This is a genomic window from Agrobacterium tumefaciens (assembly GCF_013318015.2).
Lineage (GTDB): Bacteria > Pseudomonadota > Alphaproteobacteria > Rhizobiales > Rhizobiaceae > Agrobacterium > Agrobacterium tumefaciens.
In genome coordinates this window covers 2,610,172-2,667,056 of the sequence record NZ_CP115841.1, presented here as the reverse complement: position 1 = coordinate 2,667,056, position 56,885 = coordinate 2,610,172, and the positions used below count along the sequence as shown (strand labels likewise).

General features: G+C 58.8%; 54 protein-coding genes and 1 tRNA gene (2 of these 55 only partly in view). 25 read left to right on the top strand and 30 right to left on the bottom strand.

Going from position 1 to position 56,885, the window contains the following annotated elements; translation table 11 throughout:
• The 6 genes from phnE to G6L97_RS12905 all read left to right on the top strand — a co-directional run.
• Nucleotides 1-1,264, top strand: partial view of a phosphonate ABC transporter, permease protein PhnE gene (gene phnE, locus G6L97_RS12930; protein ID WP_025592096.1) — the 3' portion only. The gene continues 86 nt to the left of window position 1, outside the view; the window shows 1,264 of its 1,350 coding nt (coding positions 87-1,350); its start codon lies off the left edge, out of view; the stop codon is at nt 1,262-1,264.
• 275 nt (nt 1,265-1,539) lie between these two features.
• Complete coding sequence (locus G6L97_RS12925; protein ID WP_111782953.1) at nt 1,540-2,229, top strand: DUF1045 domain-containing protein; 690 nt, start codon at nt 1,540-1,542, stop codon at nt 2,227-2,229.
• Nucleotides 2,226-3,362 (top strand): alpha-D-ribose 1-methylphosphonate 5-triphosphate diphosphatase, encoded by a 1,137-nt coding sequence (locus tag G6L97_RS12920; RefSeq protein ID WP_003514474.1) that lies wholly within the window; start codon nt 2,226-2,228, stop codon nt 3,360-3,362. The genes G6L97_RS12925 and G6L97_RS12920 overlap by 4 nt, the downstream gene beginning before the upstream one ends.
• Nucleotides 3,359-3,973, top strand: coding sequence for a phosphonate metabolism protein/1,5-bisphosphokinase (PRPP-forming) PhnN (phnN, locus tag G6L97_RS12915; RefSeq protein WP_162632890.1), 615 nt, complete (start codon nt 3,359-3,361; stop codon nt 3,971-3,973). The genes G6L97_RS12920 and phnN overlap by 4 nt, the downstream gene beginning before the upstream one ends.
• Before the next feature lie 87 nt (nt 3,974-4,060).
• Nucleotides 4,061-5,101 carry an AraC family transcriptional regulator gene (locus G6L97_RS12910; protein WP_065659758.1) on the top strand — a complete coding sequence of 347 codons (1,041 nt, stop codon included), beginning with the start codon at nt 4,061-4,063 and terminating at the stop codon, nt 5,099-5,101.
• Nucleotides 5,102-5,484: 383 nt separating this feature from the next.
• Nucleotides 5,485-5,730 carry a helix-turn-helix domain-containing protein gene (locus G6L97_RS12905; RefSeq protein WP_003514469.1) on the top strand — a complete coding sequence of 82 codons (246 nt, stop codon included), beginning with the start codon at nt 5,485-5,487 and terminating at the stop codon, nt 5,728-5,730.
• A 223-nt stretch (nt 5,731-5,953) separates the two neighbouring features.
• Here the strand turns inward: G6L97_RS12905 and G6L97_RS12900 are convergent, their stop codons facing one another.
• From G6L97_RS12900 to G6L97_RS12865, 8 genes are all read right to left on the bottom strand, one after another.
• Nucleotides 5,954-6,943, bottom strand: a complete 990-nt coding sequence (locus G6L97_RS12900; protein ID WP_019564530.1) for an Ldh family oxidoreductase — start codon at nt 6,941-6,943, stop codon at nt 5,954-5,956.
• 186 nt (nt 6,944-7,129) lie between these two features.
• Nucleotides 7,130-8,056 carry a TonB family protein gene (locus tag G6L97_RS12895; RefSeq protein WP_003514462.1) on the bottom strand — a complete coding sequence of 309 codons (927 nt, stop codon included), beginning with the start codon at nt 8,054-8,056 and terminating at the stop codon, nt 7,130-7,132.
• On the bottom strand, nt 8,053-8,538 hold the full coding sequence (gene exbD, locus G6L97_RS12890) for a TonB system transport protein ExbD (protein WP_013635265.1): 486 nt from the start codon (nt 8,536-8,538) through the stop codon (nt 8,053-8,055). Before exbD ends, G6L97_RS12895 begins: the two co-directional genes overlap by 4 nt.
• Before the next feature lie 6 nt (nt 8,539-8,544).
• Complete coding sequence (gene exbB, locus G6L97_RS12885) at nt 8,545-9,711, bottom strand: tonB-system energizer ExbB (RefSeq protein ID WP_174002562.1); 1,167 nt, start codon at nt 9,709-9,711, stop codon at nt 8,545-8,547.
• Between the two features lie 193 nt (nt 9,712-9,904).
• Entirely contained in the window at nt 9,905-10,642 is a 738-nt protein-coding gene (gene hutC, locus G6L97_RS12880; RefSeq protein WP_080799834.1) for a histidine utilization repressor, read from the bottom strand.
• A gap of 35 nt (nt 10,643-10,677) precedes the next feature.
• Entirely contained in the window at nt 10,678-11,463 is a 786-nt protein-coding gene (locus G6L97_RS12875) for an ABC transporter ATP-binding protein (protein ID WP_111782901.1), read from the bottom strand.
• On the bottom strand, nt 11,463-12,236 hold the full coding sequence (locus G6L97_RS12870; RefSeq protein ID WP_003514452.1) for an ABC transporter permease: 774 nt from the start codon (nt 12,234-12,236) through the stop codon (nt 11,463-11,465). Before G6L97_RS12870 ends, G6L97_RS12875 begins: the two co-directional genes overlap by 1 nt.
• A 141-nt stretch (nt 12,237-12,377) precedes the next feature.
• Nucleotides 12,378-13,319 carry an ABC transporter substrate-binding protein gene (locus G6L97_RS12865; RefSeq protein ID WP_111782902.1) on the bottom strand — a complete coding sequence of 314 codons (942 nt, stop codon included), beginning with the start codon at nt 13,317-13,319 and terminating at the stop codon, nt 12,378-12,380.
• A 205-nt stretch (nt 13,320-13,524) separates the two neighbouring features.
• Between G6L97_RS12865 and G6L97_RS12860 the strand changes: the two genes are divergently transcribed.
• Entirely contained in the window at nt 13,525-14,235 is a 711-nt protein-coding gene (locus G6L97_RS12860; protein ID WP_111782903.1) for a YoaK family protein, read from the top strand.
• An 11-nt stretch (nt 14,236-14,246) separates the two neighbouring features.
• On the opposite strand, the gene G6L97_RS12855 is transcribed toward G6L97_RS12860, so the two are convergent.
• Nucleotides 14,247-14,765: a hypothetical protein gene (locus G6L97_RS12855; protein WP_025592081.1), complete on the bottom strand. Its 519-nt coding sequence runs from the start codon at nt 14,763-14,765 to the stop codon at nt 14,247-14,249.
• Nucleotides 14,766-14,842: 77 nt separating this feature from the next.
• Between G6L97_RS12855 and G6L97_RS12850 the strand changes: the two genes are divergently transcribed.
• Nucleotides 14,843-15,481 carry a trimeric intracellular cation channel family protein gene (locus G6L97_RS12850; RefSeq protein WP_003514444.1) on the top strand — a complete coding sequence of 213 codons (639 nt, stop codon included), beginning with the start codon at nt 14,843-14,845 and terminating at the stop codon, nt 15,479-15,481.
• Between the two features lie 72 nt (nt 15,482-15,553).
• On the opposite strand, the gene irrA is transcribed toward G6L97_RS12850, so the two are convergent.
• Entirely contained in the window at nt 15,554-15,973 is a 420-nt protein-coding gene (gene irrA / locus G6L97_RS12845) for an iron response transcriptional regulator IrrA (protein ID WP_003507276.1), read from the bottom strand.
• A gap of 315 nt (nt 15,974-16,288) precedes the next feature.
• Between irrA and fabA the strand changes: the two genes are divergently transcribed.
• From fabA to G6L97_RS12820, 5 genes are all read left to right on the top strand, one after another.
• Entirely contained in the window at nt 16,289-16,804 is a 516-nt protein-coding gene (gene fabA / locus G6L97_RS12840; protein ID WP_003514441.1) for a 3-hydroxyacyl-[acyl-carrier-protein] dehydratase FabA, read from the top strand.
• Nucleotides 16,805-16,879: 75 nt separating this feature from the next.
• On the top strand, nt 16,880-18,103 hold the full coding sequence (gene fabB, locus G6L97_RS12835; protein ID WP_003514438.1) for a beta-ketoacyl-ACP synthase I: 1,224 nt from the start codon (nt 16,880-16,882) through the stop codon (nt 18,101-18,103).
• Nucleotides 18,104-18,108: 5 nt separating this feature from the next.
• Nucleotides 18,109-18,915, top strand: a complete 807-nt coding sequence (gene fabI / locus G6L97_RS12830; protein WP_003514436.1) for an enoyl-ACP reductase FabI — start codon at nt 18,109-18,111, stop codon at nt 18,913-18,915.
• 189 nt (nt 18,916-19,104) lie between these two features.
• Complete coding sequence (locus G6L97_RS12825) at nt 19,105-19,701, top strand: TadE/TadG family type IV pilus assembly protein (RefSeq protein ID WP_003514434.1); 597 nt, start codon at nt 19,105-19,107, stop codon at nt 19,699-19,701.
• Nucleotides 19,698-20,291, top strand: a complete 594-nt coding sequence (locus G6L97_RS12820; protein ID WP_003514432.1) for a TadE/TadG family type IV pilus assembly protein — start codon at nt 19,698-19,700, stop codon at nt 20,289-20,291. Before G6L97_RS12825 ends, G6L97_RS12820 begins: the two co-directional genes overlap by 4 nt.
• Before the next feature lie 19 nt (nt 20,292-20,310).
• Here the strand turns inward: G6L97_RS12820 and G6L97_RS12815 are convergent, their stop codons facing one another.
• The 3 genes from G6L97_RS12815 to G6L97_RS12805 form a co-directional block, all read right to left on the bottom strand.
• A complete protein-coding gene (locus G6L97_RS12815) occupies nt 20,311-22,077 on the bottom strand; it encodes a sulfite reductase subunit alpha (protein ID WP_111782904.1) in 1,767 nt (588 codons plus the stop codon).
• Nucleotides 22,074-27,578 carry a glutamate synthase-related protein gene (locus G6L97_RS12810; RefSeq protein ID WP_111789066.1) on the bottom strand — a complete coding sequence of 1,835 codons (5,505 nt, stop codon included), beginning with the start codon at nt 27,576-27,578 and terminating at the stop codon, nt 22,074-22,076. The genes G6L97_RS12815 and G6L97_RS12810 overlap by 4 nt, the downstream gene beginning before the upstream one ends.
• A 407-nt stretch (nt 27,579-27,985) precedes the next feature.
• On the bottom strand, nt 27,986-29,314 hold the full coding sequence (locus G6L97_RS12805) for an MFS transporter (RefSeq protein ID WP_003514422.1): 1,329 nt from the start codon (nt 29,312-29,314) through the stop codon (nt 27,986-27,988).
• Nucleotides 29,315-29,620: 306 nt separating this feature from the next.
• On the opposite strand from G6L97_RS12805, the gene cyoA reads away from it, so the two are divergent.
• From cyoA to cyoD, 4 genes are all read left to right on the top strand, one after another.
• A complete protein-coding gene (gene cyoA / locus G6L97_RS12800) occupies nt 29,621-30,694 on the top strand; it encodes a ubiquinol oxidase subunit II (RefSeq protein ID WP_003514421.1) in 1,074 nt (357 codons plus the stop codon).
• A gap of 76 nt (nt 30,695-30,770) precedes the next feature.
• Entirely contained in the window at nt 30,771-32,774 is a 2,004-nt protein-coding gene (gene cyoB, locus G6L97_RS12795; protein WP_003514419.1) for a cytochrome o ubiquinol oxidase subunit I, read from the top strand.
• Between the two features lie 5 nt (nt 32,775-32,779).
• Nucleotides 32,780-33,406: a cytochrome o ubiquinol oxidase subunit III gene (cyoC, locus tag G6L97_RS12790; protein WP_003514417.1), complete on the top strand. Its 627-nt coding sequence runs from the start codon at nt 32,780-32,782 to the stop codon at nt 33,404-33,406.
• A complete protein-coding gene (gene cyoD, locus G6L97_RS12785) occupies nt 33,406-33,801 on the top strand; it encodes a cytochrome o ubiquinol oxidase subunit IV (protein WP_003514416.1) in 396 nt (131 codons plus the stop codon). The genes cyoC and cyoD overlap by 1 nt, the downstream gene beginning before the upstream one ends.
• Here cyoD and G6L97_RS28205 read toward each other — a convergent pair.
• Complete coding sequence (locus G6L97_RS28205) at nt 33,737-33,883, bottom strand: hypothetical protein (RefSeq protein ID WP_111782906.1); 147 nt, start codon at nt 33,881-33,883, stop codon at nt 33,737-33,739. The genes cyoD and G6L97_RS28205 overlap by 65 nt on opposite strands.
• 105 nt (nt 33,884-33,988) lie before the next feature.
• On the opposite strand from G6L97_RS28205, the gene G6L97_RS12780 reads away from it, so the two are divergent.
• The 5 genes from G6L97_RS12780 to G6L97_RS12760 all read left to right on the top strand — a co-directional run bounded on the left by G6L97_RS12780 (nt 33,989) and on the right by G6L97_RS12760 (nt 38,450).
• Complete coding sequence (locus tag G6L97_RS12780) at nt 33,989-34,759, top strand: SURF1 family protein (protein WP_111782907.1); 771 nt, start codon at nt 33,989-33,991, stop codon at nt 34,757-34,759.
• Nucleotides 34,760-34,873: 114 nt separating this feature from the next.
• Nucleotides 34,874-36,094: a phosphopentomutase gene (locus G6L97_RS12775; RefSeq protein ID WP_111782908.1), complete on the top strand. Its 1,221-nt coding sequence runs from the start codon at nt 34,874-34,876 to the stop codon at nt 36,092-36,094.
• Nucleotides 36,091-37,068 carry an adenosine deaminase gene (locus G6L97_RS12770; RefSeq protein ID WP_174002560.1) on the top strand — a complete coding sequence of 326 codons (978 nt, stop codon included), beginning with the start codon at nt 36,091-36,093 and terminating at the stop codon, nt 37,066-37,068. Before G6L97_RS12775 ends, G6L97_RS12770 begins: the two co-directional genes overlap by 4 nt.
• 96 nt (nt 37,069-37,164) lie before the next feature.
• A complete protein-coding gene (upp, locus tag G6L97_RS12765; protein ID WP_003493096.1) occupies nt 37,165-37,794 on the top strand; it encodes a uracil phosphoribosyltransferase in 630 nt (209 codons plus the stop codon).
• Between the two features lie 134 nt (nt 37,795-37,928).
• Nucleotides 37,929-38,450 carry a TIGR02281 family clan AA aspartic protease gene (locus G6L97_RS12760; protein ID WP_013635250.1) on the top strand — a complete coding sequence of 174 codons (522 nt, stop codon included), beginning with the start codon at nt 37,929-37,931 and terminating at the stop codon, nt 38,448-38,450.
• Here G6L97_RS12760 and deoA read toward each other — a convergent pair.
• From deoA to G6L97_RS12710, 10 genes are all read right to left on the bottom strand, one after another.
• Complete coding sequence (deoA, locus tag G6L97_RS12755; RefSeq protein WP_174002558.1) at nt 38,443-39,759, bottom strand: thymidine phosphorylase; 1,317 nt, start codon at nt 39,757-39,759, stop codon at nt 38,443-38,445. The genes G6L97_RS12760 and deoA overlap by 8 nt on opposite strands.
• A complete protein-coding gene (gene deoC / locus G6L97_RS12750) occupies nt 39,756-40,529 on the bottom strand; it encodes a deoxyribose-phosphate aldolase (RefSeq protein ID WP_003514408.1) in 774 nt (257 codons plus the stop codon). The genes deoA and deoC overlap by 4 nt, the downstream gene beginning before the upstream one ends.
• Nucleotides 40,530-40,531: 2 nt before the next feature.
• Nucleotides 40,532-41,332 carry a purine-nucleoside phosphorylase gene (locus G6L97_RS12745; protein WP_003514406.1) on the bottom strand — a complete coding sequence of 267 codons (801 nt, stop codon included), beginning with the start codon at nt 41,330-41,332 and terminating at the stop codon, nt 40,532-40,534.
• A complete protein-coding gene (locus tag G6L97_RS12740) occupies nt 41,332-41,721 on the bottom strand; it encodes a cytidine deaminase (protein ID WP_019564546.1) in 390 nt (129 codons plus the stop codon). The genes G6L97_RS12745 and G6L97_RS12740 overlap by 1 nt, the downstream gene beginning before the upstream one ends.
• Before the next feature lie 19 nt (nt 41,722-41,740).
• Nucleotides 41,741-42,712 carry an ABC transporter permease gene (locus G6L97_RS12735; protein ID WP_111782910.1) on the bottom strand — a complete coding sequence of 324 codons (972 nt, stop codon included), beginning with the start codon at nt 42,710-42,712 and terminating at the stop codon, nt 41,741-41,743.
• A 6-nt stretch (nt 42,713-42,718) separates the two neighbouring features.
• Complete coding sequence (locus tag G6L97_RS12730; protein WP_111782911.1) at nt 42,719-43,822, bottom strand: ABC transporter permease; 1,104 nt, start codon at nt 43,820-43,822, stop codon at nt 42,719-42,721.
• A 7-nt stretch (nt 43,823-43,829) separates the two neighbouring features.
• On the bottom strand, nt 43,830-45,335 hold the full coding sequence (locus G6L97_RS12725) for an ABC transporter ATP-binding protein (RefSeq protein ID WP_174002650.1): 1,506 nt from the start codon (nt 45,333-45,335) through the stop codon (nt 43,830-43,832).
• An 83-nt stretch (nt 45,336-45,418) separates the two neighbouring features.
• The gene (locus tag G6L97_RS12720; RefSeq protein WP_003514392.1) at nt 45,419-46,411 is read right to left on the bottom strand and encodes a BMP family lipoprotein; all 993 of its coding nucleotides are present in this window, start codon (nt 46,409-46,411) and stop codon (nt 45,419-45,421) included.
• 214 nt (nt 46,412-46,625) lie between these two features.
• On the bottom strand, nt 46,626-47,276 hold the full coding sequence (gene msrA, locus G6L97_RS12715; protein ID WP_111782912.1) for a peptide-methionine (S)-S-oxide reductase MsrA: 651 nt from the start codon (nt 47,274-47,276) through the stop codon (nt 46,626-46,628).
• A 77-nt stretch (nt 47,277-47,353) separates the two neighbouring features.
• Nucleotides 47,354-47,671, bottom strand: coding sequence for a hypothetical protein (locus G6L97_RS12710; protein WP_013635245.1), 318 nt, complete (start codon nt 47,669-47,671; stop codon nt 47,354-47,356).
• A 220-nt stretch (nt 47,672-47,891) separates the two neighbouring features.
• On the opposite strand from G6L97_RS12710, the gene G6L97_RS12705 reads away from it, so the two are divergent.
• From G6L97_RS12705 to dnaJ, 3 genes are all read left to right on the top strand, one after another.
• Nucleotides 47,892-47,981: transfer RNA gene (locus G6L97_RS12705), tRNA-Ser, on the top strand.
• A gap of 287 nt (nt 47,982-48,268) precedes the next feature.
• The gene (gene dnaK, locus G6L97_RS12700) at nt 48,269-50,170 is read left to right on the top strand and encodes a molecular chaperone DnaK (RefSeq protein WP_003514373.1); all 1,902 of its coding nucleotides are present in this window, start codon (nt 48,269-48,271) and stop codon (nt 50,168-50,170) included.
• 90 nt (nt 50,171-50,260) lie between these two features.
• On the top strand, nt 50,261-51,394 hold the full coding sequence (dnaJ, locus tag G6L97_RS12695; protein ID WP_003514371.1) for a molecular chaperone DnaJ: 1,134 nt from the start codon (nt 50,261-50,263) through the stop codon (nt 51,392-51,394).
• 67 nt (nt 51,395-51,461) lie between these two features.
• Here dnaJ and G6L97_RS12690 read toward each other — a convergent pair whose 3' ends face one another.
• The 6 genes from G6L97_RS12690 to G6L97_RS12665 form a co-directional block, all read right to left on the bottom strand.
• The gene (locus G6L97_RS12690) at nt 51,462-52,013 is read right to left on the bottom strand and encodes a DUF924 family protein (RefSeq protein ID WP_111782913.1); all 552 of its coding nucleotides are present in this window, start codon (nt 52,011-52,013) and stop codon (nt 51,462-51,464) included.
• Nucleotides 52,014-52,027: 14 nt separating this feature from the next.
• Nucleotides 52,028-52,240 (bottom strand): SlyX family protein, encoded by a 213-nt coding sequence (locus G6L97_RS12685; RefSeq protein ID WP_013635242.1) that lies wholly within the window; start codon nt 52,238-52,240, stop codon nt 52,028-52,030.
• Between the two features lie 153 nt (nt 52,241-52,393).
• Nucleotides 52,394-53,899, bottom strand: a complete 1,506-nt coding sequence (locus G6L97_RS12680; RefSeq protein WP_013635241.1) for a tripartite tricarboxylate transporter permease — start codon at nt 53,897-53,899, stop codon at nt 52,394-52,396.
• 9 nt (nt 53,900-53,908) lie between these two features.
• Nucleotides 53,909-54,370 (bottom strand): tripartite tricarboxylate transporter TctB family protein, encoded by a 462-nt coding sequence (locus G6L97_RS12675; protein ID WP_003514354.1) that lies wholly within the window; start codon nt 54,368-54,370, stop codon nt 53,909-53,911.
• Nucleotides 54,371-54,470: 100 nt separating this feature from the next.
• Complete coding sequence (locus G6L97_RS12670; protein WP_026330668.1) at nt 54,471-55,454, bottom strand: tripartite tricarboxylate transporter substrate-binding protein; 984 nt, start codon at nt 55,452-55,454, stop codon at nt 54,471-54,473.
• Between the two features lie 198 nt (nt 55,455-55,652).
• A protein-coding gene (locus tag G6L97_RS12665; RefSeq protein ID WP_019564551.1) for a sigma-54-dependent transcriptional regulator crosses the window boundary here: on the bottom strand, nt 55,653-56,885 show its 3' portion. The gene runs 114 nt beyond the window's last position; only the last 1,233 of its 1,347 coding nucleotides appear in the window; the start codon falls outside the window, past its right edge — the gene reads right to left on this strand; its stop codon occupies nt 55,653-55,655.

Below are 56,885 nucleotides of genomic sequence, written 5' to 3'. Positions count from 1 at the left end.
GCGATACGGCTTGCTGACCGGTATTGTCGCCGTCCTCGTCTATCTCACCGCCTGCTTTTTCTTCTTCAATGTCGGCCCCGCTTTCATGCAGGGTCGATGGGATCGCGCTTCGAGCTACATTCAGGACTGGTATTCCTGGCGGGCCCAGCCACGCCTTCGTTTCGAAGACGGCAAGGTGAACCCGCAGTGGTCAAGCCGGATGCAATATCCCGCCGATGCGCCGATCGACTGGCTGCAACCCTTGCCGGATGGCGGCTACAGCGTCGTTTACGCGGGCACGCAAAACCGTCTCGACGTAACGCCGACCCGGGTGGACGTCTATGTGGACGGCAAGAACTATCCCGTCATCATCAATGGCGACAAGGCTCTGGCGCCTGAGGTCCTGCCGCAAGAGATCACGCAGGACGGCAACAAGGTTCTCGTGCACTACGGTTTTGCCGGACAGGCGGAAATCCGCACCAGCCAGGTTTACGTGCAGCGGCGGTTCCTCGGGTGGGCGAACTTCCTGTTCGATACCAAATCGGAATTCTGGGGCAAGGGCTACGGCGACCTTGCCGCACTGGCGCTGTGGGGGGAAAGGCTCGATCCCACGCGCTCAAACATCAGCCACATGGTCGATGATTTCCTCGACAATGGTGTCTGGCAGCACGCCGATATTCTTTCCAAGCTGATGCAGACGCTGGTGATGGCCTTTGTGGGTACGCTGTTCGGCACGCTCGTTGCCCTGCCGCTCGCTTTTCTCGCCGCACGCAATATCACCGCCAACAGGGCCGCCAACTGGGGCATGAAGCGTCTGTTCGACTTCCTGCGCTCGATCGACATGCTGATCTGGGCGCTGTTTTTCACCCGCAGCTTCGGTCCGGGGCCGATCCCCGGGATTGCCGCGATCTTCTTCACCGATACCGGTGCGCTCGGCAAGGTCTATGCCGAGGCGCTGGAGAATGTTGACGACAAGCAGCGCGAGGGCGTCAAATCGGTTGGCGCTTCTCCCATTGCCGTCAATCGTTTCGGCGTGCTTCCGCAGGTCCTGCCGGTCTTCATTTCCCAGTCGCTTTATTTCTGGGAAAGCAACACCCGTTCCGCCACGATCATCGGTGCGGTTGGCGCTGGCGGCATCGGTTTGAAACTGCTGGAAGCGATGGGTACCAATGCCGACTGGGACAAGGTCGCTTATATGGTGCTGCTCATTCTCTTCGTGGTTTTCCTGTTCGACCACATCTCGAATTCCCTGCGATCGCGCCTGATCGGGAAAACCCAGCATTAATTCATAAAGCGGGAGCGGGGTTTGGTTATCCCGCTTCCCGAGACGTGCGCAAAACCGGAACCTCTTTGCAAAGTCAGATACATCCCCTCAATGCGCCAGCATCCGTCTTGCGGACATTCGAGAGACACGCGGCGTTTCAAGCGCTTTTTTTCCTGGGGCATCATCATTCTGTCACGGAAAGCGATTACCTCGCACTCCTGACCTTGCGGGAAGCGGGCGAGTCACGCCAAATAGCTTTTCATCCAGGTTTTCCATGACACCGAAGAGTGCTTGCCGTGCGCTACGCCATCTATTTTTCTCCGGCTAAAGATCATCCACTGACTGAAGCGGCGTCGCGCTGGCTGGGACGCAATGCGTTTTCCGGCGCGCAACATGATGACCATGCCGCTTATGCGGAGATGACGGAGGAGCCGCGCCGTTACGGTTTCCACGCGACGCTGAAAGCCCCCTTCGAGCTTTCCGAAAAATACAGCGAAGCGGAACTCGTCGCCGCCCTCGAACAGTTTGCGGCCAGCCAGTCCGTCTTCGATATTCCGCGTGTTGTCATCGGCGCACTCGGGCCGTTTTTCGCGCTCGTTCCGGATCGCACCTACCAGCCGCTGCAGGATTTTGCCGCTGAGATCGTCGACCATTTCGACCGGTTTCGCGCGCCCTTGTCCGAGACCGACATTGCCCGCCGGCGCCCGCAAAACCTGACCGAAAGCCAGCGGCAAAATCTTTCGCTCTGGGGTTATCCGCATGTCATGGACGACTTCCGCTTTCATATGACGCTGACGGGCCGCATCGACGAAAGCGACGCGCCCGCTATCGAGGGTGTGCTTTCGACAAAGTTTTCCGAGTTCGTCGACCGGCCTCTCACCATTTCCGGCCTCGCTTTGTTCGTTGAGGAAACGCGCGGCGCACCATTTACCGTTCATCGCTGGCACCCGCTTGGCCAGCCGCCAAAGAAAGATGCTGACCCATGACCGAGCATGCCCTTTCCAACGCCCGTATCGTTCTGGAAGACGATATTATTCTGGGATCCGTTCTGATCCGTGACGGCAAGATCGCCGATATCAGCGAAGGCGCCTCCAAAACCGGTGAGGATCTTGAAGGCGATTTCCTCATCCCGGGTCTGGTGGAACTGCACACCGACCATCTGGAACAGCACTATTCGCCGCGTCCCGGGGTTATCTGGGATAAGATCGCCGCCATTCAGGCTCACGATGCGCAGGTCGCGTCATCAGGCATTACCACTGTTTTCGACTGCCTGCGGCTGGGCTCCGACGAAGATGGCGGGTTCAAGAAGGGCGAGATGCGGGAAATGGCGGATGCCATTGAAACCGCTGCCGATCAGAACCGCCTGCGGGCAGATCACCTGCTGCACCTGCGCTGTGAAGTCGCCTCCGCCGATGTGCTCGAGCATTTCGAAGATTTTGAGACCGATCCGCGTGTACGGCTGATTTCGATGATGGATCACTCCCCGGGACAGCGCCAGTTCCAGTCGATGGACCAATATATCTTCTATTACCAGAAGAAGCGCGGACTGAGCGACGAGGCTTTCGCCGAGTTCGTCAGACGCCGGCAGACGGCATCGGCGGAGTTTTCTGCCAAGCACCGGGATTACCTGGCGGCCCGCTGCGCCGAGCGCGGCATAACCGTTGCAAGCCATGACGACGCTACAGAAGCGCATGTGGGCGAAGCGATCGGGCACGGCGTGAAACTCGCGGAGTTCCCCACCAGCGTCGAGGCGGCTAAGGCTTCGCACAGCGCCGGCATGAGCGTGCTGATGGGCGCACCGAACATCGTTCGCGGCAAGTCCCATTCCGGCAACATCGCCGCGCGTGATCTTGCCGAACTTGGCGTGCTGGATGTTCTCTCTTCCGACTATGTGCCGTTCAGCCTGCTTTACGCACCGTTCCTGCTCGCCGACCAGGTGGAAGCCATCACTCTGCCGGAAGCGTTGCGCATGGTTACCTCCACGCCGGCACGAACGGTGGGCCTTCGCGATCGCGGCAGCATCGCAACGGGATTGCGGGCCGATCTGGTCCGAGTTCACCGTGAGGACGGCGTTCCCGTCGCCCGCTCGGTCTGGCGTCAGGGCAAACGTGTGGCATGACCGGCAACGGACAGGATAGCCGGCTTGACGGCCAGACACTGGGTACGGTGCCCGGAACCATGATCGTAATTGTCGGCCCGAGTGGGGCCGGCAAGGACACGCTGATGGATTATGCGGCAGCGCAGCTGTCCGGGCGGCCGGGCTTCCATTTCACCCGCCGGGTCATTACCCGCAGCGGCGATGCCGGCGGCGAAAATCACGATGCGGTTTCCATGCACGAGTTCAACCGGCTGGAAGAGGAAGGTGCTTTTGCCGTTTCCTGGCAGGCGCATGGGCTGAAATATGGCATTCCGGCCGCCGTCTATCGTCATCTTAATGCGGGAGACGTGGTCATCGCCAACGGCTCCCGCTCGGCCCTGCCCCAGTTCGGCACCGCCTTTGCGCGCCTCAAGGTCGTGAACATCGTTGCACGGCCGGACGTGCTGGCGAAGCGGCTGGAGCAGCGCGGGCGGGAAAGCCGGGAGGATATTCTCCGGCGGCTGGAACGCAGTTCGCTCACGGTCGTCGGAGATTTTGATGTGACGACCGTGGACAATAGCGGTTCCATGGAAGATGCGGGCAAAACCATCATGCAGGTGCTGGAGCAGAGCGCCTGCCGTCGCCACATTTAAACTCCATAGGCCGAACTGCTCGACAAATGGCTTCCCAACGCTTACCATTAGGCGACAATTTCCAAACATGGTACGCCAAGGCGAGGGATGCCTGAAAAGAGGGTCAGCGACGAGATAACAGTGGTGGCCGGTCTGGCCGCCGGCGTCGCCAATTATGCACGGTCGCGGGGCATCGATATTGCCCCCATCTGCAAGGCTCTCGATATCGATCCCGCCACTTTCGGCAGCGTGACGGAGCGCATCAGCCTCGACCGATTTTGCCGCCTGCTCGAGACATGTGCGTTGATTTCCGGCGACGACGCCTTTGGTTTGCAATGCGCGTCCACCTTTCCCGCCGGCGCATCCGGCGCATTCGGATATGGCCTGATCAGCGCGCCGACAGTGCGGGCTTTCCTGCGTTTTCTTCAGGATCACGTTTATTACGCGACCAATAACAGCAATTTCACCATGGTCACGGATGCCGCGCACGTAACCCTGTCGTGGTCCTTTGCGCCTGTCATCGCCAAACGCGATCAATATGTGGATTTGTCGCTGACAGCTCTGATCCAGCGCCTTCGCGATATTCTGGGGGAGCGCGTCAACCTGATCGAGATCGGTCTGGAACGGCCGAAACCGGTTAATATTCAGCTATTTAAAGAAAGAATGACCAAGCGCGTCAGCTTTTCGCAACCCATCCATACCATGCGTCTTCCCACATCACTTCTGGACGTGGTCAACCCAAATGCAGATGAGCGGCTGTTCGAGCTGATGAACTTGCAATGCCGGATGCTGCGGCCGGAGACATCGGCAGACGCCACGCATTTCATCGATCAGGTGAAGCGTTACATGCAGGTGCGGCTGTCGGATGCCGAGCTTTCGCTGAGCGAGATCGCCCCCTATTTCAACCTGTCGGAACGCAGTTTTCAAAGACGGCTTGCCGAGCTTGGGACTAATCTCAACGAGATAAAGGACGCCATTCGCAAGAATGCCGGCTTCAAGCTCCTCGTGGAAAGCGATCTTCCGGTTTCCGATATCAGCTACAGGCTCGGCTATTCTACGCCGGGTGCGTTTTCGCGTTCCGTTTCCCGCTGGTTCGGGGCAACGCCCACGGATATTCGCAAGAAACACGCGCATCATTCCGCCGTATAGGACGCATTCCCAGCATCAATATTCCATATATCCAAAATAAAATTGGGAAATATGTCGGCGTTCATTGGATTATGTATCGAAACATAACAATAAAAACGCAAAACTTGGCGTGAGATGTTATTCTCTTGAGATGGCAGACCGCCTAATAGAACGCCGCAATATGCCTTCGGGCATGACGGAAAACATTCCAAAGCTTTGAATTTTACATTGTTCTGGACAAGAACCGATTTCAGGTTTTTGGGAAGGACGATGCAGTCATTCTTTCATCGCCGAGGATATGCCCATGCCGGGACCGGCTGGCTGCGAGATCAGCTGCTTACTGCCTGGTTCCTGAGGCCACATCCGGCTTTGGGAAGGTCAATCTCTTTTGAGGCTGAAAGACTATGTCGTCAAAAACGCAGCATGAACGTCATCAGGCGCGTGAAATCGTCCTTTCGGATCGTGAGCGGCAATATCTGGGGCTCGTTGCGCGAGGCCGACATCCTTCTCACATTGCCTTGATAACGGGAGCGGACGAAGCGGATGTTAAAGATACTCTGGAACGGGTCCGCCTAAGGCTAGGTGCGGCCAATCTGCTGAATGCCGTCAGCATCGCCCTGCTGCGTGGACTGATCGAACAGGATATTTAGAGCTTCCCTCTCGCTCCAAAAGCTTACGCGAAATCGTCCCCTTCCCGTAAGCCAAAACCGGATGTGTTGCTTTCTGCGCCAAAAACCCACCATTTCGATGGCGGGACGGCGGACCAAAAGGCGGGTCGGAAATGATTTCCGGCCTATCGGCGCAACTGCAAGGCAGCCATACACGGTTTACCCGGCGGACTTTCCGGTCCGCCGGGTTTTCATTTTCAGTTCCTCACAGCGACTGAATCTCGGCAAGAATATCGCTTTCGACGATGATACCGCTTTCCAGCGCCTGCCTTCGAATGCCCTGGCTTCGCCGACCGGGCAAACGCACGTTTTCCTGCTTCTCTATCTCTCCGGCGATAAGCGCCAGTCGCTCGGTAAAGGCCGCACCGCCCGACGATACGGGGTCTATGGCGATGATCGTGTGGCCGAGAGAGGGTGGCGCACCCTTGTCGTCCAGAAGGGAAGAGGCCTCGAAGGCGAAGCTTCCACCGGTGAGCGCGGCGGCCATGATCTCCACCATCAGCGCCAGGGCAGCACCCTTGGCCTCGCCCGCAGGCACCATCGTTCCGGCTAGGGCTTCTTCGGGATCGGTCGTGGGCCGGCCATTCGTATCAAGCGCCCAGTCGCCCGGAATGGTTTCGCCCTTCTGGCGGGCCGCCATGATCTTTCCGCGCGCAACCTTGGAAAGCGCCAGATCGATCACCAGCGGATCTGCCTCGCCAACAGGGCTGGCGAAAGCAATCGGATTGGTGCCATAGAGCGGTTTGGTGCCACCCCAAGGCGCCATGGATGCAGGCGCATTGGCGAACATCAGCGCCACGAGGCCCATTTCCGCGAAACGCTCGACTGTAAGTGCCATGACGCCTGCATGATGGGAGCGATGGATCGCGGCGAGCGCGATGCCCTGCTGCCGGGCCATGTCCGGCAACTCGTCTACGGCGCAGTCGATCGCGGGATAGGCGTAACCGTTGTTAGCGTCGATTGACAGCACACCCGGTTTGACACGACTTGCCACCGGCCGCGCATTGCCATTGACCTTGCCAACCCGCGCCTGACGGACATAAACGGGGATACGCCGAAAACCGTGGCCGCCCTGGCCTGCAGCCTCGGATGCCACGAGCGCCTTCGCCACGGAGCGGGCGTTTTGCGGCAGAACGCCGTTACGCTCAAAGATAGAGGATACGAGATCCTCCGCCTCTGCGATTGAGAATTTCATTCCGGAATGCCTCTGCGTGTTAAGTCGACAAGACCTACACCATCGAAAACATTCGCGAAATGCAATTCAGGCCCGAATGGATATCTTATCGAGAATAACGGTCGGGCACGCATTCGCCCTTTGGCAGGGCGTCATACCAGGCAAGAGCTTATTCCAGCAGAACCGCGACGTGGCCTTGGAATCGATCTAGCGGATGCTGATCGGCAAGGTGATTGTCTTATTTGCATCCGGTGGCGGCGCGGGCACGGGTGACGCGCTCTGGATCCAGGCCGCAATCTGCTGGTCGATGGAGGAATCACCAGTGGACTGCACCACACTGACACCGCTGATGGCGCCTGTATCGTTAACCCGGAACCGCACGGTCGCTGTCATCGCATCGCTGCGAAGCGAGCGGGGCTTACGCCTCTGGATATGCGAGCGAACCTTCGATCCCCATTTTGCCGGCGAGGCGGAGGATGAAGAGAAGAAACCGGCATTGTTGCGCGATGCCGCCGTCCGGTCGGATTGCTGTGTCTCGGCCTTGGCCGTTTCGCGCAGTTCCGATGCCTGTTGCGGTTTGGGGCGCTGGCGCTCGACCTTCTTCTTGTCGTCCGGTTCTTTCTTCTCCACCTTCTTTTCGACCGGCGGCGGCGGCGGCCGGATGACGGGCAAGGGAACCTCGACATTTTCGAGTTCCGCCATCATCTGTTCCTGCACGGGATCGATCGGCTCCACCGGTTCGGGAATTTCCTGCGGCTCGACGATCTCCTCGACCGGCGGTTCCGGCGGCTGCACGGGTTCCGGCGGCGGCGTTTCCACAACCGGCTCAGGCGGCGGCGGCTCCTCCGGGGTGACTTCCTCTACCGGCTGGCTGTTGTCGCTCTTTACCTCTTCGGCATCTTCAACGTCCTGCGCAGGCGTCGTTTCCTCGGTGTTGACGGCTTCCGGTATGGCTGCCATTTCGATCATGATCGCGGCAGGCGGCGGCCCGCCGGCATCCAGTTCCTCTGGTTCCTGCATCAGGTAATAGGCAAAACCCGCATGAACGCCCAGCATGAGCAGTGCTGCGGCGGACCACAACGCCGCTTCCCCGAGGCGGGAATGTCGGGACTGCGGGTAGCCGTTTTCAGTCATGGCGCGGTTCCTGGCACTGCGGGCGCGGCGGGCGGAACGGCACCGGCTGGCTGCGTTGCCGCAGCGGCATTTTCCAGCCCTACCAGAGCGATTTTCAGATATCCGGCATCGCGAAGCAGGTTCATGATTTCCATGAAGTGGCCATAGTCGACGGCTTTGTCGGCGCGCAGGAAAATTCGCGTATCTTTCTTGCCGCCCGTCTGCCGGTCGATCGCCGCTGCCAGGGCTTCGCGGGCAACCGCATCATTGCCGAGATTGAGCGACAGATCATCCTTGACGGTCAGATAAAGCGGCTCTTCCGGGCGCTCCGCCGGCTTGGCGGTGGATGCGGGCAGATCGACATTCACATCCACGGTCGCCAGCGGTGCGGCAACCATGAAGATGATGAGCAGAACCAGCATCACGTCGATGAAAGGCGTGACATTGATTTCGTGGTTTTCGGAGAGATCGTCTCCGCTATTTTCGCGAATACCGCCAGCCATGACCGATCACCGCCCAACCAACGACACAGCGGGCTTGCTGCTGCCCGGCGGAATGCGGCGGAAATCGAGGTCGCGGCTGACGAGGCGTTCCACGCCGGCTGCGGCATCCGCCAGCAAATGCCGGTATCCCGTGATCGAGCGGGCGAAGACGTTGTAGATCACCACCGCTGGAATAGCAGCAACAAGGCCGATTGCCGTGGCAAGCAGCGCCTCGGCAATGCCGGGTGCCACGACGGCAAGATTGGTGGTCTGCGATTCCGAGATGCTGATGAAGGAATTCATGATGCCCCAGACGGTACCGAACAGACCGACAAAGGGAGCGGTGGAGCCGATGGTCGCCAAGGCGCCCGTTCCGCGCGACATGCGGCGACCGGCGTGGGTTTCAATGCGTGACAGGGCCGAGGATACACGCTCCTTGATGCCGCCGCCGTCGGTGTGTTCGACCACCGCGTCGGAAAGCTGCATTTCGTGAGTTGCCATGCGCAACATCAGCGCTGCCGGCCCGCCCTTCTTTTCGACGGCCTCAGTCGCCTCGTTCAGGGTTTTCGCCCTGCGAATAACCTTGAGCGTCGCACCGGCGCGCACCCGTGCACCGGCCAGCTCGATAGACTTCGCCACCCAGACCGTCCAGGTGACGAGCGATGCGAAAGCGAGACCGATCATCACGCCCTTCACGACCCAGTCCGCCGCCATGAACATGCCCCAGGGAGACAGGTTGTGCGGAATGTCCGCACGATGTCCGGCACTTGCGGGTTCGGCGACTACCGGTTCAACCGGGGTGGAGACCTCGTTCGGCGCTGCCGTACCGTTCGTCGGAGCGGGTTGCTCCGTCTGTGTCGGCTGCGGTGAAACACCTTCGGCTGCCGGCGTGGGATTACTTGCGGCGGGCGCAGGCTGGGCCGGCGCGGGCTGTGTGGGCGCGGCAGCGGAAGGCGGCACAGGCTGGACTGCCGGAGCGCTCGGCGTCTCAGCCGGCGACTGCGCGGGCTGCATCGTTTCCGTTGCCGGTGCAGGTGCAGGTGCTGGTTGGATCTGGGTTTCGGATGCCGACTGAGCAAAAACCGCTCCGGCACTCAAGCCGGCCAGCAAAGTGACCGTCATGGCAAGTGAGATATGCCGTGTTTTGTTTGCTCTGGTGAAGCACGCGGAAGAAGTTGAGGTCTCAGCTGACATAATTTTTATCCCGGATTTCCGTCGATGAACTCATCCGCAGATTGACCGGTTCATTAAAACCGGGGCCATGAACGGATGCCGTCGTGAAAGCTTGACGTTCCGATAATAAACCTGAGTTCTTTTGACAACTATTATATTGCCAAAAGACGACCCGTAAACTCTTCTTTACAAAAAATTGACCGACCTGCGGTCTTCAGGTGTTTTGCGAAGGCGAAAACTGCGCCACCAGCGCGTGTCGGTCGCCGGGATAGGTGACCCGAACACTGGTGACATAATCCGCTCCGTGCCAGGTGCGGCGGTGGATGACCAGACACGCCGCACCGGAAGCAATGCCGAGCGCGGTCGCATTTTTGCGATCAGCGGAAACTGCGCTGATGCGATGTTCCGCGGCACTCCAGGGAACCATTTTCAGCAGCCAAGTGCCCGGCCCGATCTGTGAAAAATCCGCTGCCTCAGCCTCCGGAACGGCGGTGACATTGATGATGCGTTCCTCGAGGCAAAAGGGAACGCCGCCGGCAAAATGCGTGCAGGTGAGTTCCAGAACCGGGGCATCCGCGGCAAGCGCCATGGCCGCGCCGTCTTCTTCCCCCGCAGGGCGCAGTCGCCGTCTGTCGAGACGGTAACCGTAAACGAGGCCGAGGGCCTGCACCTCCCGCTCGATATCGTGGATTTCCAGCACGGCCGATTGCGCATGGGGCTGGCGAACGAAAGTGCCAAGACGACGGCGTCTTTCAATCAGGCCACGCTGCACCAGTTCGCCGAGCGCCTTGTTCACCGTCATGCGCGAGCAGGCATATTGCCGGGTCATCTCGTGTTCGTAGGGAATACGGTACCCCGGCGGCCACTCGCCCGACATGATGTGGCGCTCGACATCGTTGCGGATGCGCTCGTGCAGTGATTTTTCCTGAAGATCGGCGCCTATACTCCTCATACCGATGCTTCCTTCCTCCCGGTTCTATGGATCAACTATCCATGGGCAGCGGCGGCAATCGCCTCGCTGCGAATTTCCTCCGTCAACTTGGCGCGTAGCTGCGAAAACTCCGGGCTGGCCTTGACGGTGTAGTGACGCGGATGCGGCAGGTCGACCGGCATGATCGACTTGATGCGCCCCGGCCGCGCTGACATCGTCACAACCCGCGACGCCATGAATACCGCCTCCTCGATGTCATGCGTCACAAAAATGACGGTCTTCTGCTCGCGCTCCCATATGCCGAGCAGCAATTCCTGCATCAGTCCGCGCGTCTGGTTGTCGAGTGCGCCGAAAGGCTCGTCCAGCAGCAGGATTTTCGGGCCGTTTGCCAGAGCGCGAGCGATGGCTGTTCTCTGCTGCATGCCGCCGGACAGCTGTTTCGGCCAATGGTTCTCGAAACCGCGCAGGCCAACCTTGTCGATATAGCTGTCGACGATCTCCCATTTTTCCTTCTCGGCCACACCACGCTCGCGCAGACCGAAGGCGACGTTTTCCCGGATCGTTAGCCACGGAAACAGCGTGTAGGACTGGAACACCATGCCGCGATCCGCCCCCGGCCCTGTCACTGCCCGGCCGGACAAACGGACTTCACCCGTCGTTGGACGGTCAAGACCGGCGATGATGCGCAGCAAGGTCGACTTTCCGCATCCGGACGGGCCGAGAATGGTGACGAAATCGTTGCGGGAGATTTCCAGATCCGTGGGCTGCAAGGCCAGCGTTGGCTGGCCGCCCTGAACGCCGGGGAAAGTGCGGCTGACGCCCTTGATAACGAGTTCGCTCATCAGGCAAGCCTCCAGGCGAAAAGCTTCCGGTTCAGCGATTTGAACGCGAAGTCAGAAATAAGTCCGATGACACCGATGACGATGATGCCGAAGATGATCTGCCCGGTCGCCATCAGCGCCTGGCTGTTGATTATCATATAGCCGATGCCCGACGACGCGCCGATCAACTCGGCAACAATCACATAGGTCCAGGCCCAGCCGAGGACGAGACGGAGAATTTCCGCAATATCGGGCGCATTGGCGGGAATGAGAACGCGGCGGACCACGCCCCGGTCTTTTGCGCCAAGTGTATAGGCAGCCTCCACCAGATCGCGTCTTGTGCCGGCAACCGCCACGGCAACCATGAGAATGATCTGGAAAACTGCGCCGATGAAGATCACCAGCAGCTTCTGCATCTCGCCGATGCCGGCCCAGAGAATAAGCAGCGGCACGAAGGCAGAAGCCGGAAGATAGCGTGCGAAGGAGACGAAGGGCTCAAGCAGCGCCTCGACCGGCTTGTAAGCGCCCATGGCGATGCCGACCGGTACGGCAACGAGCGAGGCCAGCACGAAGCCGCCGACAACACGCCAGATCGTCATTCCGATATCGCTGGCAAATCCCTGATCGGTTAGCAGATAGATGCCGTCCTTCAGCATGGTGATCGGGTCAGCCAGAAAGGTCGGCGATACGAAACCGCCGAGCGTGGCAAAGCCCCAGGCGGAGAAAAAAAGCACGAAGAACAGAATGCCGAGAAAAATCCGCGTGCTGTTCTTTATGGGTTGAAGAGGTTGCATTCTGTCGCCTGTCCGGAAAACGGGCGCGGCACTCTATCGCCGCACCATCTAGGCGCCGTGCGTCGTCCATGACGCACAGGCGCTGTAAGGCTTCTCACTGGCTGCAATAATCCCCGAAGGAAAAGCAGCAGTTTGCTTCTGTTACTTGATGAAGGACGTGTCCGCGAGTGTCGAAAGATCGGGTTTCGATTTTATCACGTCGATTTCCAGAAGCAGATCAGCCGATTTTTCGGAGAATGTCTTGAATTCACCGTCGAAGAACTTCTGGTTGGCGGCCTTGTCCTGCCATTCCAGGAATTTCGCCGAAGCTGCGAATGCCTCGCCCGTCTGTTTTACGTCCGCTCCCATGGTCTCATAGGATTTTGCAGGGTCCGTCTTGATGAGCTCGAGCGCCTGGAAATAGCTGTCCGCAAGGGCTTTTGCCGCCTGCGGATTGGCCTTCAAGAAATCCGGCGTGCAGCCGAACGTGTCCATGACGGCGGGATAATCCAGCGTCGTCGCAAGGATTTTCCCCTTGTCCGGTGCAGCGCGCACTGTGGACAGATAAGGCTCGTAGGTCATGGCGGCTTCATTCTGGCCGGCGACGAATGCCTGCGCGGCCGGTCCCGGCTCAAGGTTGACGACCTTCACGTCCTTCAGGGTCAGGCCGTTTTCCTTCAGTATCCAGGCAAGGAAGAAATAGGGGGATGTGCCCGGTGCAGAAGCGGCAACCGTCTTGCCTTTGAGGTCCGACACCTTTGCAACATCACTGCGCACCGCAATGCCGTCGGCTCCGTGCGACTTGTCCATCTGGAAAATCTGGGTGGACTTCACGCCGTTGGCATTCCACGCGATCCATGTTTCGACCGTGGTGGCGGCGCACTGGATGTCACCGGAAGCAAGCGCCAGATGCCGGCTTGCCTGCGGAATCTTCTTGATATCGACCTTGAGGCCATTCTTTTCGAAAATGCCGGCCTGCTTGGCAAGCGTCAGTGGCGCAAAGCCGGTCCAGCCGGACATGCCTATTGTAACCGATGTTTCGGCATAGGCGGAAGCAGATGAAGCAAGCGTCGCGATTGCGGCGATAACCCATGTTTTTTTCATGATCGGAACCCCTTTTTGATTTATTTTTGTGCGATATTTTTTTCGCTTTATTTGAGGCATGCTAGGCAGGGATTTTACATTTGTCTAGACGAAATAGAGGCGCTCAAACGCTTCCAGAAAGATTGCAAACAAGCCGCCCGGCGTTCTAGACATAGGATAGCACAGCCCGGCGCATCGGCCCGCTGTTTTCCATATCGAGCTTTCCATGACCAGACAGAGACGCCGTAACATCATCAGGGCAAGGCGCACCGGCACCGGCATTGCGCTCGTCGCCGCCATTTCATTCATCGCCGGAATGACAGATGCGGTGGGTCTTCATCTTTCCGGCGATTTCGTTTCCTTCATGACCGGCAACACCACCCGCGCGGCCATTTCGATGGAAGCTGGCGTTTATTCCCATGCGGCGAAATTACTCTTCGCGATCATCGCTTTCGTGGCGGGCAATGCTGGCGGTATCGTGGTCGCGCATAAATTCGACCGGAGCATCTTTGCCGTTCTCGTGGCCGTCGGGTCGCTGGTGGCGATTGCCGCATTGCTGCGCGGCGATGCTTCCGCCCTGGCGCAGTTTTATCTTGTCGTTTTCGCCATGGGGATGGTCAACGCTGCCGTCGAACATATTGAGGGGCTGCCTATTGGCCTCACCTACGTGACCGGCGCCCTTTCCCGTTTTGGCCGTGGCATCGGTCGCTATCTTCTGGGGGAGCGAAGCCTCGATTGGGGCATCCAGATCGTGCCCTGGCTCGGTATGATAAGCGGCGCAATCTGCGGGGCGGTGTTGGGCGCCACGCTGCAGTACGATGCCCTGTGGGTGGTTGCGGCAACCGTTTTTGCGGTCGCCATCGCCACACTCGTCATTCCGCGTTCGCTTCGCCACCGCTATAATCAAAGGGTCCGGATCAGGCGCATCGCGCCCTGACGGCTGCGTCGTCACTTGCGTGAGATGGTGACGAATTTCGTGCCGCGCACCCGCACCGTCATCAGGCAGGCTTCCTTGTCGGTTCGATCGCAATAACGCGGGTGCATCTTCAGTACGAAGACCATGTTGCCGAAACGTTTGATGAAATCGTAGCCGTAAATCCGAGCCGTCGCGATCATCAGATATCCGCCCTCTTTGACCTGGACGTAAAAATTGTAAGGGCAACCTTCGTCATCGCAGCTGCGGCCTTTTTCGCCATCGCAATCCAGCACGCCGTGATTGACGACGGCATCCATCAGGCCATCATTGTTGATATCCAGTCTGGTGATGAAATCATCGCCGAAGCCAGCCGTCTTGCACTCCTTGCGGAAATGATCCTTTTCATAGATCTCGGGATCGTTCACCAGCTGCTGCTGTGCCGCCAGCGCGACCGGAAACACCAAGAGGACCAGCGCCTGAAGAGCGGCAACGATAGCGATTCGCACGGCATTTTCCTTTGCATCCGTTTCGTTTATGGATGTTGCGATCATCCGGGCGGCCAGCCTAGAGTTCCGTGCTTGCGCGACACTGACGCAAACGCATCCAAATTTCCGGGGGGACCTTTTCCATGACACTGCTGGGTTTTCTCGATTATGCCGGCGTTGCCGTGTTTGCCGCAACCGGCGCATTGGCCGCCTCGCGCAAGCAGCTCGACCTGATCGGCTTCCTGTTTTTCGCCGCCGCGACCGGGATCGGCGGCGGCACCGTGCGCGATCTCGTGCTGGGCAGGGCGCCCGTGTTCTGGGTGTTGAACCCGACCTATATTCTGGTCTGCGTATCGGTTGCGGTCCTACTTTTCTTCACCGCCTACCTGTTCGAATCCCGGTATCGGGTGCTCATCTGGCTCGATGCCGTCGGCCTCTCAGCCTATTGCGTCATGGGAGCCGCCAAGGGTCTGGCTGCAAGCGGCTCCGCAACCGTGGCGATCGTGACAGGCGTTTTGACAGCGACGTTCGGCGGCGTATTGCGCGATGTTCTCGCGGGAGAACCCTCCGTGCTGCTGCGCCCGGAAATCTACATCACCTGCGCGCTTTTGGGCGCCTCCATCTTCACCGGCGCTTATTTCCTCGGAGCGCCGCTTTATGTCGCGTCGGGCATCGGCGTATTGACGGCTTTCGGTGTCCGGTCCGGAGCGTTGATCTTCGGATGGACCTTTCCGCCCTACAAGGGCAAGCCCGGCAGACGGCCTGAAGATATATTGAAGTGAGGCGGCGAAGGCTGCCTGAAACAAAAATGGCGCCCACAGGCGCCATGTTTTTTTGTTTATCAAGCCGAAGCTTCAACCGCGCTTGCGACGCAGGCGAATGACCACGTCCACATGGGCGATTTCCATGCCTTCGGGCGCCTCTGGCAGATTGTCGATCTGGAGATTGTTGACGGGGATGTCGAGAACCTCGTTCTCTCCTTCCACGAAGAAGTGATGGTGGTCGGACACGTTGGTGTCGAAATAGGTGCGGGCACCCTCGACAGCCAGAACGCGGATGAGACCGGCTTCGGTAAACTGATGCAGCGTGTTGTAGACCGTCGCGAGAGAAACGGGCACGCCGGCGGTCACCGCCTCGTCATGCAGCTCCTCGACAGTCAGGTGGCGATCACCCTTTGCGAAAAGAAGATCGCCCAAAGCAACGCGCTGGCGCGTGGGCCGCAGCCCCGAGCGCCGCAGCCTCGTCCCGATATCCAATGTGGCGTCAAATGCCATGCAATCCCATTCCAAACACAGGGTGAAACCCATCAATTGCAATAGCATATATCTTTTGCGGTGAATGCTTTCAATAGTTTCAGCGTCGCCGAGTGTCGCAAATGGCTGCAAACCGGCCATTCTTGCAAATTTCCTCTGGTTCCTGCCGGATGGTTCCTGTATGCGGACGGCATATTGAGGTAATGACTTCACTAAAGAAGGTTTGAAGACAAAGAATGGGGGCATAATGGCCTCTGCCCTTGCAGCGCTTCATTTTGAACCTAACTTGCTCTAGTGAAGTCGATAAACACCAGTGATTGAGGAAGTGAAAGCGGTATGGCAACGAGGCAATCAAGTTACAATTACGAGGAGATCCTTTCCTGCGGACGCGGCGAATTGTTCGGCCCGGGAAATGCCCAGCTTCCGTTGCCTCCCATGCTCATGGTTCACCGCATCACCGAAATTTCCGAAACCGGCGGCGCGTTCGACAAGGGTTTCATCCGCGCTGAATACGATGTCAGCCCAGACGACTGGTATTTCCCCTGCCATTTCCAGGGCAACCCGATCATGCCGGGTTGCCTCGGCCTTGACGGCATGTGGCAGCTGACCGGCTTCTTCCTCGGCTGGCTGGGCGAAGAAGGTCGCGGCATGGCGCTCTCCACCGGCGAAGTCAAGTTCAAGGGCATGGTTCGCCCGGAGACGAAGCTCCTCCAGTACGGCATAGATTTCAAGCGCGTGATGCGCGGACGTCTCGTTCTGGGTACCGCAGACGGATGGCTGAAGGCAGACGGCGAAACCATTTATCAAGCGACGGACCTTCGTGTGGGGCTGTCGAAGGAAAAGACCGCCTGAAGCGGACGGAATAGTCCTGGCAAACGCCGGGCGGCTTCGGTCGTCCAGCCGAAATCTTAAGAAAAGGTCCATTTCATGAGACGAGTTGTTGTCACCGGCCTCGGCATTGTTTCTTCCATCGGTGGTGATGCCGCCGAAGTCACCGCATCCCTGCGCGACGCCAAATCCGGCATTTCATTTTCACCGGATTTTGCTGAACACGGTTTCAAGTGCCAGGTATGGGGCAAGCCGTCTCTCGATCCGACCGAGCTGGTCGACCGTCGCGCCATGCGCTTCCTTTCGCAGGGCGGCGCATGGAACCACGTTGCCATGAAGCAGGCGATTGCCGATTCCGGTCTCGAGGAAAGCGACATCAGCGGCAACGAGCGCACCGGCATCATCATGGGTTCGGGCGGTCCTTCCACCCGCACCATCGTCGAAGCCGCCGATATCACGCTGAAGAACAACAGTCCGAAGCGTATTGGCCCGTTTGCCGTGCCGAAGGCCATGTCCTCGACCGCATCGGCCACACTTGCGACCTGGTTCAAGATCCACGGCGTCAACTATTCGATCTCTTCCGCCTGCTCCACATCGGCGCATTGCATCGGCAACGCCGCCGAGATGATCCAGTGGGGCAAGCAGGACGTGATGTTTGCTGGCGGCCATGAAGACCTCGATTGGTCCATGTCCAACCTCTTCGACGCCATGGGCGCGATGTCGTCCAAATATAACGAGACGCCAAACCTCGCTTCCCGCGCCTATGACGTCAACCGCGACGGTTTCGTGATCGCCGGCGGTGCTGGCGTACTGGTTCTTGAAGAGCTGGAACATGCAAAGGCGCGCGGCGCCAAGATTTACGCCGAGATCGTCGGTTATGGCGCAACCTCGGATGGTTACGACATGGTGGCTCCTTCCGGCGAGGGCGCGATCCGCTGCATGCGTCAAGCCCTTTCCACCGTCAAGGGCGATATCGACTACATCAACACCCACGGCACCTCGACGCCGGTGGGCGACAGCAAGGAAATCGGCGCGATCCGGGAAGTCTTCGGCGACAAGATCCCGCATATCCAGTCGACCAAGTCCCTCACCGGCCACTCGCTGGGCGCAGCAGGCGTTCAGGAATCGATCTACGGCCTGTTGATGATGCAGGAACGCTTCATCGGCGAGAGCGCGCATATTTCCGAACTCGATCCGGAATTTGCGGGCGTCCCGATTGTTCGCAGCCGCATCGACAATGCCAAGATCGACACGATCCTTTCCAATTCCTTCGGCTTCGGCGGCACCAACGCCACGCTGGTCTTCCAGCGTCATAACGGATAATTGCCATGAACGGCATCATGCAGGGTAAACGCGGCCTCATCATGGGCGTCGCAAACAATCACTCTATCGCCTGGGGTATCTCCAAGGCTCTTGCGGCGCAGGGCGCAGAGCTCGCCTTCACCTATCAGGGTGAGGCGCTCGGCAAGCGGGTAAAGCCGCTCGCCGCCGAGCTCGGATCTGACTTTATCGTGCCTTGCGATGTCGAGGATATCGCCTCGGTTGACGCGCTTTTTGCGGCAATCCGAGAAAAATGGGGTACGCTGGATTTCGTCGTGCACGCGATTGGCTTTTCCGACAAGAACGAGCTGAAGGGTCTTTACGCGGATACGACCCGCGAGAATTTCAGCCGCACTATGGTCATCTCCTGTTTCTCGTTCACGGAAATCGCCAAGCGTGCCGCCGAACTGATGACGAATGGCGGATCCATGCTGACGCTGACCTATAACGGTTCGCAGCGGGTTATCCCCAACTACAACGTCATGGGCGTTGCCAAGGCCGCTCTCGAAGCGTCCGTGCGTTATCTCGCTGCCGACTATGGCCCGCGCGATATTCGCGTCAACGCCATCTCGGCCGGACCGGTCCGCACACTGGCGGGCGCCGGCATTTCCGATGCGCGCGCAATCTATGCATGGAACCAGAAAAACGCACCGCTGCGGCGAACAGCGGATATCGACGATATCGGCGGATCGGCTCTTTATCTGCTGTCCAACATGTCGCGCGGCGTTACCGGCGAGTGCCACTACGTGGATTGCGGCTACAACATCACCTCCACACCCACCCTTGAGGTTCTCTCAAAAGCGGATGCGGAATAAGCTATCGTTTTTCCAGTAAGTAAAAGCCCGGCGATATGCCGGGCTTTTTGCGTTTATTGCCTGTGCCATTTTTGCGAACTGATAAAGTATAACTCGTCGGGGTAACTGAATTTAAACACCGGCTGGTTATGGTCCGCAACAAATTCAACGGTTGCGCTTGCCGCATATTCTAAAGATCGACACCCACATATGCGACTGGCCAAATTGAAGCCATTGCTGGAAAAATTCGGGCTCTCGCGTGACGGGACAGCAGCCATCGAATTCGCGATCCTGGCGCTTCCCTATTTCCTCGTCGTCTTTGCGATCATCGAAACTTTCATCGCCTTGATGGCGGAGCAGGTGGTCGTCAATGCTACCGACACGATGGCGAGGCGTCTGCGCACCGGGCAGATCAGCAGTTCGATTTCCAAAGAGGATTTTCGCAAGAGTTTCTGCAACGAAGTTTCGGTGATTATCACCTGCTCGGCTGATGAGATCAAAAAAGAACAGAAGCTTTATATAGACCTTCGCTCCTTCACCGCCTTCAAGGATATTCCAACTACGATACCCTTGAAAGCTAACGGCGAATATTACGATCTCGACACGGCGCAATTCGGCTTCAAGCCGGGTGGACCGGACACGATCAATATGCTGCGCGTCTATTATCGCTGGCGTGTAGTCGCAGATATCATCCGACCATATCTTACCAAAATACGCCCAGCCGACGGGTCGATGCCCTCGCATTTCCTCATTGTCGCGACCGATGCTTTCATGAACGAGAAATACACCACAAGCGGGGGCTCATGATGGCAGGGCTTGTTTCCACCATCACGAACGGTCGACTTCGTTTTATCGCGCTCGTCGCACGCTTCGCAAGGGATCGCCGTGGCGTGGGTGCGGTAGAATTTGCAATCGTCTTCCCGATATTGCTTGCGCTTTATCTGACGTCCTTCGAACTCACCATCGGCTATAATACCTACAAGCGGGCAAGCAGCGCCTCCGCAACGATCAACGACCTGATCTCCAAAACAAATTCCGTCGACAAGGCTTATCTGACAAGCATGCAGGACGTAACGGCTGCCGTCTTTGCGCCTTATAGCACCAAGGGTCTGCAGCTGAAGATCAGCGGCATCAAGATCGACAAGCAGAAACAGGCGACTATCGCCTGGTCCTGGAACGAGAAAAACGCGCGGCCCTATGTGGTGGGATCGCCAGTCTCCGTTCCCACACGTTTGCTTGTAGCGGACAGTTTCCTCATCCACGTCGAGCTTTCCGTGCCGCATGAATTGTTGATGTTCATGCCAGATATTTCTTCGTCCGGCGTAAGATCGATCACGATCGCACGCGATTATTTCTTCAAGCAGCGCGACGCTGAGATAACCTGCTCCAATTGCTGATGCGCCTCAGCGCGTTGCTCTAATAAACATCGCGCAGATACCGTTTTTCGCGCTTCAGCCCGTTTACATAGTCGCTTGCCGCTTCCGCAGAGATGCCCGCCTCGTCAATAACGATCCGGTGCAGGGCATCGTCAACATCCTTCGCCATGCGGGTCGCATCGCCGCAAACATAGAAATGGCCGCCCTCTTCGAGCCATTGATAGAGTGCCTTGCCGTTTTGGCGCATACGGGTCTGAACATAGATCTTTTCGGCCTGATCCCTCGAGAAAGCGAGATCGAGACGGGTTAGCACGCCATCGCGACTCATCTTTCCAAGTTCGTCTTCGTAGATGAAATCCGACTGCCGGTGCTGATCGCCGAAAAACAGCCAGTTCCGGCCCTTTGCGCCCCGCGCCTGCCGTTCCTGCAAAAATGCCCGGAATGGCGCAATACCCGTGCCGGGTCCCACCATGATAACAGGTGCGTCATTGTCCTGAGGCACGCGAAACGCCTTGTTCGGAGAGACGAAAATCCCGGCACTCTGCCCCGCTTCTACCCGGTCCGCGAGATAGGTGGAGCACACGCCGCCACGCTCGCGACCTTCGGCGCGATAACGCACGCTGGCGACTGTCAGATGCACGCTGTTGTGCGAGGCCAGAGGGCTGGAAGAGATCGAATAGGCGCGGTGCTGTAACGGCTTCAGGAACGTCACGAATTCAGCAAGGTCGAATACGGGTTTTTCACCGAGACTAAGCAGGTCGAGAATATCCTTGCTCCAGAGAAAGGCGGTAAGCTGTTCCCTGTCTCCATTCGCAAGGATGTGGCTGAGTTCATCGTGACCTGCGCGCTTGCCGATCTCCGCGACCAACTCACGCGACGGTGTCGATATCTCGAACATATTGAGAAGCGCATCGCCGACCGGACGGTCGAGTCCGGCGACTTCACCATCCGCGCTCACTCCGAAGCGTGCGAGCAGCGCGCCCACCAGTTTCGGGTCGTTTAGGGGAACGACGCCCAGAGCATCCCCCGCCTCATAATCGAGACCACTTTCGCCGAGATCAAATTCGTAGTGGCGAATTTCCTTGGACGAAGCAGGCCCGGAAAGAAGGCGATTGACGCTCACCTGCGCGGCATAGGGGTTCTTGCGGCTCCAGCCCTGTTTTGCCCGCGCGGGCGCCTCGGCGATCGCCGGCACAACCGCCGCCTTATTGCCACCATCGATGGCGAGGGCGAGTGGCAGGGTCTCGCCGATCCAGTTGGCGGCGACATCTTCGAAATCGATATCGCAATCGATACGCGTCTTCATCCGTTTGCCGCCAAGCTGCTCGAAGCGGGTATCGATGAGCTTGCCCGCCTGGCAGAAGCCATCGTAACCGGTGTCGCCAAGCGCAAGCACGGCAAAGTTCATCTCATCCAGCCGGGGTGCGGCCTCGTTGGAAAGTGCCTCCCAGAAAAGCTGGGCATTGTCAGGCATTTCACCTTCGCCGTAGGTGGAGGTGACGACAATGACGCGCTTCATGACGCCCAGACTATCCATGGAAACATCGTCCAAGGCCGTCACCACAGGCTGCATGCCCTGGGCACGGGCGGCGTCGGCTATATCCATCGCCAGCGCCTCGGCATTGCCGGTCTGGGTGCCGAAGAGAATGTTCAGCACGCTGGCCGCCGCCTTGGGAGCGGCAGCGGCAACCGATGTGTCCATACCCATTGCTGCGCGGGAATGAAGCCCGGCCAGGAAGCCGGATAGCCAGGCGCGCTGGTCGCCATTAAAAGGGGCATCTTGAGGAATGTAAGGTATCTTCATCATGCTGCCCTGTTCTGGCTGGATGCGGTGGCAAGGTCGGGAATGGCACGCGCCGCGAAAAGCTCCTCAAAGCCCGGCAGACGACCGATCTTCTCGATGTTTTTGCGGTCCTGCTGAATGATCCAGCCATAGGTGCCGGGACTATCCACCGACCAGATGTTACGGCGCGCAAGCGCCTGCTTGTAATCGTCGAGCCGCTTGGCGGCGATCATCACCGCAAGCTGCTCGTCATCATGATCGGAAAGCGCCTCGCGCGCATATTTCAGCAGCCGCTGCATCAGCGCATAGTCCTCCGTGAGGACGAGATTGCGCACGGCTTTTTCGATGGCGGGATCGGAAGGACCGGATGCCATCGGCAACCGTTGGAGAGCAATAGCCTGCGCCATACTCAAAACCGTGTAGTTGTTGATGAGCGCATACATGTCTTCCGTATCCGTCTCACCATAACCAGGGACGGTTCCGTTCAACACGGCCTTGCGGTCGCGATAGGCCAGCTTGAACTTCCGCACCTGATGGGCGGCAAGCGCGGATGCCAGTTCCTCCAGCAGCTCCTTGCGGGGCTTGGCTTTCAGAATTTCGTCGCTGTCCTGATAAAGCAGCAGGGCGCGCGGCATGCCGTAGACGAAATTGTGCTGTTCGCTTTCCCAGTTTTCCAGAATCCATGCGGCCTTGGCCGACCCTGTTTCGTCGACATGCCAAGTCAAAAGCTGGTGAACGGCCTGATTGTGGATAGATGCCTGTTCGTCCTCGCCGGTGATGGAGCCGAGCAGGATGGAATCATGGCTCACCTTCTTCGGCAGATCGCCGTAAGGGTCATATTGATAGACGAAGCCGCCGCTCATGCCGTTGCCGAAACCCTTGCCGAAACTGCCGAGGTTAAGCACAGCGCCATTGGTCATATATTCGCAGGCGAAGTCGCCCACACCTTCGACAACGGCTGTCGCACCCGAATTGCGCACCGCAAAACGGTCGCCCGCCTGCCCTTCCACGAAAGTGCGGCCGCCGGTGGCGCCGAACAATGCAAAATTGCCGACCAGCACATTGCCATCAGCATCTTGCGAACCGCCACCGGGGGAGCGCACTACAATGGTGCCGCCGCAGGCGCTTTTGCCGACGCCATCATTGCAGGTACCGGTATGGACCATGACCATGCCGTCATTGCAGAAAGCGCCGAAGGACTGCCCGGCTGAACCTGATGTGTCGATGCGCACCGAACCCGCCTCCAGAAAACGGCGGCCACGGCTATCCCGCTTCACAGCCGGAAGCGCATCCGCCTCTTCGTCGGAAAGTTCGTGGTTCAGCATGCGCTCGATATCGACGGCGAGCTGGCCGCCAACGCTCTTGTTGCAATTGTTGAGGAAACGATTGCCGCCAAGCTCGATGTTTTCCCGTCTGCTGTCGATCAGAGCCGAGCGCACCAGTTCAATGAAGGCATCGTCCAGCGCGAAGTCCTTTTCCATATAGACAGGGCTGTCGATCTTCACTTCCTCCACCACCGAAAGCATCGCCCGCAGGTCAAGCTGGCCGACGCTCGCCGGGTGATCGAGGAGGTGAAGAAGATCGGAGCGGCCCCGAGCTTCGCGCAGCGAGCGCAGCCCGAGTGCGGCCAAGATCTCGCGGGTTTCATGGGCGATGTTCATGAGATATTGCGCCAGCGCGCGTGGATCGCCGTTGAAGGCTTCCTGATTGGTGGTGAGGCCGGCGGGGCACTTGATGTTGCAGTTCTTCGCCATGACGCATTTCAGCATCATCAGCGCCGTGGTGCCGAACTCGAAGCTGTCGCCGCCGAGAAGAGCCGATTTCACCACGTCGCTCGCCGTCTGGTGCGCGCCGGAGCAGCGCAGCAGCACCTTGGCACGAAGGCCTGTGGCACAAAGTGCCTGATGCACCTCGGCGATGCCGATTTCCGCCGCGCGGCCGGTATATTTGAGGCTGGTGACAGCGGCCGCACCCGTGCCACCGGTATTGCCGGCAACATTGATGACATCCGCACCCGCTTTCGCAACACCGACTGCAATCGTGCCGATGCCTTCCGACGAAACGAGCTTGACGATGACGCGCACGCGCGCCGCCTTGGCGTCGTGGATAAGCTGGGCCAGATCCTCGATCGAATAGGTATCATGGTGCGGCGGCGGCGAAACCAGCTCGACGCCTGGGGTGCCGCCACGGGCCGCGGCTATTTCCACCGTTACCTTGGGGGACGGCAATTGCCCGCCCTCGCCGGGCTTTGCACCCTGGCCGATCTTGATCTCTATTTCCTCCAGCATCGGGTCGGCAAGATAACCCGCCCAGACACCAAAACGGCCAGACGCGAACTGCTTGATGCGCGAGGCGCGGATGGTGCCGTAACGGGAAATATGCTCGCCGCCTTCCCCCGAATTCGACATGCCGCCAACCATATTGGTGCCATGCGCCACCGCCTCATGGGCGGCTGCGACCAGCGCGCCATGGCTCATCGCACCCGAAGCGAGGGTCTTGGTGATCTCGCTCGCCTTTTGCACAGCGTCGAGCGCAATGCTGTCAGGTGCGGTGTGGATCAGCGACAGATAGGTGAAAGCTTCACCCTTCGCCTGAACCAGAAGCGCGCCGCCCTCCAGCCAATGGCCGGCAATATCCTCACCGAAACGATCAAGCAGCGACTGTCCGAGTGCGGCAAGCCGGGCAAGCTCATGACCGTGCGGCCCGGTCAATTCCAGCCGGAACGCGCCTTCGCCCGCACTTTCGCAGAGCAATCCGCGCACCATGAAGCTGTTGTTGCCACGTCTGGAAAAGCGCCCCATCTCGCGGCGGAATTCTTCGGCCGAACCGGCAAAGGTCACATCAGCCGGCAATTCCAGAACATCACGCAGGGCTGCCGGGCGGCGGGCCCTTTCTTCGGCCATCATGCGTGCGAAGGCGCGGTAACCCGGCGTTACCTCGAAAGCGTCGATTGCTTCGGGCGTCAACCGGTCGAAGCTGTTGTGATAATAGGCCGCATCGTTGAGGCCGAAAGCATCCTCCAGCCGGTTGAGCGGCAGGAGACGCAGCGCCTCTTCGTTGTCGGTTCCCTTGTCGAAACCGATCTTTTCTTCCGTCATATCGACGAAACCGCGAACCGCCGTCGTGCCATAGGAATGGCCCGCACCTTCGGCGCGCTCCTTGAAGAGACCGAGCAGCGGAATGTCGTTTTCACCCTTTACCGACAGCGCCTTTCGATGCCAGTCCGACACCGCCTGCGCGATGACAGCGAAGGTAACGCCACCGACCGGCGTCTTAACATTGGGGAAATAACGCTTCAGCACAGGATCGTTGGTGTCGAGGAAGTTCGGTTCGAAGAACTCGCCGCCAATATAGCTTTCCGCCGTGCACAGCCCGACCTTGCCCATGGTCTTCATCAGCGACTTTTCAGCCGCCTTGGCAAAACGCTTGAAGGCCTTGTCAGCATCGGCACCAAATTTCTCCTCGGCACGGAACTGCACGCCGAGTGGGTAGACAGCCGAAGCCCCGAAACCAAGGCCCGCTGCGATGTGATGCGAGGAGGAAAATTGCCCACTTTCAACGATCAGGGACACGCGTAGCCGCAGACCCTCCTCGATCAGCCGCTGGTTGATGGCGGAGACGACCATGATCATAGGCAACGCCGCACGACCTGCCGAAACGTGCCGGTCAGTGACGACGGCAATACCGCCCTCCCCGGCCGCGAAAGCCACAACCTCACCGCAGAGGCCATCTATCGCCTGACCCAAGGCCGCTTCGTTGGCACTCGCAGCATCAAAGATCGGCGTATAAAGCATCTCGAAACGACGAACTGGCGTCTCCGACTGCTCGCGAATGCGCAGCATGTCGAGATGGGTCAGGATCGGGGAGCGCACGACAATCTGGCGGGCCGCTTTCGCACCGCTATTCGGCTTTGCGCCGAGCGCCACGCGCAGCGTCATGCCATCGGCCTCACGAATGCTGTCGAGCGGGGGGTTGGTGACCTGCGCAAAGCGTTGCGAGAAATATTTGGCGACCCCGCCTTCCTGATCGGAGAGCGCGTTGATGGCATTGCCATAACCCATGGCCGAGATTTTTTCAGCACCCGACGCCAGCATCGGATCCATCAGGAACTTGAAGCTTTCCTGATTGTGCGAATAGGCGACATAGCGCTGATGCCGTTCCAGATCGCCATTGTATCGAAGCGGCGATCCCTGCTTTTCGGCGGGCACCTCCGGCAAATCCGCAAGCATGACGCGCGCTTCAGACAATAACGACGGGTAGTCCCGCCGCGCCGCCAGAAGCTCCAGCGCCTCGACGGTGGAAAAGGCGCGCCGTTCGGCGTGGTCGTAATAAAGCATGCCGCCGGCCTCGATGCGACCGCGACGAATGACGCTTTCGGCCGGAAAGGCGATCTGCCCCGCCTCCGACATGACGCAGAGATAATCGTCTGTCTCGACGGTCCGCAGCGGGCGTAGACCGAGGCGATCAAGCCGTGCGCCGATGATGGTGCCGTCGCCGAAAATCAGCGCAGCCGGGCCGTCATTCTTCTCCTCGTAGAGCGAGAAATATTCCAGCATCGCCTTGACGGCGGGCGAGAGCGTGTCGTCGTTTTCCCAGGCGGGCGGCATCATCGAGACGACGGCGGTGACAAGGTCGAGACCGTCTTCCATCACCCGCGCCTGCAATGTCTGGTCCAGACGGCAGCTATCAGACTGGCCCTTCGGCCGGATGATGCTGGCATTTTTCGCCAGCGCCACGGCCGCTTCCGACAGCCGGTTCTTCTTGTCGGTGTTGAGTTCGCCATTATGCGCCATCAGCCGAAAGGGCTGCGCCATGGAGGGGTGCGGATCTGTATTGGTGGAAAACCGCGTGTGGAAATACATCGTATGCACTTCATGGCGCGGATCGGTCAGGTCGCAGAAATAGGGCATGACCTCATGCGAGTTCAAACGCCCTTTCAGAACCTGCGTGCGTGCGCTGAGCGACAGCGGATAAAAACCGGCAAGTTCCGGCGCAGTATAGGCAAGCGCCTCGATAGCGAGCAGCGCCTTGTGAATACGCCAGTCGAACTCGGCAAGGGTTGCGCATTCCGCTGGGGCCGAAAAGACCCATTGCCGGATCGGCAATTGGTAGGAAATGGCGGCCGCGCGGATGGCCGCGTCATTCACCGGTACATTGCGGACGAGCAGGATCGAGAAGCCCTGTTCCTCCAGAGCACTGCCGATGATGCCGATCGCCTGGTCATGAAAAGCAGGGTTCTGCGGCAGGAAAAAATTGCCGACGCCGAACCGGCCGGCTTGCAAGGAATCGTTGTCCGTCAGCTTCCGGAAAAATGAGAGTGAAAGATCGAGCGACACGCCAGCACCATCACCCACGCCCTCCGCCGACATGCCGCCGCGATGCGGCACGGCACAGAGCGCCTCGTGACCGCGCTTCAGCACATCATGCGTCTGCACGCCGTCCTTGCGGGTGATGAAACCGACGCCACAGCTGCTTTTCTCAAAAGCCGCATCGTAAAGGCCGAATTTTTGCTCCGTCACGCTCAAGGTTCTCTCCTCTCGTTGCGCATTCCGCGCGGCATCGCCCTTTTCCCGAAACCCGGCGCGTCAGCCGGCACTCTGCGGGCGGAGCCGCAGGCGACCTGGCTGCTCCTCTTCTTTTCTGCTTATCGGCGTTTAATGGCGCGAACGGTCGTTTTGCGGCCGCCAAACGGCGTGGCGGCATTGGCCGCTTTCTCGCAAATAATGATCGTCATCGTTCGCATTGCGTTCCCTGATGGCCGGCAATTCCGGCAGTGAGACACATTGAATTACGTCAGTATTGCTTACATAATATTTCATGATTGGCCGAGTCAAGATTAAAATCGGTCCCACGCAATAAAAAAACAAAAACGCCGCGAAATCCGACAGGATTCCGCGGCGCGATGGCTGCAGAGGTGTTTATATTGCCCTGTTCACTCCGAGGGCATGTCCAGTGTTCGGCTGAACCACAGTGCGACCAGTGTACAGACTGCACCCGACATCAGGTAAATGCCGACCGCAAACAGTCCGAATTTGGACGAAAATCCGAGCGCCACGAGCGGTGCAAAACCAGCGCCGATCAGCCAGGAAATATCCGAGGTGAGCGAAGCGCCGGTATAACGGTATTCGCGGCTGAAGCGGGAGGCAAGCGCACCGCCCGCCTGGCCGAAGGACAGGCCAAGCAATGCAAAGCCGACCAAGACGAAAAGATAGCGCCCTATATCGCCCGAACTCAGCAGAAGCGGCGCCACGAGGCTGAAAAGACCGATCAGCACTGCGGCGAAAGCCAGCAGCTTCCGCCGGCCGATTTTGTCGGCGAGAATACCAGACACGACGATCATGCCGCCGGCGATGATGGCGCTGACGAATTGCACGAACAGAAAGTCCGAAACCCGCTGGGTGGTATTGAGGGAAACCCAGCTCAGCGGGAAGACCGTGACAAGATGGAAGAGCGCGAAGCTTGCCAGCGGCACGAAAGCGCCCGTCAGCACGACCGGAAACTGCGAGCGCAGCATCTTGAACACGGGGCGCGGCTCCAGCTCATGCTGTGCAAGCATGGACTGGAATTCCGGCGTGACAATCATGCGCAGGCGGGCAAAGAGCGCGAGAACATTGAGCGCGAGTGCAACGAAGAACGGGAAGCGCCAGCCCCAGGCCAGGAATTCCGCGCTGGAGAGCTGCGTCACGAACACGATGAAGAATGCGCTGGCAAGACCAAAGCCCATCGCCGCACCAATTTGCGGCATCATGGCGTACCAGCCGCGCTGCTTCGGCGGTGCATTCATGGCGAGGAGCGAGACAAGACCATCCCAGGCACCGCCAAGACCAAGTCCCTGACCGATACGGAATACCGCCAGAAGACAGGGGGCAAGCATGCCGGCTTCCGCATAGGACGGAAGAAAGCTGATCGCCATCGTGGAACCGCAAAGCGTGAACAGGGCCGCCATCAGCTTGACGGCACGGCCGAACTTTCGGTCGATCTGGAGGAAGATCAATGAACCGATCGGCCTTGCGATGAAGGCCAGCGAGAAGACCGCAAAGGAATAAAGCGTCGCCGTCAGCGGATCGACGAAGGAAAAGAAGACATGCGGAAAAACGAGCGCGGAGGCGATGGCGTAGATGAAAAAGTCGAAAAACTCCGTCATTCTCGCAAGAATGACAGCAATTGTAATGCGATCCGGATCGACCTTGACCGGATCGGTCCCATGTCCCTTCGCTTCCGGCGCCTGCCCAAAAGATGGAGCAGCATCAGTATAACTCATAATATCCCTCCTGCGTCATGGACGAACCATTTCCTGTAACGCGCCGGCTCCTCTTCCTTAGCGTTACGATGCGACGGATTGTCACACGCACCCTACGTAACGTCAATTGAAGTTTGATAAGAAAGGCTTGCCCCGCAAGCTCCCTATGCGATAATGCAGCCGCTCCGCCTTCAAACGCGGCTCCGCTAAGCCTATGGTGCATCGCGAAGGTTTCGCTGCACCGCGACAATATACCTCATTTCAAAAATGATGTTCGGCAATTAATCGCGGCATAATCCAAACTGTACGAGTTCAAAGAACGTGCGCATGATCAAGAAAATCACATCTGCCCTTCTGGCAATCCCCGCACTGCTGCTGCTTAGCGGCTGTAACCTCGTGGTGATGAACCCTTCGGGCGACGTCGCCATCCAGCAGCGCGACCTCATCATCACGTCCACGGTTCTGATGCTGCTCATCATCGTCCCGGTTATCGCCCTGACGCTGTTCTTCGCATGGAAGTATCGCGAATCGGCGAAGGCCGAGGACTACGATCCCGAGTGGCATCACTCGACGCGCCTTGAAATGGTGATCTGGTCCGCCCCGGTCGCCATCATCCTGATGCTAGGCACGGTGACCTGGATTTCCACCCACCGTCTCGACCCCTACCGCCCGCTGGAGCGTATCGACGAAAACCGTCAGGTTACCGCCGAGACCAAGCCGCTTACGGTGGAAGTGGTGGCCATGGACTGGAAGTGGCTGTTCTTCTACCCCGAGCTCGGCATCGGCAGCGTCAATGAATTCGCAGCTCCGGTCGATGTTCCGATCAACTTCAAGATCACCGGCACGACCGCGATGAATTCGTTCTTCGTTCCCGCACTCGCCGGCCAGATCTACGCCATGGGTGGCATGCAGACCAAGCTGCACGCGGTCATCAACAAGGAAGGCGTTTATGACGGCTTCTCGGCCAACTTCTCCGGCCCTGGCTTCTCGCATATGCGCTTCAAGTTCCATGGTCTCAGCCAACAGGGCTTCGATCAGTGGGTTGCGAAGATCAAGGATGGCGGCAAAGGCTTCGGCCGCCAGGAATATCTCGACTTTGCCAAGCCCTCGGAACGTGAGCCGGTGCAATATTTCGCCTCCGTCGATCCGCAGCTTTACGATGCCATCCTCAACCGCTGTGTCGAGCCCAACAAGCTCTGCATGCGTGACATGATGCATATCGACGCCAAGGGCGGCGGCGGCAAGGAAGGCATCGATATCGCCAAGGCGCTGAACTCCGTCGTCTGTACACCGCTTTCACCTTACGGTGTCGCCAGCGGACCCCAATCCACTCCGGCTGCGATCGAAGGACAGACTTTCGAACCCGCGGCGCTGCCGGAAACGAAACAAGTCGCTGGCTGACGGATAAGTCCCGGCATTATGCGGCGCGGCCAATGGCTGCGCCGATCTTATGTCTTAGAATCGCAAGAGGCTAAAAATGATCGTCAATTCCGATCAAACGTCATTCCTGTTCGGGAAGCTGACATGGGAGTCCATCCCGCTTCACGAGCCCATTCTCGTCGCGACCTTCGCGGCAGTGGCTCTGGGCGGCATCGCCGTCGTCGGCGCCCTCACCTATTTCCGGCTGTGGGGTTATCTCTGGAATGAATGGTTCACGAGCATCGATCACAAGAAGATCGGTATCATGTACATCATTCTGGCACTCGTCATGCTGCTGCGCGGTTTCGCAGATGCCATCATGATGCGCGTCCAGCAGGCGATCGCCTCCGGCGGATCGGAAGGCTATCTTCCGCCGCACCATTACGACCAGATTTTCACGGCCCATGGCGTCATCATGATCTTCTTCATGGCCATGCCGATGATCACCGGTCTCATGAACTTCGTCGTGCCGCTGCAAATCGGCGCCCGCGACGTTTCGTTCCCCTTCCTCAACAACTTCTCGTTCTGGATGACCACGGCCGGTGCCGTCATCACCATGATCTCGCTGTTCATCGGTGAATATGCGCAGACTGGCTGGCTTGCCTATCCGCCGCTTTCCGGCATTGATGGAAGTCCGGGCGTGGGTGTGGATTATTACATCTGGGGTCTGCAGATCGCCGGTGTGGGCACGACGCTCTCTGGTATCAACCTGATCGTCACGATCATCAAGATGCGCGCACCTGGCATGACCATGATGCGGCTGCCGATCTTCGTCTGGACGTCGCTGTGTTCGAACATCCTGATCGTGGCATCCTTCCCGATCCTGACCGGCACGCTCGCCCTTCTGACCCTTGACCGTTACGTTGGCACGAATTTCTTCACCAACGATCTCGGCGGCAACCCGATGATGTATGTCAACCTCATCTGGATCTGGGGCCATCCCGAAGTTTACATCCTGGTGCTGCCGGCCTTCGGCGTCTTCTCGGAAATCGTCTCGACCTTCTCCAACAAGCGTCTTTTCGGTTATGCCTCGATGGTCTATGCGACGGGTGTCATCACCATCCTCGCCTACATCGTTTGGCTGCACCACTTCTTCACCATGGGTTCCGGTGCAAGCGTCAACGCTTTCTTCGGCATCACCACGATGATCATATCGATCCCGACCGGTGCGAAGATCTTCAACTGGCTCTTCACCATGTACAAGGGCCGCATCAAGTTCGACGTTCCGATGCTGTGGACGATCGGTTTCATGATCACCTTCGTCATCGGCGGCATGACCGGCGTTCTTCTCGCTGTTCCGCCGGCGGACTTCGTGCTCCACAACTCGCTGTTCCTCATCGCCCACTTCCACAACACCATCATCGGTGGCGTGGTGTTCGGTGTGCTTGCGGGTATCGTTTACTGGTTCCCGAAGGCCTTCGGCTACCGCCTCGATCCGTTCTGGGGCAAGCTGTCCTTCTGGTTCTGGTTCATCGGCTTCTACTTCGCCTTCATGCCGCTCTACATTCTCGGCCTGATGGGTGTGACCCGCCGTATCAGCCAGTTCGAAGACAATTCGCTACAGATCTGGTTCCTGATCGCAGCCTTCGGCGCCTTCCTGATCGCGCTTGGCATCGCTTCCTTCGTCATCCAGCTCATCGTCAGCTTCTTGAAGCGCGATCAGCTCCGTGACGTGACCGGCGATCCCTATCATGGGCGTACGCTGGAGTGGTCGACCTCGTCCCCTCCGCCTGCCTACAACTTCGCTTTCACGCCGGTTGTGCATGACGTCGACGCCTGGGCGGATATGAAGAAGCGCGGTTACGACCGTCCCAAGGAAGGCTTCATACCGATCCATATGCCGAAGAACACCGGTGCGGGCGTAATCATCAGTGCCATCAGCGTCGTTCTTGGCTTTGCCTTGGTGTGGCACATCTGGTGGCTGGCGGCTCTGTCCATGCTCGCCATCATCGCGGTCTCGATCGCCCATACCTTCAACTACAACCGCGAATACTACATTCCTGCCTCCGATGTTTCGACAGTCGAGGCGGAACGTACGAAGCTGCTTGCGGAACAGGCGTAACGAATATGGCTCATACACCTGCACAAAGCGCCGCGGGCGCGGAAACACCGGTCTTCTACCTGAAAGAAGACCACCATCCGGAGAACGGCACCTCGCTGGGCTTCTGGCTCTATCTGATGAGCGACTGCCTCATCTTCGCAACGCTGTTTGCCACCTATGCCGTTGTCGGCCGCAACTACGCGGCCGGCCCTTCGGGCGCAGATCTGTTCGATCTGAAGCTTGTGGCGATCAACACCGCTTTCCTGCTTTTCTCTTCCATCACCTATGGCTTCGCCATGCTGGAAATGGAAAAGCAGAAGGTGAAGACGACGCTGATCTGGCTCGGCATCACCGGTCTCTTCGGTCTCGCCTTCCTCGCCGTGGAACTTTACGAGTTCCATCACCTGATCGAAGAAGGTGCAGGTCCACAGCGTTCGGCGTTCCTTTCCGCCTTCTTCGCGCTGGTTGGTACGCACGGTCTGCACGTCACCTTCGGCGTGATCTGGCTCGTCACACTGATGTTCCAAGTCGCAAAACATGGTCTGATCGCCGCAAACAAGCGTCGCCTGATGTGCCTGTCGATGTTCTGGCACTTCCTTGACGTCATCTGGATCGGCGTCTTTTCCTTCGTTTATCTCATGGGAGTTCTTTGATGAGTTCCGAAGCACACGCACACCACGACGCGCATGGCGACGACCATCATCACCATGATGGCGCCAGCCACGGCACGTTCAAAAGCTACATGATCGGCTTCGTCCTGTCGGTCATCCTGACGGCGATCCCGTTCTGGCTGGTCATGGGCGACGTTCTTGAAAACAAGACGCTGCTGGTCATCGCGATCATGGGTCTCGGCGTCATCCAGATCTTCGTGCACATGATCTACTTCCTGCACATGGACACCAAATCCGAAGGCGGCTGGACCTTCATGGCGCTGATCTTCACCGTCGTGGTGCTGCTGATCACGCTCTCCGGCTCACTCTGGGTCATGTACAACATGAACAAGAACATGATGCCGCTGCACATCGAGGATGTGAAAAACCTGCCCTGAGCAACCATAGATCAACGGCCTGCCGGATTTCCGGCAGGCCGCTTTCTGCGCCAGCACACGATCCCGCAGCGCATAACCCCATGAATCGTCGGCGCGATTTATGGGGTTATTTGCTGGAAGACCCGGATGCCGACAGCCGACAGTGTTGCCGTAGCAAACCGCATGGCCTTGCAAGGACTGTGAAACCATGACCGATCCGTCGACAACCGCCCCGCACACGCGACGCGTCCGCCCCGCAGCAATCGTCGTCCTGCTTCTGACTATTGTACTGACAGGCTTCCTGCTGGCGCTTGGAACATGGCAGGTTCAACGCCTCTTCTGGAAGCTCGATCTCATCGAACGCGTCGAAGCTCGCGCCCATGCCGCACCTGTGGATGCACCGGCAGCCCGCGAATGGCCGGCCCTTGCCGATCCCGCAGAGTATGAATATCGCCGCGTGAAACTGTCCGGCACCCTCCTCAACGACAAGGAGGTCCAGGTCTATACGGTCAGCGATCTCGGGCCCGGCTACTGGGTGATGACGCCGCTGAGACGCGATGACGGATCGAATATCATCGTCAATCGCGGCTTCGTGCCTTCCGACAAACGCGATCCATCCTCGCGCCGGGAAGGGGAGCCAAGCGGGCAGGTCGAGATCGTCGGGCTGATGCGCGCGTCAGAAACCGGCGGGCTTTTCCTTCGAACCAACGATCCGGCAAATCGGCGCTGGTACTCCCGCAATATCCGGCAGATATCGCAGGCATCCGGCCTTTCCGGCGTGGCGCCCTTTTATGTCGATGCCGATGCGACGCCCAATCCGGGTGGCCTACCGGTCGGCGGCAAGACCATGCTCACCTTCCCCAACAACCACCTGTCCTACGCCATCACATGGTACATTCTGGCGGCCATGGTAATTGCCGCTGGATGGTACGTGCTGCGCAATCTCAACGCGCCGAAATCGAAACGGAAAGAGGATTGAACAGCCGGTTTTACCGGATGGTTCATAAAATCACTTCCTTCTTCACGTTTTGCTGATCTATAACGACAGCTCGGCCTGACATTGCCCGTCGGCGCATTTTCGTTTCGGTGAGTTATGGCAAGAGCATTTCTTCTCGTTCTGGATTCCTTCGGTGTCGGCGGTGCGCCTGACGCGGAGCATTATGGCGACCTCGGCGCCAATACGCTCGGTCATATCGCCGAATTCTGCGCGGCAGGTGCTGCCGACAGGCCGGGCCTTCGGGCGGGTCCGCTGAAGCTGCCCAACATGTCTTCGCTTGGTCTTCTGGAGATTGCACGACAATCAAGTGGCGACATTCCCGCCGGCATGGAGCCGCCGGAGCGTATTTTCGGCCTGCATGGCTCTGCCAGCGAAATATCGAAGGGCAAGGATACGCCCTCAGGCCATTGGGAGATCGCGGGCACGCCCGTCACCTTCGACTGGGGCTACTTCCCGACAGAAGGCGACGCCTTTTCTCCCGAACTGGTGGAAGCCATCTGCACGCAAGCGGATATTCCAGGCATTCTCGGCAACTGCCACGCTTCCGGCACCGAGATCATCGCAACGTTTGGCGAAGAGCATATCAGGAGCGGCAAGCCAATCTGCTACACCTCATCCGATTCCGTGTTCCAGATCGCCGCGCACGAGGCCCATTTCGGATTGCAGCGGCTCGTCACGCTCTGCGAGACGGTGCGCAAGCTACTCGATCCGCTGAATATCGGCCGTGTCATTGCCCGTCCCTTCATCGGCGAGACGGTCGCAACCTTCGAACGCACCGGCAACCGCCGCGATTTCTCCGTTCCGCCGCCCGAACCGACGTTGCTCGACCGCCTTGTGGAGGCTGGCAGGAAAGTGCACGCGATCGGCAAGATCGGCGATATCTATGCCCACAAGGGTGTCTCGCGCGTCATCAAGGCAAATGGCAACAGCGCCCTGATGGATGCAACGCTGCACGCTATTGACGAAGCCGAAAACGGCGATCTTGTCTTCACCAATTTCGTCGATTTCGACATGCTCTACGGCCATCGACGCGATGTTGCCGGTTATGCGGCGGCGCTTGAAGCCTTCGATGCGCGCATTCCGGAAATCCATCGCAAAATGGCGCCGGGCGACATCGCCATTCTTACCGCTGACCATGGTTGCGATCCCACATGGCGGGGCACGGACCATACACGGGAAAGAGTGCCGATCATGGCATTCGGGCCGGGCATCCGCTCCCGCGATGTCGGCATTCGTTCAAGCTACGCCGACATCGGCGAAAGCATCGCCCACCATCTAGGAATCGAGGCCGGTTCGCACGGCAGGAGCTTCATTTGACATCGCATTTGCTGAAAGCGGAAATTCACTGCCACCTGGAAGGTGCGGCACCCCCTGCCCTCGTCGCAAAACAGGCCGAGAAATACGGCATAGACACCAGTAGCTTTCTGCGCGACGGCCAGTACGTCTGGTCGGATTTTGCGCAATTCATCCAGTGCTACGATGCGGTGGCGCAGGTGTTCAAGACCGATGAGGACTATGCGGTTCTGACGCAAACCTATCTGACCGAACTTGCCGAGGCCAATACGATCTATAGCGAGCTCATCATCTCGCCCGATCATGGCGACCGCATCGGGCTCGGCGCTGACGCCTATCTCTCCGGTATCGCCGAGGGCATCCGGATCGCGAAAGAAAAGACCGGTATCGAAACCCGCATCATCGTGACCGGCGAGCGGCATTTCGGTCCTGAACGGGTCATTGCGGCGGCTGAATATGCAGCACGGACGAAACACCCGCTGGTGACCGGTTTCAACATGGCGGGCGAGGAGCGCATGGGCCGCGTCGCCGATTATGCACGCGCCTTCGACATTGCCCGCGATGCCGGCCTTGGGCTGACCATCCATGCGGGTGAGGTCTGCGGACCGGAAAGCGTCGTCGATGCGCTCGACCTCGTAAAGCCGTCGCGCATCGGCCATGGCGTGCGCGCCATCGAAGACGCCGCTCTCGTCGCCTGGCTGGTTGAGGCGGGAACAGTGCTTGAGGTCTGCCCCGGATCAAATATCGCGCTCAACGTTTATCCCGATTTCGGCAGCCATCCGCTGAGGGCGTTGCGCGATGCCGGGGTGCGCGTCTGCATCAGTTCCGACGATCCGCCATTCTTCTTTACCTCGCTTGCCCGGGAATATGCGCTGGCTGCGGATGCTTTCGGTTTCAGCGATGCCGAGATCAACTGCATGACCCGAACCGCACTGGAAAGCGCCTTTGTGGATGAAGTCACACGCGCCCGGCTGCTTGCGAAACTCGATAGCCACTAGGCATCGGTTGGCGGGGTAAAACCGCGAAGAAGGCTTGCGAAAAGCCTGCTTTCGGTGAATTACAGGGGCACAGGATAAAAAAGGAAGGCCAGTTTCATGGACGGCGTCACAGTCATCGAACATCCGCTGGTGCGGCACAAACTTACCATCATGCGCAAGAAGGAAACCTCGACAGCCGGCTTCCGCCGCCTGCTCAGGGAAATCTCGACGCTGCTCTGCTATGAAGTGACGCGCGACCTTGAAATGACGATGGAAACCATCGATACGCCGCTCGAAACCATCGAGGCTCCGGTGCTGGAGGGCAAGAAGCTGGTTTTCGCCTCCATCCTGCGTGCCGGCAACGGCCTTCTGGAAGGCATGCTCGAACTCGTGCCTTCGGCGCGTGTTGCGCATATCGGTGTGTATCGCGATCACGATACGCTGGAGGCGGTCGAATATTACTTCAAGGCTCCCGAAAGCCTCGATGCCCGCCTTATCATCGTCGTCGATCCAATGCTGGCGACCGGCAATTCCTCCATCGCTGCGGTTGAAAAGCTGAAAGAGCGGGGCGCGAAGAACATCCGCTTCCTGTGTCTGCTGGCTGCACCCGAAGGCATCAAGAATTTCCGTGAAGCGCATCCCGATGTGCCGATCTATACTGCCGCAATCGACAAGCAGCTGAATGAAAAGGGTTATATCGTTCCCGGCCTCGGCGATGCGGGCGACCGCATGTACGGCACGAAATAACACCGTTCATCATCGCTTAACCGTTTGAGCCATTCGCCGACCAACAAGCGGCGAATGGCTTTTTCTTTTAAGATTTCAGCACGTTTTGCGTCTATTCTGCATAGGGATAACCCTGCCTTCTCAGGAGCGACGACTTGCTGGCGCGTACGATTTTTCTGCTTATCGGTCTTTCGGTCAGCGCCACGCAGATTCCGGCGCTGGTGGAAAAATTTCAGCCGCGCCCGGAAGCCAAGGTGGAAAAAGCCGAAGTCAAATCGGAAGCCGTCAAACCGGAGCCCGTTTCGCTTGGTGGCGTCAATCTGAAAGCGGACGCACGCGGCCACTTCAACGCCGCCTTCCGTATCAACGGTAAATCTTTCGACGGGCTTGTCGATACCGGCGCCTCCATGGTTGCCATCAATGAGACGATCGCCCGGCGGCTCGGTTTCGGCGTCAACAGCCTCGATTTCAAATATCCGATCTCAACCGCCAACGGCCAGACCATGGCGGCCTATCTAAAGCTCGACCGGGTGGAAATCGGCACGATCCGCGTTCAGAATGTTGACGCCATGGTGCTGAAAGATAATGCGTTGAGCAACATGCTTGTTGGCATGAGCTTCCTGAAACAACTATCGTCATTCAAGGTATCGGGTGGCGAAATGAGGCTGGTCAGGTAATTCGCTCGAGGACCACAGTGCTGGTTTCCATCGCAGTGTCAGCAACCCCATAGCAGGCCGTAATCCTTTTGACGGCAAGTTCCGCTTCTTGCTTAGAGGCCGCATGGACGCAGGCGATTGGTTCGCCTTTTTCCACTTTTGTGCCGAGCGGCAGGATATCGGAGATCCCGACCGAAGGGTCAATCTTGTCTGACGGCATTCTTCTGCCGCCGCCAAGCTCGACAACGACCATGCCGAGATCGCGCGTCGCACAGGATGCCAGCCAGCCGCTGCGCTCAGCCGAAACCGGGAGAATAACCGGCGCCGATGGCAGGTAACGCGATGGATGATCGACAAAGTCCGCAGGCCCGCCAAGTGCTGCGACCATTTTCGCAAAGACTTCCATGGCACGCCCGGAGGAAAGGGCGGCCTCAGCCAGCACCTCGCCTTCATCCAGAGTGGCCGCGCTGCCCGCTTGCACCAGCATTTCCGCAGCAAAGGCAAGAACCACCTTTTCGAGACGTGTTCCCGCCTTGCGGCCAGCCAGAAAGTCCAGGCAATTGACGATTTCGACCGCATTGCCTGCGGCATCGCCAAGCGGCTGGTTCATGTCGGTTATAAGAGCCGTCGTCGGCAAGCCTGCGCCATTTGCCACATCGACCAGCGCGACGGCGAGATTACGGGCATCCTCCACACTCTGCATGAAAGCGCCGTTGCCGACCTTCACATCCAGAACCAGCGTCTGAAGTCCGGCCGCAAGCTTCTTAGACAGAATGGAGGCGGTGATCAACGGGATGGAATCCACCGTCGCAGTCACGTCCCTGATAGCATAGAGGCGCTTGTCTGCGGGGGCGAGATCGCCCGTCTGGCCGATGATGGCACAGCCGACCGTCTTGACCGTCCGGCGGAACAGGGCTTCGTCCGGCATCACATCGTAACCGGGGATCGCTTCCAGCTTGTCGAGCGTGCCGCCGGTATGGCCAAGACCCCTGCCGGAAATCATCGGCACCCCAAAACCGCAGGCGGCAACGATCGGGGCAAGCATCAGGGAGACATTGTCGCCGACGCCGCCGGTCGAGTGCTTGTCCGCCACCGGCCTGCCAATATCGTTCCAGGACAGGACATCACCGCTGTCGCGCATGGCGAGTGTCAGCGCCACCATCTCGTCGCGGTTCATACCCCGGAAAAACACCGCCATGGCAAAAGCAGCGGCCTGGCCTTCCGATATGCCGTCCTTGGACAGCGCCTCGATAAAAGCGGCAATCTCCTGCGGCGCAAGAGACAGGCCATCACGTTTGCGGCGGATGATTTCCTGCGGGATCAAGCTCAATACCCGCTGGCGGCCTTGGCCGGTTCGCCACCGGCCAGCACGTTCAGGACATCATCGAGAACGCCGGAAGCGCCGAAGCGGAACGTGGACGGCATGGCCCAGTCGGGCGCCATGATTGTTTCCGCCAGCCGCAGATAAAGCGTGGCGTCTTCCACCGTGCCGACACCGCCGGCAGGCTTGAAGCCCACCTTCTGCCTGCTGTCGCGGATCGCCTGCAACATGATATCGGCGGCTTCCAGCGTGGCGTTGATGGCGACCTTGCCTGTTGAGGTCTTGATGAAATCGGCCCCTTCGGCAATGGCGAGTTCGGAAGCACGACGAATGAGAGCCTTGTCCTTCAGCTCGCCGGTTTCGAGAATGACCTTGAGAAGAACGGGTGCGACGCAGACCTTGCGTACGGCAGCCACCATCTCGGAAACAGCCGTTTCATCGCCTGCTATGAACTTACGATAGGGGATGACCAGATCGATTTCGTCGGCACCGTCGCGGATAGCCGCCTCGGTCTCCGCCACCACGGTCGCAACATCCAGATCGCCCGACGGAAAATTGACGACCGTGGCGATACGGATCGCATGGTCTTTTCCGAAAGCGGCACGCGCCTGGGCGACGAAACGCGGCCAGATGCAGATCGCGGCGGTATTGCCGTATTCGGTATGAGCCCTCTGGCACAAAGCAGCAATCTGCTCGGGCGTGCAGTCTTCCTTGAGGTTGGTCAGGTCCAGCAAGGATAGTGTCAGGGCAGCCGCTTCGCGCGGACGCTGGAGTTCCATGGTCACGCTCCTCCTGCGATCATTTCTTTCAAGATGGCGGCAAGCCTCTTGCCGCCCACCGGGGCCATGTCCTTGGTTTCCTCATGGCTCAGTTCAGCGCCAGTCATGCCGGCACCGTAATTGGTAATAACCGATGCGGCGGCAACGCGCATCCCGAAAAAGCGGGCGAGGATGACTTCCGGCACGGTGGACATGCCGACGGCATCCGCACCCAGCAGCCGCGCCATGCGGATTTCCGCCGGCGTTTCGAAGCTCGGGCCGGAAAACCACATATAGACGCCGCCGAACAAGGGCACCGTCGCGCGGATCGCGGCATTACGCATGGCGAGCATCAGGTCTGGATCATAAGCCGTGGTCATGCCGACGAAGCGGTTGTCGCTCTCTTCGCCAATCAGCGGGTTCATGCCGGAATAATTGATATGATCGGTGATCTGCATGACCGAGCCGGGCGGTATGTCCTGCCTGACCGAGCCTGCAGAATTGGTGAGGATGAGCGACTGCACGCCAAGACCGGCGAGCGCCTCAATGACCGCGCGCATGGCGGCCGGATCGCCTTTTTCGTAATAGTGCACCCGGCCGGACAGCATCATCACCGGCTCGCCACCGAGATATCCGGCCACCAACTCGCCCGCATGGCCAGAAACGCCGCTTGCAGGGAAACCGGGAAGTTCGGCATAGGGCACGCGGATCGCATCGCTGACCTCGTCCACCAGCGACCCCAGGCCTGAGCCCAGCACGATGGCGATGCGCGGCATCAGGCCATTCAGACGCTCCACCAGAATATCGATCAGCGTATCCGGCATCAGGGCAGCTCGGTCTTGAAGCTGAAGGGCAAAAGTTCATCCATGGTCATGACTTTCTGAACACCGGTTTCGTCACAGAGATAGACCTTGGTGTCTGGCGAGGCGAATTCGGCGATCTTCTGCCGGCAGCCGCCGCAGGGCGGGCAAAGAGCAAGCTTTTCCGCGATGACGGCGATCTCGCTTATCTTCTTTGCTCCACCCATGATCATGGCGCTGATGGCCGAAGGCTCGGCGCACCAGCCTTGAGGGAAGGAGAGGTTCTCGATATTGGCGCCCTTGTAGATCTTACCGTCTTCAGCGCGGATTGCCGCACCGACAGGGAATTTCGAATAGGGCGCATGGGCAAAGGCCATGGCCTCCACCGCTGCCTCGAACAACTGATGGGACATTGGTTCACGGGACATGGATTTAACGCTCCTTCGCATAGGCAACGCCACCGGCCTTGGGGGGCTTGGCGACGCCGATGAAACCGGCAAGCAGGATGCAGGTCAGAATATAGGGCATGGCCTGGAAAATCTGCACCGGCACTTCACCGATACCCGGCACGGATTTGCCCTGCATGAAGTTGGCGAAAGCATCCAGGAAACCGAAGAGCAGGCATGCGAACATGACCGGCACCGGCTTCCATTTCGCGAAGATCAGCGCGGCGAGTGCGATATAGCCCTTACCGGCCGACATGTTGGCGATGAAGGCCGCCGATTGCGCGACGGCGAGATAGGCGCCCGAAAAACCGCAGAGGAAGCCGGCAACGATGACGGCGCGGTAACGCATCCATGTCACCGAAATGCCCGCCGTATCGACCGCGCCCGGATTTTCACCCACCGCGCGCAGGCGAAGGCCGAAACGGGTGCGGTAAAGCACCCACCAGGAAAGCGGCACCGCCAGAAAGGCGAGATAGGTCAGGATATTGTTGCCGGAAATGACATTGGCGTAGAGCGGGCCGATGAAAGGCACTTCGCGCATCGCATCCGCACCAGGCAGGATGATCGGTGCGAAACGGCCTTCGCCCGGCAATTGCGGCGTGCGCCCGCCCTGCCCGAACCACGCCTGCCCCAGAACCACCGTCAGACCGGCGGCAATGAAGTTGAGCGCCACGCCCGAAACGATCTGGTTGCCGCGATTTGTGATGACGGCAAAGCCGTGGATCAGCGAAAACAGGATGGAGACGGCGATGCCCGCAAGCAGGCCTGCCCAGGGATTTGCGGTGAGATAGGCGACACACGCCGAAGCAAAGGCTGCCGCCAGCATCTTGCCTTCAAGGCCGATATCGAACACGCCCGCGCGTTCGGAAAACAGCCCGGCAAGCGCCGTAAACAGAAGCGGGATGGTGAGACGGATGGTCGAGCCGAGAATGCTGACCAGCATATCGAAGAAATCCATATCAGCTCACCCCTTTGCCAAGCGCTGGTAGATGCGGACGATCGCCGGCCGGTACATGTATTCGAGCGCGCCGGCAAACAGGATAACCAGACCCTGGATGACGACGATCATCTCACGGGTAATATTCGGCATCTCGAAAGAGAGGTCTGCACCACCCTGATAGAGAATGCCAAACAGCAGCGCCGAAAACAGGATGCCGAGCGGGTGGCTTCGCCCCATCAGCGACACGGCGATGCCGACGAAACCCGCACCGCCGACAAATTCCACCTGCAAACGGGCGGACGCGCCCATGACCGGGTTCAGCGCCATCATACCTGCCAGACCGCCGGAAATGAGCATGGCAATGATGACGGTGCGCGCATAGGGAATGCCGGCATAGACGGCGGCCGAGGGGCTGACGCCGAGCGTGCGCATCTCATAACCGAGCTTGGTGCGCCAGATCAGCACCCAGACGAGAAAACACATGACCAGTGCGATGATGAAGGAGACGTTGAACGGCGCCGGCCCGAGCTTCAGGCCGAACAGCGCCATCAGCCAGTCGAGCTTCGGCAATTGCCCACCTGGCAGAAAGGTGCGCGTTTCCGGCGCCATCTTGCCCGGCACGATCAGCACGTTCACCAGCAGATAGACCATCAACGCCGCAGCGATGAAGTTGAACATGATGGTGGTTATGACGACGTGGCTACCGCGTTTTGCCTGCAGCCATGCCGGAATAAACGCCCAGGCCGCGCCGAAAACCGCAGCGCCGATGATGGCGAAGGGCATCGTCACATACCACGGCACATAACAGTCGAGCGCCAGCGCCACCAGCGCCGCGCCCAGTCCGCCAATATAGGCCTGGCCTTCAGAACCGATGTTGAACAGACCGGCATGGAAGGCGACCGCCACAGAGAGGCCGGTGAAGATGAAACTCGTCGTATAAAACAGCGTGAAGCCGATGGCATCGCCACGACCTAGCGCACCTTCGATGAGCAGGCGAAGCGCCGCGAGCGGATTTTCACCGATCGACCAGACGACGAGGCCGGAAATCAGAAATGCGGTAACTACATTTAAAAACGGCAGGAGGCCGTAGGTGATCCAGTTTGGCAGGGGTACGGAAGCGGTGCTCATTCATGCCTCATGCGGCGATGCCGGCCATCATCAGGCCCAGCGTCTGTTCTTCGGCTTCCGCCGTTTTTTCTCCAACGACACGCCCGGCGAACATGACCATGATCCGGTCCGAAAGGGAACGGATTTCATCGAGTTCGACCGAAACCAGCAAGATCGCCTTGCCGGCATCGCGCATTTCGATGATGCGGCGATGGATGAATTCGATGGCGCCGATATCCACACCGCGGGTCGGCTGGCCGATGATCAGCATCTTGGGGTCACGCTCGATTTCGCGGGCAACGACGATCTTCTGCTGGTTGCCGCCGGAAAAATTGGCGGTCTTCAGCTGCGGGCTCGGCGGGCGGATATCGTATTTCTCGATCTTTTCGACCGCATCCTTGCGGATGGCCTCGGGGTTGAGGAAAGGGCCTTTGCCGTATCGCTCGTCATGGTGATAGCCGAGGATGGAATTTTCATATTCCTCGAATTTCAGCACCAGCCCCATATGGTGCCGGTCTTCCGGAATATGTGCGAGACCGAGTTCGCGCAGAATGGACGGATCGGGTCGGTCAACCTTCTGCCCGGCCACCCATATCTCTCCCGAGTAAGGCTTGCGGATGCCCGCGATCGCTTCGAGAAGTTCGGACTGGCCATTGCCGGCCACACCGGCGATGCCGACGATTTCGCCGGCGCGGACATCCAGCGAGACATCGTCAACCATGGTGACGCCGCGGCTGTCCTTGACGGTCAGATTACGGATGGAAAGGAGAACCTCGCCCGGCGTCGTCTCGCCTTTTTCCACCCGCAGCAGCACGCGACGGCCGACCATCAGTTCGGCCAGTTCCTCAACGCTGGTTTCGGAGGTTTTGCGGGTCGCCACCATTTCGCCGCGGCGCATGACGGAGACGGAATCCGTGATCGCCATGATCTCGCGCAGCTTGTGGGTGATGAGGATGACGGTTTTGCCCTGCTCACGCAGGACACCGAGGATCTTGAAAAGATGATCGGCTTCCGCAGGCGTGAGAACGCCGGTCGGCTCGTCGAGGATCAGGATTTCGGCGCCACGATACATGGCTTTCAGGATTTCGACGCGCTGTTGCAGGCCGACCGGCAGTTCCTCGATCACAGCATCCGGATCGACTTCCAGCCCGTAGTCGTCTTCAAGGCGCTTCAACTCCTTGCGCGCAGCCGCCCTGCCCTTGGCAAGCGATGCGCCGCCTTCCGCGCCCAGCATGACGTTTTCCAGCACGGTGAAATTTTCCACCAGCATGAAATGCTGATGGACCATGCCGATGCCAGCACTGATCGCAGCCTGGCTGTCGCGGATCGATACCGGCGCGCCGTTTACCCGGATTTCACCGGCATCAGCCTGGTAAAAACCGTAGAGGATCGACATCAGGGTCGATTTTCCGGCACCGTTTTCCCCGATGATGCCGTGGATCGTACCCTTGGCAACGGTCAGGTTGATATTCTTATTGGCGTGAACGGCACCGAATTTTTTATCGATGCCCACGAGTTCGATTGCTGGGTCCATACTCAAACCGAAACCTCTCCGAAGGCTGGATATGAAAAGGGCGCAAGGTGAAAAATCACCATGCGCCCCAGACAAATATCATATCATTTCGGGCAGGAATTGTCCGCCATATAGTCATGAACCTTGATGGTGCCGGCAATGATGTCGGCCTTCGCCTTGTCCACGGCGGCGGTCATTTCCGGCGTGATCAGGGCCTTGTTGTTGTCGTCGAGAGCATAGGCAACGCCGTCTTCCTTGACGCCGAGAGCAACGATGCCGGGGGTGAACTTGTCGTCCTTGGCATCCTTGTAGGCGTTGTAGACGGCCAGATCGACGCGCTTGACCATCGAGGTCAGAACCGAGCCGGGGTGCAGGTGGTTCTGGTTGGAATCGACGCCGATCGAGAATTTCTTGTTGTCGGCAGCGGTCTGCAACACGCCGATACCGGTCGCACCGGCTGCCGCGTAGATCACGTCAGCGCCCTGGTCGATCTGGTTCTTGGTCAGTTCGCCACCGCGCACCGGATCGTTCCAGGCCGCACCCGTGGTGCCGGTCATGTTCTGGAAGACTTCGATCTTGTCGTTGGCAGCCTTGGCGCCCTGCGCATAACCACAGGCGAATTTACGGATCAGCGGAATATCCATGCCGCCGATGAAGCCGACCTTACCGGTCTTGGAGGCCATGCCTGCCAGAAGACCGACGAGATAAGAGCCTTCGTGCTCCTTGTAGACGACCGAGCGGACATTCGGCAGCTCGACGACGGAATCGACGATGACGAACTTGGTGTCAGGGAATTCGGCTGCAACCTTTTCCATGGCCGACGTCCAGGCGAAGGACACGGCAACAACCGGGTTAAAGCCCTTGCTGGCGAAGTTGCGGATAGCCTGCTCACCCTGCGTATCGCTGGTCGGTTCAAAATCGCGGAACTCGATGCCCGTTTCTGCCTTGAACTTTTCAGCGCCAGCCGCGGCGGCTTCGTTGAACGACTTGTCGAACTTGCCGCCCGTACCATAAACCAATGCCGGCTTGATATCGGCAGCAAGCGCGGAAGCCGACATGGCGGCGAGCGCAAAAAGCGTCAGAAGGGATTTTTTCATTGTGCAGCCCTGTTGTTGCAATTGATATTTTAAGGGTCCTCCCGCAAACCCGTTGACCGGGAATGTCTGCGGAACCGCCAGCCGTTATCCCGGCTGTGCTTGGCTCATATCCTTGCATGGCTCAATGAAAAATTCATCCGGTTTTTTTGACCCGGTGGAAAAACTTTATTCTGGCGTTTTTTTGGTCTTTCCACCTGGGCAACGTGCAAAAAATCTAGTCGATATTGCAGCTTACGCCGGTTCCCCTGAGGCCGCAGTAGCCGCCCGGATTCTTGGCAAGATATTGCTGGTGATAGTCTTCCGCGTAATAAAATGTTTCAAGCGGTCCAATTTCGGTGGTGATGGCGCGGCCATGCCCCGCCTCGTCCAAAGCCTGCTGAAAAGTGTCGCGCGCCTTCTGCGCCTGCTGCAACTGGCCTTCGGTATTGGCATAGATGGCGGAACGATAGGTCGTGCCGACATCGTTTCCCTGCCGCATCCCTTGCGTCGGATCATGCTCCTCGAAGAATATCTTGAGCAGCCCTGACAGCGAGATGACGGTCGGATCGTAGACGACCTTGACCACTTCGGCGTGGCCCGTCTGGCCCGTCGTCGTCTCCTGATAGGTGGGATTGCGGGTAAAACCGCCGGCGTAACCCACCGCCGTCACCCACACACCCGGCGTCTGCCAGAACAGGCGCTCCGCACCCCAGAAGCAACCCATACCCAGATAGATGATTTCCAAACCATCGGGATAAGGCCCCTTCAAGGGCCGACCATTGACGAAATGGGTCTCGGGCACGGCAAGCGCCTCTTCACGGCCGGGCAAAGCCGTCTCTTCGGTCGGCATCGTCGTCTTTTTTGAAAGCGTATCGAACAGGAACATTCGGTCCTCCGTGCGGCCGATTATGCCGCTTCTCAGGGTTCACATCTGCGGGGCGCGCGCGCTGTCAGTTGATAAATTCAGACTGACGAACGCCTCATCACTTTGCGCTTCCTGTAACCGGCCATCCAGCAAAGCAGGGATAGCGCGAGGAAAAAAGCAAATGCCGGCAGTCCCGACAGGGCATTTTCAATGAAGCGCCACGCTTCAGGGTGAATATAGTGAGCCAAGGCCGTTTCCACCATGGTGCGCGAGGCAGGAAGAAGATAGTTCCAGACGGACAGGATGCCGGTGATATTGACCGAGGATGTGGAAACCGAGCGGATCGAATCGAGTACGCCAAGAAAAACAGCTGCAATGAGAAGAAGAAAGCTCAAAAACCGCAAAAAAGCTTTCATCAGGATACCTCGGTTGCGGCCCGTCGTTTCGACAGCCATGTTTTGAAAGATATATTGCATCGATAAAGGCGGGAAAACCGGTTTGCAATCGCATCGGAAGGCAGGAAATTGCCGACAATTCAAAAAACTGTCAGATTCGTGTTGATCCCAGCGAATTCATCGGTATATATCGCGCCGTTCCAGTGATTTGCATTCCTCAAAACATGCAGATTTGAAAAAAGGACAGGTGGCCGAGTGGTTTAAGGCGCACGCCTGGAACGCGTGTGTGCGTGAAAGCGTACCGTGGGTTCGAATCCCACCCTGTCCGCCATTTCACCTCACCTCAATGACTTTATAAACGCGCCTCCGCATCGCCATGACCGTGGCAGTCAAAGTCACGTTTTTGTCCTTCTGCATGCCTTGATGGCTATGCTTCTGCACAGACAGGGGTTTCATCCGCTTTTTTGCAGCGCTTCACCCTCTCTTGCGCCTTGCAGCAGGAAAAATCGCTCCTTATATACGCCGCATAACAGCAGCGAATACTGCAAATCCAAGTCAAGGAGTTGTCCATGGAATGCCTCACGGGGTTCCGACAGCTCGCTTCAAGGAGAGAAGAGCATGGCAAAAGTAATCGGTATCGACCTTGGCACAACCAATTCCTGCGTTGCAGTGATGGACGGCAAGGACACGAAAGTTATTGAAAACGCGGAAGGCGCGCGCACTACGCCATCCATGGTGGCATTTTCCGACGATGGCGAACGCCTTGTCGGCCAGCCGGCCAAGCGCCAGGCGGTCACCAACCCGACCAACACCCTGTTTGCGGTCAAGCGCCTCATCGGTCGCCGTTATGAAGACCCGACCGTCGAAAAGGACAAGGCTCTCGTTCCCTTTGAAATCGTCAAGGGCGACAATGGCGACGCATGGGTGAAGGCTCAGGACAAGAACTATTCCCCTTCGCAGATTTCCGCGATGATCCTTCAGAAGATGAAGGAAACGGCTGAATCCTATCTCGGCGAAAAGGTCGAGAAGGCCGTCATCACCGTTCCGGCATACTTTAACGACGCCCAGCGCCAGGCAACCAAGGATGCCGGCCGCATCGCCGGTCTGGACGTCCTGCGCATCATCAACGAGCCGACCGCAGCAGCCCTCGCTTATGGCCTCGACAAGAAAGACGGCAAGACCATCGCCGTTTACGACCTTGGCGGCGGCACCTTCGATATTTCCGTTCTGGAAATCGGCGACGGCGTTTTCGAAGTGAAGTCCACCAACGGCGATACCTTCCTCGGCGGTGAAGACTTCGACATGCGTCTGGTCGAATATCTGGCCGGCGAGTTCAAGAAGGATCAGGGCATCGACCTGAAGAACGACAAGCTCGCTCTGCAGCGCCTCAAGGAAGCTGCCGAAAAGGCCAAGATCGAACTTTCGTCCTCGCAGCAGACCGAAATCAACCTGCCGTTCATCACGGCTGATGCTTCCGGTCCGAAGCACCTGACGCTGAAGCTGACCCGCGCCAAGTTCGAAAGCCTGGTGGACGATCTGGTGCAGCGCACCGTCGCCCCTTGCAAGGCTGCCCTCAAGGATGCCGGCGTTACCGCTGCCGAGATCGATGAAGTCGTTCTCGTTGGTGGCATGAGCCGCATGCCGAAGGTACAGGAAGTCGTCAAGCAGCTGTTCGGCAAGGAGCCGCACAAGGGCGTGAATCCTGATGAAGTGGTTGCCATGGGTGCCGCCATTCAGGCCGGCGTTCTGCAGGGCGACGTCAAGGACGTTCTGCTTCTCGACGTGACCCCACTGTCGCTCGGCATCGAAACGCTGGGTGGCGTCTTCACCCGTCTGATCGATCGCAACACGACGATCCCGACGAAGAAGAGCCAGACCTTCTCGACCGCCGAAGACAGCCAGTCGGCCGTGACGATCCGCGTCTCGCAGGGCGAGCGCGAAATGGCACAGGATAACAAGCTGCTCGGCCAGTTCGACCTCGTCGGCCTGCCGCCGGCACCCCGCGGCGTTCCGCAGATCGAAGTTACCTTCGATATTGACGCCAACGGCATCGTGCAGGTTTCGGCGAAAGACAAGGGCACCGGCAAGGAACAGCAGATCCGTATCCAGGCTTCCGGTGGTCTTTCCGACGCCGACATCGAGAAGATGGTCAAGGACGCTGAAGCCAATGCCGAAGCCGACAAGAAGCGTCGTGCGGGTGTCGAAGCCAAGAACCAAGCCGAAAGCCTCGTTCACTCCACCGAGAAATCGGTTAAGGAATATGGCGATAAGGTTTCCGAAACCGACCGCAAGGCTATCGAAGACGCCATTGCCAGCCTGAAGACGGCCGTTGAGGCTTCCGAACCGGATGCCGACGACATTCAGGCAAAGACCCAGACCCTCATGGAAGTTTCCATGAAGCTCGGTCAGGCCATCTACGAAGCACAGCAGGCTGAAGCCGGCGCTAACGGAGAAGGCGGCAAGGACGACGTCGTCGACGCCGACTATGAGGAAATCAAGGACGACAAGAAGTCCGCGTAATAGCGTGGCTTCCCGTCTCCTGTCGATACATGCAAGACATCCGGCTGCCGAAGTGCAGCCGGAAATCCATTTGCGAGGCTTGTTATCTTAATGGCGAAAGCAGACTTTTACGAAACACTCGGCGTCAGCAAGACCGCGGACGAAAAAGAGCTGAAAAGCGCCTTCCGCAAACTCGCGATGAAATACCATCCGGACAAGAACCCGGATGATGCTGATTCCGAACGGAAGTTCAAGGAAATCAACGAAGCCTATGAAACGCTGAAGGACCCGCAAAAACGCGCGGCCTATGACCGTTTTGGCCACGCCGCCTTTGAAAATGGCGGCATGGGCGGCGGTGGTATGGGCGGCGGCGGTTTCGCCAATGGCGGCTTCTCGGATATCTTCGAAGACATCTTCGGCGAGATGATGGGCGGCGGACGCGCACGCCGCTCTTCCGGCGGTCGCGAGCGCGGCGCCGACCTTCGCTACAACATGGAAATCACGCTGGAAGAAGCCTTTGCCGGCAAGACGGCGCAGATCAGGGTTCCAACCTCGATAACCTGCGATGTCTGTTCCGGTTCCGGCGCAAAACCCGGCACGCAACCCAAAACCTGCGGCACCTGTCAGGGTTCCGGCCGCGTGCGCGCAGCCCAGGGCTTCTTCTCGGTAGAACGCACCTGCCCCACCTGCCACGGGCGTGGACAGACGATTTCCGATCCGTGCAGCAAGTGCCACGGCCAGGGCCGCGTGACGGAAGAGCGTTCGCTTTCGGTCAACATTCCCTCGGGTATCGAGGATGGCACCCGCATTCGCCTGCAGGGCGAAGGCGAAGCCGGCATGCGTGGAGGCCCGGCGGGCGATCTCTACATCTTCCTGTCCGTGCGTCCGCATGAGTTCTTCCAGCGCGACGGTGCCGATCTCTATTGCACCGTGCCGATCTCCATGACGACGGCCGCTCTTGGCGGCACCTTCGATGTGACGACGCTCGACGGCACGAAGTCTCGCGTGACGGTTCCGGAAGGCACCCAGCCAGGCAAGCAGTTCCGCCTGAAGGGCAAGGGCATGCCGGTGCTGCGTTCGGCGCAGACTGGCGATCTCTACATCCAGATCCAGATCGAGACACCGCAGAAGCTCAGCAAGCGCCAGCGCGAGCTGTTGCAGGAGTTCGAGCAACTCTCGTCCCAGGAGAATAATCCGGAATCGACCGGCTTCTTTGCCCGGATGAAGGAATTCTTCGACGGCTGATCTGCGGCCGTTACCCACCAAAAAAAGCGCCGCCGTCTTTCGGGACTGGCGGCGTTTTTCGTTGAAATCAGCCAGTAAAACCGCCCGCATCAAGATATTGCCGTTCCTCCGGCGTCGTTTCCCGCAGCAATATGTCGTTGCGATGCGGAAAGCGGCCAAAACGCGCGACGATATCGTGATGCTCTTCGGCATGGTGGAGATAAAGCCCGCCAAGCGGCCGGTTGAGCGTGCAGGCACGCTCCTGATCCTCGATGCTTTCCGAATGGGAAAAGGGCAGATAGAAAAAGACCCGCAAATCCTCGGTCACCGCCTGATCGTGGCCGCGACGGATGGCCTCGCTGGCGAACATGCGTGCCAGCGGATCGGTCGCATACATATGCGCTGTCTCGCGAAAGCAGTTACGCGGGAACTGATCCAGCAGAAGCATCAGCGCGAGGCTGCTTTCCGCACCGTCCAGCCAGCCATCCAATTCGCGCCTTGCAGCAGCAAAATGGGCATCGCGGAAACGGTCATGAAAGTGATCGTCGAAGGCGGCGTCCTTGTCGAACCACTTGTCCGGTCCTGCCTTCTTCCAGAAATCCACAATTTCGGCGGCAAGTGCGGCTGTATCGCTCCTCATCGGGTCTCCCTCAATCAATAATGCGGCGGCCGGGTGATTGCGGGTGCGTCCAGCGACTGCTCCTCGAGGCTCAGGAACCTTTCCGTCAACCGGTCGAGCTTGGCGCGGGTCTGTTCCACCACCTTCCACTGTTCCGTCAGCTGGTCGGACAGTTCCTCTATAGTCTTGGCCTGATGCGCGATCGTTTCCTCAAGCGCAATGATCCGTTTTTCGGTTTCCGACGTCATATCGACCTCTCTTTCCCGCCCTTCCTTGGCCCTAAAAAGCTTCAAGTCAACCATATGCCGCTTCGGTGAACCGGATTCCTCACAGCGATCCCATCAACGCAGAAACGCCGGCGAGATTTCCATCACCGGCGTTCCGAATATTTCGAGACCTGCTCAGTCTTCTTCTACGAAAACCTCTTCGCGCTTTTTCTTCACGCTGGGCAGGAAGACGATGATCAGCACGGCCAGAGCAATAAACAGCAGGGTAGCGCTGATCGGTCGGGTGACGAAGGTCGTCGGATCGCCACGTGACAGGATCATGGCGCGTCGCAGGTTTTCCTCCAGCAGCGGCCCAAGCACGAAGCCCAGCAGCAGCGGCGCCGGCTCGCAGCGCAGCTTCACGAGCACATAACCAATGAAGCCGAAGAAGGCGACGGCGTAGAGATCGAAGACGTTGGAATTGACGCTGTAAACCCCGATGGCGCAGAAGGCCATGATGATGGGGAAAAGCACGTAATAAGGCACCGTCAGCAGCTTCACCCAAAGCCCGATCAGGGGCAGGTTGAGGATGACGAGCATCAGATTGCCAATCCACATCGAGGCGATGATGCCCCAGAACAGCGCCGGCTGCTCGGTCGCAACGTTCGGGCCGGGCACGATGCCCTGAATGATCATCGCACCGATCATCAGCGCCATCACCGGGTTTGCGGGAATGCCGAGCGTCAGAAGCGGGATGAACGAGGTCTGGGCACCGGCATTATTGGCGGATTCCGGACCGGCAACACCGGCGACCGCACCGTGTCCAAACTCCTCAGGATGCTTGGAGACGCGTTTTTCGACGGTGTAGGATGCGAAGGCAGCGAGAATTGCACCGCCGCCCGGCAGGATGCCGAGTGCCGAACCGATGACCGTACCGCGCAGCACCGGGCCAACCATGGCCTTGAAGTCTTCCTTCGACGGCATCAGGCTGCTGACCTTGGCGATCAGCACCGAGCGCGTGCGCTCGTTTTCGAGATTGCGCAGGATTTCGGCGATACCGAATACACCCACCGCCACCGCAACGAAATTCAGCCCATCGGCATATTCACGGATGCCGAGAGTGAAGCGCGGCGCGCCGCTGTAGATATCCGTACCGACCAGACCAAGCAGCAGGCCAAGCACGACCATGGCCAGCGCCTTGACGATGGAACCATGGGCAAGCGCGATGGATGAGACAAGGCCGACGACCATCAGCGAGAAATATTCCGCCGCGCCGAATTCCAGCGCAATCGCCGTCAAAGGCGGTGCAAAGACTGCCACGAGAAAGGTGGAAACCGTGCCGGCGAAAAACGAGCCGATGGCGGCAATCGCAAGTGCGGCACCCGCCTTGCCCTTGCGCGCCATCTGGTAGCCGTCAATGGCGGTAACGGCGGATGAGGATTCCCCCGGCATGTTGATGAGGATCGCCGTGGTGGAGCCGCCATATTGCGCGCCGTAATAGATGCCTGCGAGCATGATGAGCGATGAGACGGGCTCAAGCTGAAAGGTGATCGGCAACAGCATGGCGATGGTTGCGGTTGCGCCGATGCCCGGCAGCACGCCAATCAGCGTGCCGAGCAGCACGCCAATCAGGCAGAAAAACAGGTTTGCCAGCGACGTGGCCGTGACGAAACCGAGAGCAAGATTATCAAGCAATTCCATTACGGCACCTCAAAATTTAAGCCAGGGGCCGAAGCGCTGGAATGGCAGGCCGAGACCATAATTGAACACAGCAACGGAAAAGACCGTGATGGCGGCGGAAATAATGACGGCCATGAGCGGGCTCATCTTGTGCGAGGCGAAGGCTGCGATAAGGGCGCTGAAAAAAAGCGCCGGTACGAAACCAAGCCCCCGGACCGTGAAACCGAAAAAGATCGGCGCGGGCAGGATGAAAAAAATCCCCCGCCAGGCGATTGCACCGAGGGCATCGCCCTGCACACGGGTGGCGCGAATGAATATTACCCCGCCAAGCAGGATCAGCACGATTGCCAGAACAAGCGGAAAATAACCCGGCCCCATGCGGAAGGCGGTTCCGATATCCAGCCCGAAAGACTGCAACGCGAAAAAAGCGCCAAAACCGATGAAAATTGCCCCACAGGCTGCCTCGGCAGGGTCAATGAAAAACGACTTCATGAAAGATGCCCCTCCACTGCGGCCGGCCCCACACCGTTCCGCGCGTTAAATTGACGGCAAGAAGCCGGCGGTAGGGTGCCGCCGGCAATTGCTTCAACCATCAGTCGGCATATTGGCCGGCGCCCTCGATCACAGGCTTCCAGCGGGCGATTTCGCTTTCAAGCTTGGTCTTGAGCGCTGCGGGCGTCGCATCGGCTTCTGGGGAAGGTGTGGTGCCAAGTTCGGCAAAACGGGCCGCCACGTTCTTGTCCTTCAGCGCGACTTGCAGCGACTTGGAGAGCTTTTCGTTGATCTCAGCCGGTGTACCCTTCGGCGTGTAGATACCGTGCCAGATACCCACCTCAAGCTTCGGCAGGCCCGATTCGGCAACTGTCGGTACGTCCGGCAGCACGTCGAGCCGTTTGGCCGAGGTTACGGCATAGGCTTTAACGGTCCCGCCCTGGATTTGCTTGGTGGTGTTTGTGGTCTGGTCGCACATGATATCGACCTGTCCACCGAGCAGGTCGGTCATGGCCGGGCCTGTGCCCTTGTAAGGAACAGTGACCAGCGGTGTCTCGATCGCGCTCATGAACAACATGCCGCACAGATGCGAAGCAGCACCGATGCCGGCATTGGCAACGGTGACCTTGTCCTTGTTCGCCTTGGCGTAGTCGATCAGACCCTTGAGATCCTTGGTCTCGAGCGTCTTGCGCGACAGAATGGTCATCGGCACTTCCGTGACCAGACCGACATATTCGAAAGCGTTCAGGGTATCATAGGCGAGCTTGCGATAAAGCGTGGCGCTCGTCGCCATGCCGATGTGATGCAGCAGAACGGTGTAACCGTCCGGATCCGACGCCGCCACGCGGCCAGCGCCCAGCGTGCCACCAGCGCCGCCGACATTTTCGACGATGATCTGCTGGCCGAGATCCTTCGACATGGATTCAGCGACAAGACGCGCGACCGTATCTGTCGGGCCACCGGCGGCAAAGGGCACGACCATGGTGATGTTGCGCTCGGGGTAGTTCTGAGCGGATGCAGAAAGCGCAAAAAGGGAAACGGCAGCGGCGGCAGCAAGGCCGGTAACTGTCTTCAGTATTTTCATCGATTCCTCCCGGATGAAAATGTTCGCCACTTCAGCCGCGCATGCTCCTCCATGGCGACCGGGGTGAAGCCATTTGCGATCCGGGATTGCCGTTCAGCAACGGCGGTCTTGCGGCAAGGCGCGCTTTTATCGCCATCATGGGCAGCAATGGGTGGATTTCTACCCATACGGGCTCATCCATGGGTGGAAATCCACCCATTACACTTCGGTCATGTGCCGGTGCAGCTCGTATTTCTGCATTTTTTCGTAAAGCGTTTTGCGTGAAATGCCGAGGCTCTCATAGACGGATTTCAGATTTCCGCCGTGGGCGGCGATCGCGCGCGCAATAAGGCTTTTTTCATAAGCGGCGACCCTTGCGGCAAGCGCCGCCTTGCCATCGCCCTCAAATGGCAGCGAGGTTTCGGAGACATCGCTTTCCAGACCGAGAACGAAACGGTCCGCCGCATTGCGCAATTCCCGGACATTGCCCGGCCACTCACGCAGGGAAATGACTGAGAGTAGATGCTGCGGAACGTCCGTATCTTCCCGACCGTAACGGGCAGCAGCCTCCCGCACCAGATGCAGGAAAAGCAGCGGTATGTCGGCACTGCGCTGCGAGAGGGACGGCACGAGAATCGTCGCCACGTTCAGGCGGTAAAGAAGATCGGCACGGAACCGCCCTGCCGCGACTTCCTGCTCCAGATCGACCTTGCTGGTGGCGATGAAGCGGACGTCGAGCTCGACTGTTTCATTGGAGCCAAGACGGGTGATCACCCGTTCCTGCAATACGCGCAGGAACCGGCCCTGCAATTCAAAGGGCATGGAGCCGATCTCGTCCAGCAATATGGTGCCGCCGCGGGCATGCTCGAACTTGCCGTAGCGCGGGCGCAGCGCGCCGGGAAAAGCGCCAGCCTCGTGGCCGAACAGCTCGCTTTCGATCAGCGTTTGCGGAAGGGCGGCACAATTGATGGCGACAAAGGGCCGGTTGGCTCTGGCGCTGATATCGTGAAGTGCGCGCGCCACCACTTCCTTGCCCGCACCGGTATCGCCGACAATGAGCGTATCGGCATCCGTCGCACCGATGGCGCGAATGCGGTAACGCAGATCGACCATGACCTGGGTTCTGCCGGGCAGACGCGTTTCGAGATCGTCATGCTTGCCCGCCACCGCCTTCAGGCGGCGGTTTTCCAGCACCAGTGCCCGCCGGTCGTTGGCTCTTTTTATGATGCCGGCGAGATATTGCGGGGTGAAGGGCTTTTCGATGAAGTCATAAGCACCGTTGCGCATGGCATTGACGGCAAGCTGCACATCGCCATGGCCCGTCATCAGGATGACAGGTATTTCCGGGTCAAGCTCCCGCACCTTCTGCAGCAGCGTCATGCCATCCATGCCGGGCATCCTGATATCGCTGACCACGACGCCATCGAAGCTGTAGCCGATGAGTTCGAGCGC

What these genes read in the sequence shown, in the direction of transcription:
- irrA (WP_003507276.1), bottom strand. Translation starts at nt 15,973, where the DNA reads ATGGCATTTGACGCCACATTGGATATCGGGACGAGGCTGCGGCGCTCG.
- G6L97_RS28205 (WP_111782906.1), bottom strand. Translation starts at nt 33,883, where the DNA reads ATGGGGTTATGCGCTGCGGGATCGTGTGCTGGCGCAGAAAGCGGCCTG.
- G6L97_RS12805 (WP_003514422.1), bottom strand. Translation starts at nt 29,314, where the DNA reads ATGAGTTATACTGATGCTGCTCCATCTTTTGGGCAGGCGCCGGAAGCG.
- G6L97_RS12775 (WP_111782908.1), top strand. Translation starts at nt 34,874, where the DNA reads ATGGCAAGAGCATTTCTTCTCGTTCTGGATTCCTTCGGTGTCGGCGGT.
- G6L97_RS12730 (WP_111782911.1), bottom strand. Translation starts at nt 43,822, where the DNA reads ATGAGCACCGCTTCCGTACCCCTGCCAAACTGGATCACCTACGGCCTC.
- exbB (WP_174002562.1), bottom strand. Translation starts at nt 9,711, where the DNA reads ATGTCAGCTGAGACCTCAACTTCTTCCGCGTGCTTCACCAGAGCAAAC.
- upp (WP_003493096.1), top strand. Translation starts at nt 37,165, where the DNA reads ATGGACGGCGTCACAGTCATCGAACATCCGCTGGTGCGGCACAAACTT.
- phnN (WP_162632890.1), top strand. Translation starts at nt 3,359, where the DNA reads ATGACCGGCAACGGACAGGATAGCCGGCTTGACGGCCAGACACTGGGT.
- G6L97_RS12825 (WP_003514434.1), top strand. Translation starts at nt 19,105, where the DNA reads ATGCGACTGGCCAAATTGAAGCCATTGCTGGAAAAATTCGGGCTCTCG.
- G6L97_RS12780 (WP_111782907.1), top strand. Translation starts at nt 33,989, where the DNA reads ATGACCGATCCGTCGACAACCGCCCCGCACACGCGACGCGTCCGCCCC.
- G6L97_RS12740 (WP_019564546.1), bottom strand. Translation starts at nt 41,721, where the DNA reads ATGTCCCATCAGTTGTTCGAGGCAGCGGTGGAGGCCATGGCCTTTGCC.
- G6L97_RS12860 (WP_111782903.1), top strand. Translation starts at nt 13,525, where the DNA reads ATGACCAGACAGAGACGCCGTAACATCATCAGGGCAAGGCGCACCGGC.
- dnaK (WP_003514373.1), top strand. Translation starts at nt 48,269, where the DNA reads ATGGCAAAAGTAATCGGTATCGACCTTGGCACAACCAATTCCTGCGTT.
- G6L97_RS12710 (WP_013635245.1), bottom strand. Translation starts at nt 47,671, where the DNA reads ATGAAAGCTTTTTTGCGGTTTTTGAGCTTTCTTCTTCTCATTGCAGCT.
- G6L97_RS12670 (WP_026330668.1), bottom strand. Translation starts at nt 55,454, where the DNA reads ATGAAAATACTGAAGACAGTTACCGGCCTTGCTGCCGCCGCTGCCGTT.
- cyoC (WP_003514417.1), top strand. Translation starts at nt 32,780, where the DNA reads ATGGCTCATACACCTGCACAAAGCGCCGCGGGCGCGGAAACACCGGTC.
- G6L97_RS12905 (WP_003514469.1), top strand. Translation starts at nt 5,485, where the DNA reads ATGTCGTCAAAAACGCAGCATGAACGTCATCAGGCGCGTGAAATCGTC.
- G6L97_RS12680 (WP_013635241.1), bottom strand. Translation starts at nt 53,899, where the DNA reads ATGGAATTGCTTGATAATCTTGCTCTCGGTTTCGTCACGGCCACGTCG.
- G6L97_RS12875 (WP_111782901.1), bottom strand. Translation starts at nt 11,463, where the DNA reads ATGAGCGAACTCGTTATCAAGGGCGTCAGCCGCACTTTCCCCGGCGTT.
- G6L97_RS12675 (WP_003514354.1), bottom strand. Translation starts at nt 54,370, where the DNA reads ATGAAGTCGTTTTTCATTGACCCTGCCGAGGCAGCCTGTGGGGCAATT.
- G6L97_RS12855 (WP_025592081.1), bottom strand. Translation starts at nt 14,765, where the DNA reads ATGATCGCAACATCCATAAACGAAACGGATGCAAAGGAAAATGCCGTG.
- G6L97_RS12870 (WP_003514452.1), bottom strand. Translation starts at nt 12,236, where the DNA reads ATGCAACCTCTTCAACCCATAAAGAACAGCACGCGGATTTTTCTCGGC.
- G6L97_RS12910 (WP_065659758.1), top strand. Translation starts at nt 4,061, where the DNA reads ATGCCTGAAAAGAGGGTCAGCGACGAGATAACAGTGGTGGCCGGTCTG.
- G6L97_RS12850 (WP_003514444.1), top strand. Translation starts at nt 14,843, where the DNA reads ATGACACTGCTGGGTTTTCTCGATTATGCCGGCGTTGCCGTGTTTGCC.
- G6L97_RS12685 (WP_013635242.1), bottom strand. Translation starts at nt 52,240, where the DNA reads ATGACGTCGGAAACCGAAAAACGGATCATTGCGCTTGAGGAAACGATC.
- msrA (WP_111782912.1), bottom strand. Translation starts at nt 47,276, where the DNA reads ATGTTCCTGTTCGATACGCTTTCAAAAAAGACGACGATGCCGACCGAA.
- G6L97_RS12865 (WP_111782902.1), bottom strand. Translation starts at nt 13,319, where the DNA reads ATGAAAAAAACATGGGTTATCGCCGCAATCGCGACGCTTGCTTCATCT.
- hutC (WP_080799834.1), bottom strand. Translation starts at nt 10,642, where the DNA reads ATGAGGAGTATAGGCGCCGATCTTCAGGAAAAATCACTGCACGAGCGC.
- fabA (WP_003514441.1), top strand. Translation starts at nt 16,289, where the DNA reads ATGGCAACGAGGCAATCAAGTTACAATTACGAGGAGATCCTTTCCTGC.
- G6L97_RS12900 (WP_019564530.1), bottom strand. Translation starts at nt 6,943, where the DNA reads ATGAAATTCTCAATCGCAGAGGCGGAGGATCTCGTATCCTCTATCTTT.
- G6L97_RS12895 (WP_003514462.1), bottom strand. Translation starts at nt 8,056, where the DNA reads ATGACTGAAAACGGCTACCCGCAGTCCCGACATTCCCGCCTCGGGGAA.
- cyoA (WP_003514421.1), top strand. Translation starts at nt 29,621, where the DNA reads ATGATCAAGAAAATCACATCTGCCCTTCTGGCAATCCCCGCACTGCTG.
- deoC (WP_003514408.1), bottom strand. Translation starts at nt 40,529, where the DNA reads ATGGAACTCCAGCGTCCGCGCGAAGCGGCTGCCCTGACACTATCCTTG.
- G6L97_RS12815 (WP_111782904.1), bottom strand. Translation starts at nt 22,077, where the DNA reads ATGATGAAGATACCTTACATTCCTCAAGATGCCCCTTTTAATGGCGAC.
- G6L97_RS12690 (WP_111782913.1), bottom strand. Translation starts at nt 52,013, where the DNA reads ATGAGGAGCGATACAGCCGCACTTGCCGCCGAAATTGTGGATTTCTGG.
- dnaJ (WP_003514371.1), top strand. Translation starts at nt 50,261, where the DNA reads ATGGCGAAAGCAGACTTTTACGAAACACTCGGCGTCAGCAAGACCGCG.
- G6L97_RS12745 (WP_003514406.1), bottom strand. Translation starts at nt 41,332, where the DNA reads ATGCCGGATACGCTGATCGATATTCTGGTGGAGCGTCTGAATGGCCTG.
- G6L97_RS12720 (WP_003514392.1), bottom strand. Translation starts at nt 46,411, where the DNA reads ATGAAAAAATCCCTTCTGACGCTTTTTGCGCTCGCCGCCATGTCGGCT.
- fabB (WP_003514438.1), top strand. Translation starts at nt 16,880, where the DNA reads ATGAGACGAGTTGTTGTCACCGGCCTCGGCATTGTTTCTTCCATCGGT.
- G6L97_RS12920 (WP_003514474.1), top strand. Translation starts at nt 2,226, where the DNA reads ATGACCGAGCATGCCCTTTCCAACGCCCGTATCGTTCTGGAAGACGAT.
- G6L97_RS12735 (WP_111782910.1), bottom strand. Translation starts at nt 42,712, where the DNA reads ATGGATTTCTTCGATATGCTGGTCAGCATTCTCGGCTCGACCATCCGT.
- cyoB (WP_003514419.1), top strand. Translation starts at nt 30,771, where the DNA reads ATGATCGTCAATTCCGATCAAACGTCATTCCTGTTCGGGAAGCTGACA.
- G6L97_RS12820 (WP_003514432.1), top strand. Translation starts at nt 19,698, where the DNA reads ATGATGGCAGGGCTTGTTTCCACCATCACGAACGGTCGACTTCGTTTT.
- cyoD (WP_003514416.1), top strand. Translation starts at nt 33,406, where the DNA reads ATGAGTTCCGAAGCACACGCACACCACGACGCGCATGGCGACGACCAT.
- exbD (WP_013635265.1), bottom strand. Translation starts at nt 8,538, where the DNA reads ATGGCTGGCGGTATTCGCGAAAATAGCGGAGACGATCTCTCCGAAAAC.
- G6L97_RS12725 (WP_174002650.1), bottom strand. Translation starts at nt 45,335, where the DNA reads ATGGACCCAGCAATCGAACTCGTGGGCATCGATAAAAAATTCGGTGCC.
- fabI (WP_003514436.1), top strand. Translation starts at nt 18,109, where the DNA reads ATGAACGGCATCATGCAGGGTAAACGCGGCCTCATCATGGGCGTCGCA.